We start from the raw sequence: 57671 nt of genomic DNA, 5'->3' as shown, positions 1-57671 counted from the left end.
CTTATGGATTCCGCAAAAAAACGCTCGAACAGCAACATAAATGACTGCTTTTCTGTTGTTATATCATTTCTGTCACTGAGGTGTAAGTGAGATTTTTATTCGGATTGCGCCCAAGGGCAGATTAAGGAGATATCTATGGGAACAAGAGAAAAGCCTCACTCGCCGCTAGCGGACAGAGTGAGGCTAAATGATGCCGAAAAATATCAGGATGCGGCTTCCTTGGCGGGCGATTCATTGACGGTTTCGGCCGCCAGCAGTTCACAGACCACATGCTCAACGAAACCGGCACCGGCGGCCTCGTAGAGGTTATAAACGCTGTGAACGCCGGATTCGCGCAGGGCCACGGCATCATCACCATACTGCACTATGGCGCTGATCTTGCCTTGGTAATCCAGTTTCTTGAGCTGTTCAACCGCAAACATGTTACCCGCATGGTACGGCATCGCCAGCAGCACAAGTTCCAGCGCCGGAGCCCGGTCGAGTTTTTCCCAGAAGTCGGTATCCGAGGCATCGCCCTGTACCACATTACGCCCTTGCTCGCGGTGGAAGTCCACCAACTCCTGTTTGTGTTCTATGCCGAGGATCTCACCATCAAACCTGGCCTTGAGTTCATCGTAGGCGCCTGAACCTATGCGCCCCATACCCAGAATAAGGAAGCGCGGATTGCCCACGGGGATCTGCCTGTCTTCCGGATGCAGTGGGTGCTTCTCGAGCTTGACCAGCTTCTGCTGATACTTCTGGTAGATGCTGCCCACCATGGCGTTGAGCGGCGCCGCCAGCACGAAACTCAGGCTCAGGGCCACAGCAATGATCACCAGCCATTGGGCGGGCAGCCAGCCTTTGCTGGTGGCCACTGCAGCCACAATCAGACCGAACTCGCTGAAGTTACCCAGGTTGAATGAGCCCAGCATTGAGGTCCGAGAGCGCAGTTTGAAGCGGGTAAGGATATAGACAAACAGCAGAATTTTCAGCGGCACCAGAGTCACCAGCAGCACCGCCAGCATAATATCTGTCATGCTCGGCAGGCCGTTGAGGCCTATGGTGAGGAAGAAGGCCACCAGAAACAGTTCTTTAAAGTAGAACAGCGACTTGGCCAGCTCGGATGCCTTCTTGTGCCCGGCCAGCAGTATGCCGATGATCAGCGCGCCGAGATCCGGTTTCAGCCCCACAGACTCAAACAGCCAGGCACCGACGACCAAAGCCATTACCAGGCCGAAGAGCACCAGGAGTTCACCGTGGCCGACCTTGTCAAAGGCCCTGTATATCAGCGGCTTGGCCAGAGGCAGCAACAGCAGCGCCAAGGCCCATATCGACGGAAATTCGCCCTTGGAAATAGTCAGGAATAATACGGCAAAGATATCCTGCATGATCAGAATACCTATGGCAACCCGGCCGTAGAGAGATTGCATATCGCCTTTGTCTTCCAGCACCTTGACCGCAAACACAGTACTGGAAAAGCTCAGGGCAAAGGCCAGCAGGGTCAGTTGTTCGACCGTGAGATTGGTCAATTGCACCAGGCCAATCAAGCCCAGTAGCTTGAGAATGGGGACAAAGATTACCATGGACAACATCAGGTGCAGGCTGGAGCCTGCCCAGACTTCGGCCTTGAACAGGCTGCGGATATCCAGCTTGAGACCTATGGCAAACAGCAGCAGGGTCACACCCAGACTGGCCAATTGGTTGAGCAGCGGCAGGCTTTCATTTTCTATGCCCATGGTATAGAGCACAAAGCCGGCGGCCAGGTAGCCGATAAGCGGTGGTAAATTGATACGGTTGACCAGCATACCGCAGGCCAAGGTAATAACGAGAATTGCAGGTTCCATTTTGCTCTTTCAGGAAGGAGGCTAGCTGTTTAAAGAGTATTCTATAAGAAGAGCATTAAATTTAAATAAAAAAGCGAACTTATCTGCTGATAAATTCGCTTTTTCAGAAATGTCGGCGTGTTGAACGCTAGTTTTTGAGCAAAATATCCAGGTGGGCGGCAAACTCTTTCGGGCCCATGAAACCTGTCACTCTCAACTCATTCTTCAACTGGCCCTGTTCATCAATAAACAACAGTGTCGGCAGCCCCAGCACATCGTAGGCCTCCAGCAGAGCGACATCGGTTTCATCCATGGCGGTCACATCGGCTTGTAGCAGCAACATCTGTTCCATCCGCTGTTTAACCTCGGCATTCTTGAAGGTGATCTGCTCAAACTCCTTACAGGCCACACACCAATCGGCGTAGAGATCCAGCATCACCGGCTTGCCGGCCGCCTCGGCATCCGCCAGTTCGGCCTTGAAGTCCTCAAGCGACTTGATGCGCTTAAAGGTATGATGCTCGGCTTGCTGTTGCCCCATGAAGTGGTAACCCATGGCGCTCATTACCGCCTGGAGGCCATAGGAGAAGCTCGACAGCAGCAGCAGGGTCAGGATCACGCTGCGCACCGTCTGTTTCCAGTTGAACTGGCTCAGCTTGTTCTGGTGCATCAGGTAGCCGACAAAGACGATGGCCCACACAGACCACATGAGATCCGACACCAATCCAGGCCAGATGCGGCCCAGCATTATGATGGACACGGCCACCAGCAGGAAACCGAACACATGCTTGATGATGTTCATCCAGGTGCCGGCGCGCGGCAGCAACTTACCGCCCGAGGTGCCTATCAGCAGCAGTGGTAGTCCCATCCCCATGCTGAGGATGTAGAGGGTCAAAAAGCCCTGCAGCAGATCGCCGGTTTGCGCCACGTACACGAGTACTGCCGATAAAGGCGCCGTGGTACAGGGCGAGGCCACCAGGCCCGAAAGTACACCCATGACGAACACGCCCAGCAGATTGCCACCCTTTTGTTTATTGGAGAGGCTGTTCATCCTCTGCTGCCAACTGGCGGGCAGGCGCAGCTCATAGAGGCCAAACATAGACAGACTGAGTACCACGAACAGCACGGCTATGGTGATAAGCACGGCCGGATGTTGCAGCGCCGCCTGATACTTGAGGCCTGCCGAAGCCACCACCAGCCCCAGCAGCGAATAGGTAATAGCCATACCCTGCACATAAGCCATCGACAGGGTAAAGGCTTTGCCGGTAGAGACTTTCTGCCCCTGGCCGACAATAATCCCCGATAGAATGGGATACATGGGGAACACGCAGGGAGTCAGCGCCAGACCTATCCCCAACACGAAGAAGGTCAGATAGTTGAGCAGGGTGCTGTCACCGGAGAGCAGTTTATCCAACAGGTTATCCTGTTGGGTCACCGCCTGGCCCTTGGGAGCCGCCTGGGCATCTGCGCCCTTGTCGGCATCGGGCAGTATGCCATCATTGGCCGCCACAGGTTTAAGCAGGGCGTCACGGGTGGTGGGCGGGAAGCAGAGCTTGCCCTCGGCGCAGCCCATAAAGGTGACGGACAACTTGGCGGCTTCACCCGCCTCCTTAATGGCAAGCGGAATTTCGATGAAGGAGTAGTACACCTGCTGCTCACCGAAATACTCATCCGTGTGACCCTTGCCCTGAGGCAGGGCTATCTCGCCCAGTTCACCGCCATCTATGCTGAACTTGAGTTTATCGCGGTACATGTAGTAGCCGTCGGCTATTACCCAACTGAGCTTGACCTTGTTGCCTTGCTGACTGAAGTCGAAGGCAAAGGCCTGATCCACGGGCATCAGCTCAGGTTCACTCTTGAGAAAATCGAATTGCTTGTTGCCAAAGATCCCATCGGCCTGAACCAGCGGGCTGAGAAGCAACAGGCTGCCTAGCAGCAGGGTAAGTATTTTCTTCATAGCTTAGTGTTGTCTTTTATCCAATCCAGATAGGCGGGCAGCCCATGGCTGATGGGCACAGCAATAATTTCAGGTACTTCATAGGGATGCAGTTCGAGTATTCTCTGCTCCAGCCTGGGGTAGGCGCTGGCCAGACACTTGAGCTGCAGGCTGACTTCAGTCTCCTGGCAGAGTTCGCCCTGCCAGACATAAAACGAATCCACAGTCTGGCTCACCTGAGCACAGGCCACCAGTGACTCACGCACCAAGGTTGCGGCCAGGCTCTTGGCACTGTCTGTATCCGGGCAACTGCAAAAAACCAGCAGCGCTTGTTGAGATTTTATGTCCATAATGAGCGGGTTAAATTAAACCTGACTTAAGCCAAGGGGATTAAAATCGAGCGTCTACTTTACGTGTTTTGCCGCAAGCTTGCATTAAGGCTTTGCTGAAACAGTGAGCTCAGGCGTCAAACCCGGGGCAGGCTGCGGACTTGAAATCAGACCGAGTTATCCCCATTTAGTTTTCAACTACTGTAAAAAATGAGGCCTACATGCCATTTCTGATAATGTTTATCATCTTTGTGCTGATCCCTGTCGTCGAACTCTCGGTGCTTATCCGGGTCGGCGAAGTTCTGGGCAGCTGGAACACAGTGGCATTGGTGATCCTCACCGCGGTGGTCGGTGTTTCTCTGGTTCGCAGCCAAGGCTTGAGTACCCTGATGTCGGTACAGAAAAAGTTGGCCGCCGGTGAAGCGCCGGGGCAAGAGATAGTCGAGGGCATGATGCTGGCCATGGCCGGTATTCTGCTGCTTATTCCAGGGTTTGTTACCGACCTTATCGGCCTTATCCTGCTGACTCCAATCACCCGGGCACCGCTGGCGCGTTATTTTTATCAGCGGATGCAGCTCAAGGTGGTTGCCGGTGCTCAGTTCAGAGCCGGTACCAACCCCTTTGAACCACCTCATCAAAGAGGTCAGGGCGGTGATGTGTTCGAAGGTGAGTTTGAACGCAAGGCCGACCCTTCCGATAAGCGTCCCGAGAGCCATCAGCTGGAAGAAGAGAGCCATCAGCTGGAAGAAGAGAGCCATCAGCTGGAAGAAGAGAGCCATCAGCCGGGTGGAGAGAGCCATCAGCGAAGTGAAAACAGCCCTCAGCAAAGTGAAAAAGGCCATCAGCCGCAGGATACGGAAGATAAAACAGACCAAGATGATAGTCGGCCTGGTAACGCAGGTGATCGGCACAAACACTGATAAAAAAGACCTTCCGCTCGGAAGGTCCTTTTTATTTACCCCTCATAACTTGCAGCGCTGACTGGAAAACATTTATCACTCATTTATCGCTATGCCAGTGGCTATCGCGGCACTTGAATGAGTGCGCCGTAGCAGTGGCCGCGGCGTCAGTTTAAGGATGCTGTCGCGGCAACTACTGCGGTGCATACTCTCAGCTTTCTGGAGTCGCCAAGTGCTTATCCCTCATTGGGGCAGGGGGATTTGATTTTTTGCGGTTCGCTGATATTGCTGGCCAGATAATAGCTGGCAATACCCATGAGTATGTTGGTCAGCGGCAGCGCCAGCATCAGGCCTTTTACCCCACCTAGGAAGGCGCCCAGCGCCGCCAGTGGCAGCATCAGCAGGAACAGGCGGCACAGATTCAGTACCAGCGAGGCCATGGGCCTGTGGTAGGCGTTGAGCGAGGTGGCCACTATGATCACCACGCCAAGAGGGCCGTAAGCGGCGGGCAACACCAGAATATAGAAGCTGAGCCATTCCAGCACCTGAGGGTCGGTACTGAACAAGGCGGCAATCTGCGGCGCCAGCAGCGCCAGCGGAATATACAGCAGGGTCTGGAACAGGAGCACAAACTTCAGCGCCAGCAGCAATGCCTCGCGGGCGCGCTCCTTCTGACCGGCGCCCAGATTCTGGGCGATAAAGGGCACCAGGCTGGAAGACAGCCCCATCACCACAATCAGCAGCACAGACTCCAGCCGGGTACCGGCACCGAAGGCGGCCACCGCAGCGTGATCTATCCTGGCCAGCATCGCCATCATCACGGCATTGGCCAGGGGGTTGATCATATTCATCAGCGCCGCCGGTTGGGCGATATGGGCCAGCTGTTTCCAGTTATCGACAAAGCGACTTAAACACCAGCCCGCGGCCACCAACATATGGCGTTTGACCACCAACAGATAACTGGACAGCGACAGTGCCATTAACCAGGAGATCAGGGTCGCCACGGCGGCGCCTTGAATTTCCAGCCTGGGAAAGGGGCCGATACCAAAGATAAGCAGCGGATCGAGGATCAGGTTAATCAGCGCCGCCAGCGACAAAATCGCCGCCGGGGAACGGGTATCGCCGGTGGCCCTCAGGCCCTGATTACCCACCATCAACAGCACCAATAGCGGCGCCCCCAGATACCAGAGGTTCATATAGTCATGCACCAGCGGCAGTATGTCGTCTTTGGCGCCGAGCAGGGAAAACAGCGGCTCGATAAACAAACTGCCCAGCAAGGAAAGCCCGGCAGTCAAAATAAAGGTCAGCAGCAGGGCATCATGCAGAAACACCTTGGCTTTGGGGGCGTGCCCGGCGCCTATCAGGCGGCCAAGATTAGTGGACACACCGGCGCCTATGCCGATGGCAATACTGGATACCACCAGGGTCACAGGGAAGGTGAAGCTGATCGCCGCCAGCGCCTCTGTGCCCAGCTTACTGATGAAGTAGGTGTCTACCAGATTGAAGCCCAGCACGGTGAGGATCCCTAACATGTTGGGAACACTCATATTAAGCAGTACACGACCTATCGGCTGACTGAGCAGCCCGTGTCTGTCTCTCATGGCCCGTATCTGCCTCTTGTGAAATGGATGAAGGAAATCGTGCGGAAGCGCGATTCTAACAGGATTGCCCCGGCTTTAAAAAACGAGGGTCAAAAATTTTCAAAAAATTTTGAGCTGTCCCCTTGGAAGTGCCAAATACGGCCCCCATATAAGCCAACATCAAGCGGCTAAAGCCAATTGGCATGGCCGCCTTTTACATCAACCATGAACCGCCTCATATTGGGCAAAAATCATTAGGAGAATCCATCGATGAATATTCGTCCATTACATGACCGCGTGATCGTCAAACGCCTGGAAGTTGAAAGCACTTCGGCCGGTGGCATCGTACTGACCGGCAGCGCAGCCGAAAAGTCTACCCGTGGTGAAGTACTGGCTGTTGGCAATGGCCGCATCCTCGAAAACGGTGACATTAAGCCATTGGACGTGAAGGTAGGTGACGTAGTGATCTTCAACGAAGGTTACGGTGTCAAGAAAGAGAAGATTGACGGTGAAGAAGTCCTGATCCTGTCAGAAGCTGACCTGATGGCCGTAGTGGAATAAACCACTCACAACCATTAAAGACCTTCCAAAGTAATCGAAAAATTTAAGGATAATCAACATGGCAGCTAAAGAAGTAAAATTTGGCAATGACGCTCGCGTAAAAATGCTGGCGGGCGTGAATGTTCTGGCTAACGCAGTTAAAGTCACTCTGGGCCCTAAAGGCCGTAACGTCGTTCTGGACAAGAGCTTCGGCGCACCACTGATCACCAAAGACGGTGTTTCCGTTGCTAAAGAGATTGAACTGGAAGACAAGTTTGAAAACATGGGCGCGCAAATGGTTAAGGAAGTTGCTTCCAAGGCCAACGACGCTGCCGGTGACGGTACCACTACCGCCACAGTACTGGCCCAGGCTATCGTGACCGAAGGTCTGAAAGCCGTTGCCGCCGGCATGAACCCAATGGATCTGAAGCGCGGTATCGACAAGGCCGTTATCGCCGCCGTTGCCGAGCTGAAAGCCCTGTCTCAGGACTGCTCCGACTCCAAGTCTATCGCTCAGGTAGGTACCATCTCTGCCAACTCTGATGAGTCTATCGGTGAAATCATCGCCACCGCGATGGAAAAAGTGGGCAAAGAAGGCGTGATCACAGTTGAAGAAGGTCAGGCGCTGGAAAACGAACTGGACGTAGTTGAAGGTATGCAGTTCGACCGCGGTTACCTGTCTCCTTACTTCATCAACAAGGCTGAAACCGGCTCTGTTGAACTGGACAACCCATTCATCCTGCTGGTTGACAAGAAGATCTCCAACATCCGTGAGCTGCTGCCTATCCTCGAAGGCCTGGCCAAGACTGGCAAGCCACTGCTGATTGTTGCCGAAGACGTTGAAGGCGAAGCCCTGGCGACTCTGGTAGTGAACAACATGCGCGGTATCGTTAAAGTGGCTGCCGTTAAGGCGCCTGGTTTCGGTGACCGTCGCAAGGCCATGCTGCAGGATATCGCTATCCTGACCGGTGGTACTGTTATCGCCGAAGAGATTGGCCTGGAGCTGGAAAAAGCCACTCTGGAAGATCTGGGTACCGCCAAGCGCGTGGTTATCACCAAAGACAATACCACCATCATCGATGGCAGCGGTGAAGAGTCGCAAATTCAAGCCCGTGTTGCCCAGATCAAGCAGCAGGTTGAAGAATCGACTTCCGATTACGACAAAGAAAAACTGCAAGAGCGTATGGCCAAGCTGGCCGGCGGTGTTGCGGTAATCAAAGTCGGTGCCGCTACCGAAGTGGAAATGAAAGAGAAGAAAGCCCGCGTTGAAGATGCGCTGCACGCTACCCGCGCCGCCGTTGAAGAAGGTGTGGTTCCTGGGGGCGGTGTTGCCCTGGTTCGCGTTGCCTCCAAGATTGGTGAGCTGGACGTGAGCAACGAAGATCAGAAGCACGGTGTGGTTATCGCCCTGCGCGCCATGGAAGCCCCACTGCGCCAGATCGCTACCAACGCAGGTGAAGAAGCCTCTGTTGTCGCCAACAACGTCAAGAACGGCAGCGGTAACTATGGTTATAACGCCGGTAACGACACTTACGGCGACATGCTGGAAATGGGCATCCTGGATCCAACTAAGGTTACCCGCTCTGCGCTGCAGTTTGCGGCCTCTGTAGCCGGTCTGATGATCACCACCGAAGCCATGGTAGCCGAGCTGCCAAAGGAAGAGGCTGCGCCTGATATGGGCGGTATGGGTGGTATGGGCGGAATGGGCGGCATGATGTGATCCTAGCTGGTTAAAATCGTCTATAGCGGCGTTATCTTGCCACTCGTTTAGTTCACTAAACGTCGCGGCAAGATGCCTGGCTCTAAAACGATTTTTCCTGCGCTAGACGCAATGTCGGTCTTAAGCTCAGAAGCTTAGAACTTAAAAAAGCCCCGATACTTAACAGTATTGGGGCTTTTGTTTATTCCGAGAAAGGAAAAGGCTCGTGCCTCGAACGCGGGCCTTTTCCATTTCAGTGGTTTCTGCCAAGGGCGGGGGAGTGGTTTGGGTTTGCAATGGCTTCCGGCTGATTGTGCAACTCATTGCCTGCCGCAGGCCTTATGCATATGCGCCTCAGTGACACGCTGTGAATACATCCTTGTAAGCTCGGCGCCAACATCCATGTTGGCGACGGTCACTGATGCGCATATACCGGGTGATTTGGTGCGACCTGCGGGTGAAGTGTTATGGCTGTCCTTACTCTTTTTCGAACGCGGGCCTTTTCTATTCCAGCGGTTTCTGCCGAGGGCGGGGGAGTGGTTTGGGTTTGGAATGGCTTCCGGCTGATTGTGCCACTCATTGCCTGCCGCAGGCCTTATGCATATGCACCTCAGTGACACGCTGTGAATACATCCTTGTAAGCTCGGCGCCAACATCCATGTTGGCGACGGTCACTGATGCGCATATGCCGGGTGATTTGGTGCAATCTGCGGGTGAAGTGTTTTGGCTGTCCTTACTCTTTCTTTTTTGGTGCAGTTTGCGGGTGAAGTGTTTTGGCTGTCCTTACTCTTTTCGGTGAATACATCCTTGTAAGCTCGGCGCCAACATCCATGTTGGCGACGGTCACTGATGCGCATATGCCGGGTCATTTGGTGCAATCTGCGGGTGAAGTGTTATGGCTGTCCTTACTCTTTTTATTTCATTCTTATATATATTTTATAAATTAACTGTTAAGAGAGTTGTTTAACACTAACCTTAAGTTGTCTAATGTATTACTAATATAAGTATCAATCAAGATTGTATTCTTGGAATAAACCATTGCCATGGTAATTGAAATTAATATTACACAAAAGCTTATTCCAAGTATGGTGATGCTTTTTGTAGAGTTGTCTTTTTCGATACAATCTATTGTTGTTTTGTCGAATATACCATCTAAATCTTCTTGATTTAAAATGTCAGTGTATCTTTCTTTAAGTTGATCTAGTCCGTTTCTGTGAGTGTTTATTCTGTTTTTTAATTCAAAGTTCGACATGCAAATATAAACTATTGCAAAAATTAAAAATACAACGCTTAATATTCCGATGTCAATTCTATATAGGGACTCAAATTTTCCTTTGTCAATTCCTGTGAAGACTACTGACATAAAGTAAAATGACATTATAGCCATAATGGCTCTTTTTATATCAGTTTTATATGAGTCTATACTATCTATGACTCTGTTGGATAGTTCAAAAATAAAGTCTGAAGTTTTATTTTTGACATCTATATATCTTTCAACATTGTCTTTTAAATATATCTGATAATTTGAGAATAAAGTCACTCTTAATTTTTGATTGAAAATATCCTCAAATTTCTTAGAGCTATCACTAATGGATATTATATTTCTAAGTATTCCCAGTTTTGCTACAAACTCTTTTGTTGAATATATAAATTGGAACAAAGTTCTAACTATGTCGCAATTTTCTTCGGGAAGATTTTCGATATGAATACAGTAGTCCCGGTATCCATAGAAATAATAGTTTTTATTATCTGCGTCGAAGTCGTTAGCTAAGAAAAACAACATTGATATGGTTGACTTTTCTATGAAGCATGATTTCAAAGGTTCCTGTAGTTGTAATGCTATCTGATATATATCATCAGGGTTTATTTTTTCCTCTATGAGTTTTGATAGTTTTTCCATTTTGTTCAGTGGTATTGTTTGAAATCCATCAAGATCATTTCTTTTGTAATCTATTTCAGTATTTGTCTGCTCAATTCTAAGCTTGTTGTTTTTTAAAACTAGAGACTTATGGATTTCGTATAAAAAGTCTTCTGGATGAAGTGTTGCTAAGTAATCAGTGAATACAGTTTCATCAAAAATAGTGAATGTTTTAAGATTACTTTTATCAACGCGTGCTCTGATTTTTACTTCTTCGTCATCTGAAATTTTATCATTATTTAAATGTTCAATTAGCGCTTCTATAGAATTTACGGTGTTTTCTGGTTCATCATTTACGATAATGTCAAAGGAAACAGATTCAGTCTGGAGGATATTAGCAAAATTGTTGGTATCTATTGTGTTGTTCTGGTTAAGTAAAATTGTTTTCTCATACCAACAAAGGTTTTCTTGAGAATTGGTATTCATAATCAATCCTTAAGAGATGGGAAATCTGCAAAGCCATTGTCTGTTCTGATGACGACGTACTTTATGCCTTTTATTTTGTGAGAGAATATTCTTTCCATATTCCCTTTTTTTGTAGTTATTACTATGTCGTCGTCAAGTTTAAATGATTGTTTTAGATTGTTTTTTATTAATTTGTTGTCCAGGTTGAATATTCCGTCAAATGTTCCACCTTTAATCTTCTTTTCAATTTCTTCCGAAAGTTCTTTTTGTATTTCTTTGGGGCAGCTAAATGTATAGTTTCCTGTTAAATCATTAAAGAAAGTAGATGAGTCAAATTTTTCTTTTGTGGCAAAGTAAGTAATGAGTGAGTTAAGCATTGTATATTTATCATCACTGTGTTCTTTTAATACTCTATTTATGACCCTTTTGAATTCTTTGAATGAGTTTTTTGTGTTGTCTTGGTCTGTATTTATATCGTCTGCTTTAAGGAATTCGTCAACCCAAAACCTTGAAATCCTTGAGTTGGTGTCTGAAACTTCTATTGCACTATTTATTTTTTTCCTTCAATTTTAAACAAGGCTGCTTTTAGCAAACCTTTTTCTTCAGGAAGCCCTTGGTTTTTAGTTAGATTTTTCTTGCTAAAATACGACTCGAAATCTATTTTGGCTATAAGAATATAATTTGATGACTGGATGTTGTATTTTGAAATAATCAGACTGCCTTGCTTTATTGGTGTGTTTGGGTGTCTTTTGTCATAATTCTTTTCTGATTGCAATAATTCTTTTGCGATTTCTCTAGAGTATTTCACCTGAAGATCGTTCTTTGCAATTTCTTCTATTACTAGTTTTATGTCTGAGTCGGATCTGAATTTATATTTTTTTGTTGATGTTGATGAGTGAATTTTTCTAGTTAATTCATCAATGAAGTTAGAGAAATCGCTACTGTTGATATTTCCTGGTGCAGACTCAGTAGGTGATGGTGCTGCTTTGTCTATTTCATATACTTTAATGTTGAATCTTTTAGGAGGAGTTCCTGTCATAGTATTATGCTTCCGTATATTATTTTATATCTCTAATTAGAAGGGGTATAGATATATGGTTTAGGTGTTTTTCTAGTTGTTAAGTCACTTTACTTTCCACTTTTTTTGGCTCGTTTGCTCTCTCTTATCCACATGACTGAACCGTTTGTTTTACGCATCTCGAAAAGGTCTATGGCGGCGAAGAGATCGCTGAGTTTCTTGAAGCCATAGTTTCTTTGGTCGAATGAGCTGTGGTTCGAAATGTGAGAGCCAATTGGGCCGAGTTGTGCCCAACCATCGTCCTCTTCTGTTGCCTCTATTGCTTGTCGTAGCAGATTAATCAACTTAGTATCGCCTTTTAGGTTTTTCTTGCGGGGAGCGGTGATTTTTGTGGTTGTGGGAGCGGCTTTAGATTCTTTTTCTGGTGCCGGTTCTAAGGCTTTCTCTATAGGCAATTCTACTTCGGTTTCGACTTCGGTTTCGACTTCGGGTTCTGCATCTAGGTAGAGGAAGCGGGAGCAGCTGTTAACGAATGCGTTGGGGGCTTTACGCTCACCAAAGCCGAATACGGTTTTACCATCTGAGAGCACTCTGGTGACCAAAGGGGTGAAGTCGCAGTCAGAGGAGATGAGACAAATGATATCTATGTCCTTGGTATAGAGTATGTCCATTGCATCTATCACCAGTGCAATGTCGGTAGCGTTCTTGCCTTTGGTTAGGTCGAACTGCTGAATCGGTTGAATGGCGTATTCGTGCAGAATATCTTCCCATTGCTTCAGCCCCGGGCTTTTCCAGTTACCATAGGCTTTGCGTATGCTTACCACACCATGTTTGGCCAGTTCTGCCAAAATGACATCGAACTTTCGGGCAGGAGCATTATCGGCATCAATAAATACGGCGATTTTTTCTCTTTCTTTCATGTTGTTAGTACTTGGTTTTATTAAGTGTTGGTTAACTCTGGCTCTTGATTGCTGAGAAATAAAAACCGCATACCGAACCTATAATCGCCCCTGCAAATGCAAGTATTTCAGAGAAGTATTTGTTCTCAAATAGAGCCGATACGCCGATGATACCTAATAGGATTATTACTAGAGAAATCGCCAATAGGGGGGCTATTCGCTTGTTCATTCTTTCTGTTAAAGGTTCTGCTTTTCCTATGCCACCGCATGAACCACAAAGCAGTCCATGTTGATTTCGTCTGCGCCAGAATGGTAGTTCATTCTTCTTGGCACAGACTTCACACGAGGTGTTATCTTTTCCACTACTGCAGGTTCCTGTACCAGAGCAGTGCTTGCAGTCGTATAGGTTGACTTTGACGTCTTGCATCTAGATTCATTCCTTTGAAAATACAGCGCTAAGATTGATTTTTTGGTTAGGGTTCAGCTATTCCGAGGTCGGGAGCGAGCCCATTGCGCCGAGATACTACTGAGGTGGGTGGAATAAGCTTGGCAACTGGCGTCCACTGAAATGCGCCGCTATTACCCGTAATTTGACGCTACCGCCCCTGATTTTGGCTATCAGACAGCAGTTTCCGTCATGTTGAATATTCTTTTAAAACAACGTTTAAGCTAACAACTTGTTGCCGGTGAAACCTTAGCCTTGGTCACAAGTTGCACAGCCGTTAAAGTGGCTTGGGTCAGAGAGGTGTTTGAGGTGAGGTGTTGAAAGCTTATCCTTGCCTTTTGCCTGCTCGGGTGAGAGCGGCTTCCATCCCTGATTGTTGTTCTCACTTTAGCTAGCGCTTAAGTATTGCTTTTCGTTGGTTTTTTGTTAAAAGCCTAGCCAATCCTACAGTATTGCTGCGGTGAAAAACAAGCTTTACCGCATGGGGTTTTGTTGTGCGGTTTGGCTGAAGTAACTTGTTTGAGTTGCCTGCTGAGTTGCCCGTTTAATTTGCTCGCTTGAGTTAGCAGCTTCAGTGAATGGTTTTGCTGGCCTGTTAACGGGCAAAAAGTGGCTGGCGGGGAGCGGCGATGATTTTTAGGGAAAAGTGAACGGTTTTAACCGGTTTTTGAGGATGTTGCAGCAGTTGCTGCCGGGTTGAGATGTTAGTATCGGTGGCTTGAATCTGTTCTGTTGCTGCAGCGGTTTTTTGTGGCTGTTGCTGTATGGGGCTTTGGAAATAGTAGAGAAAGTTATCGGGATTGTGTAGTGAAAGGAAAAGTCGTTTCGTATGTCTCATCTAAAAAATTTGGCTTTATCAATGGGGATGATGGTGAAAGCTATTTTCTGCATGTTTCGGCGCTGGTGAACAGGAGTGATGAGGCTAAGCTGGTTAAGAATGTGCTGGTCGAGTTTGACCCTACGCCAACTCCCAAGGGATTGTCTGCCAAGCAGGTCCGTATTCCTGAGGTCTATATAAGAGAACGACTGCTGAATTTCTTCACCTCCAAGGGTAGCAACCCCAAGCATGGTGACGCCGCGTTGCGCTTGCCTATTTCGACCCGTTTTTTCAAAGATCCGGCCAAGGGGCGCCAATATATAGAGCAACTGGCTAAGCAGTGTGGCTGTAATGCCGTGCTCGGGCTCGAGTTTGAAAAGAAGACCTTCTCTGAAGGCAACTATCGCTTTACCGGCCATGCTTTCAAGGGGGAGCTGGCCCTGGTCACTGAAAAGCAGCCCTGCGACACCAAAGAGATGGCCCTTGCTGCCGAGCGGCAGTTGCAGCAAAGAATACAGGCGGCGGAGCAGGCCTTTGGGCCGATACAAGAGGCTGAGCTTAAGGCCAGACAGAGCCAGCTTTCCGGTTGCCTCGGCAGCGCCGTCGCCGTGCTTGCTGTGGTGGCTATTCTGCCCGCGGCGATTATTGCCGGTATCGCCGGTCTGTTCCCGCAGTAACAGACATGGTGACTTCAGCTTGAATGGATGAAAAAGTGTACTTAACTACACTTTGCGTCGTTCTTATGGCCCCATTAACTCCATATGCATCGGGCGCTTGGATTAAGATCCGCAGAAAGGAAGCGGCATTCACTCAGTAAGTGGCGGCAATGCTTTGTGGTGTCACCAACAAAACCTTGATCCGGGTAGAGATGGCTGAAGATGTCCATATCTCTACTGTCTTCAAGATACTCAATGGTTTGGGGTTCGTTTGCTGGCGCAGCCCAAACCTGATGTTGATTTGACTGGGTGTTACTGGATATGGGTGGTACTGGATATGGGGGTATAAGTGGACCCGCAAACCTTGTCTTGGATATGCATCTTGGTGACCGAATCATAGGTGAGTTGTTATTTGATGCCGCCTAGAGCTTTGCCATTAGCTATCGCCGGTATATTTCCTTGCTGAGGGAGGTTATTGTTTCAGCGCTTCTCTGTCTCTTGGCCGAGCGACAGATAAGCGGCGAGACTAAGCTCTTTGCTTAGTCCTTTGCTTATCTGCCTGTGCGGTCTGTCGGCGGTTTAACTCAAGGTCGGCAAGTGTCAGAATTGCCACCTGAACTGCACATCTGGGACTTGCAGATACCTGAGCTCGTTCACCAGCTTGTCTTTTTCATTCAGCAGCTGTTTTTTCTTCTCCAGGGTGCTGGCCTTGTCTGTCATGGACACCAGCTTCTGATCCAGATCGCGGATTTGATAATCTATCTGACGCAGGCGGCTGCGGATCTCATCGGCACGTTTGTTGAGCTGGTATTGGTGGTAGCCGGCATTGTACTGTTCGACAAAGGCGTTGCTGGAACAGACACCGGCATAGCCTTCACCTGCCAGGCCGACTCGGTAGCCATTTTCCGGCTGACAGTAGTTTTGCAGCCCCTGTAGATAGCCATTGCGCCACTCGCCATGATCAACCCGAATGCCGAACTCGGCACAATCTTCGGCATAATCATTGATCCTGCTGGCATGAGCGCCATTGTTGCCATCCTGAAGTCCGAGGGAAAACCAATCTGAGTTTTGGCATTGGTTGAGGTCGAGTGAACTGCATTGGGTCAGCATGAGTGCGCTCAGTGCCAATAAGATATTTTGGTATTTCATTCTGTAAATGACTGCTTATTAGTTGAATAAGCCTAATCCGTGGCGAGGAGTCGGCATAATACAGCTATTAGCTCCAAACCTGATACGTTTTAATACAAATTTACAATTTAGCCTCGAAAGGGCCCAACATGTTCGCCGGATTGACCCAAGTATCAAACTCGGCCTCTGTTACCAGTCCTGACTCCAACGCAGCTTGCCTCAGACTAATGCCTCTTTGGTGGGCATCCTTGGCGATTTGGGCCGCCTTGGCATAGCCTATGTGAGGATTGAGGCTGGTGACCAGCATCAAGGAGCGCTGCAGCTGCTTGGCTATCATCTCGCGGTTGGGTTCCAGCCCCGAAGCGCAGCGCTCATCAAAGCTCAGACAGGCATCACCCAGCAATTCGGCGCTTTGCAGCAGATTGGCGGCAATGAGCGGCCGAAAGACATTGAGCTGAAACTGGCCGTTGCTGGCACCTATGCTGACGGCGAGATCGTTGCCCATCACCTGAGCCGCTACCATGGTCAGCGCCTCGCACTGAGTCGGGTTAACCTTGCCGGGCATTATGCTGGAGCCGGGTTCGTTGGCAGGCAACTGCAGTTCCCCTATGCCGCAACGGGGGCCGCTGGCGAGCATGCGAACATCATTGCCTATCTTCATCAGGCTGACCGCCAGGCGCTTGAAGGCGCCGCTGAGCTCGACCATGGCATCGCTGGCACTCAGTGCCTCGAACTTGTTGGCCGCGCTGACAAACTGCTCACCACTGAATGACGATATCAGTTCGGCGGCACGCTCGGCATAACCTGCGGGAGCATTGAGCCCTGTCCCCACGGCTGTGCCGCCAAGGGCCAATTCACGGCAGTTTGCCAACGCCCGCTCTATGGCGCCTATGCCTTTATCCAACTGAGTCACCCAGGCACTGATCTCCTGTCCCAGGGTCAGCGGGGTGGCATCCATAAAGTGGGTGCGGCCGGTTTTGGGAATATCGGCAAACTGTTGTGACTTGTGTTTTAGGCTATCGCGCAGCGCAGCTATGGCCGGCAGTGTGTGCCCGCAGGTCTTGAGTACCACGGCAATATGCATGGCGCTGGGGAAGGTATCATTGCTGCTTTGGCTGCGATTGACATCATCGTTTGGGCTCAGGCTGATGGCCTTGTGTGCCAGCGCCATGCCGCGATTGGCTATTACCTCATTGAGGTTCATATTGGTTTGGGTGCCGCTGCCGGTCTGCCAAATGACCAGGGGAAAGTGCTGCTCCAGTTGGCCCGCCAAGATTTCATCACAAACTTTGGCGATGAGCGCCGCCTTGTCCTTGGGCAGTTGCCCAAGCTCGGCATTGGTCTGGGCTGCGGCTTTCTTCAACAGGGCGAAGGCGTGGATGATGGCCTTCGGCATACTCGCTTGCGGGCCTATGGGGAAGTTTTCCAGACTGCGCTGGGTTTGGGCGCCCCAGTATTTGTCTGCTTCGACCTTGACCTCGCCCAGGGTGTCGTGCTCAATCCGATATTGCATTGTCGCCTCCTGTCGTCTGTTGCCGTCCTCAGCATAGCATGGCCTTTGGGTCTCTCCTGAAATAATCCGCCGGGTTTCCCGGTCTGGGTTGGGCGGCCTGTTTCAGGCTTGGATTCTGATTTTTACAAAGGGAGTAAGCATGAGAGTATCGGTTTGGCCTACGTTATTGCTCTTGGGAGCTCAGTTGGGGGCTTTGGGCTCCAGTTCGGTAATGGCGGCTCAGGCAAATGATTTTATCCAGGTATTTGAAGCGCTTTCCGGTCAACATCCGGGAGAGCGCAAGGGACATGCCAAGGGAGTTTGTACCATTGGCAGTTTCCGGCCAAGTGCCGGGGAGCCCTGGCTCAAGGAACTATCTCTGTTTGCCACAGAGCAGGCACTGCCCGCTCAGGTGCGTTTTTCCATGGCGGGTGGCGATCCTTTTGTGGCCGATACCAGTCGCAGCCCAAGGGGGATAGGCGTGCGCATTGAACTGCCGGACGGGCAGGTGCATCAGTTGGCCGGGTTGACCACGCCAGTGTTTCCGGGGAAAGATCCCGACAGTTTTCTTGGCTTGCTGCGCGCTTCTCTGGCGCAGCGTGAGGGGGAAACCGGCGCGGTTGCACGCTATCTGCAGCAACATCCGGATGCCGCCCGTCAGGGGCAGTGGCTAAAGCAGCACAATCCACCGGCGGCCTATACCTCGGTCAACTACTTTGGCATTCACAGTTTTATTTTTGGTAACCAAGGCCAGCAAAAGCGCTTTGGTCGTTGGGAGCTTTGGCCTGTGGACGGGGAGCAACCATTGACGGATGCCGAGATGGCGCAGTTGCCGGATGATTTTCTGCAGGAGAGGTTGATGCAGAGGCTGAAAACAGGGCCTGCTCAGTTTGAGCTTAAGCTGATCCTGGCCGAGGAGGGGGATCCCTTACTCGACCCTTCACTGCAGTGGCCGGATAACCGTCCCAGGGTTACTCTCGGGCGCCTGAGCATAGACTCGGTTGCGGCTTCGGCCTGCGACAGGCTGAACTTTGATCCCAATGTGCTCAGTAAAGGGATTGCCGCCAGTGACGACCCTGTGCTGCGGCTAAGATCCGCGGCTTATGCCATCTCTTTCGGCAAGCGTTTAAGCGGCCGGTAACGGCAATAAAATGACAGGAACGAACCTAAAAAATGTAGCGCTTTATCGTTGTTATATGTACATTTTTTATCGTTGGGGGCGATAACTGTGTGTCAGGTTCGCTCCTGTCGAAACTTTAACGGATTAAGCTGAACTCCTGGCTTAACTGACGAATGCGCTGCTGCAGTTGCTGCATTTCTCCCATCAGCCGGGATTGTCTGGGTCTGCCTGCCGCTTCATTCTGCGCCAGCCACTGATAAACCTGTTTGGTGGAGATCCCATGCTGACGGGCAACGTCAAACATGAGCCTGCCGTTCTGGGTCACTTCCTTAATGGCTTGCTGTCGCAGCTTCTGCTCGTTAATTTCCATACTGCCTCCTTGATGGTTCAAGAATGGTTTTTCAGAGCTGTGATTCCAGCTCTGCTATTCCACATCCCATTGGCTGTAGCCCAAGTGCTTGAGGCCATGCCAGAGCGAATGCCAACTGTCGCGCATTTTCATCAATGTTTTCATAATGACTCCTGAACAGTGGAATACTGCTTTGTAGGTATGTAATAAACATGCCAATTTTTAATTTTCTTTTAATCTGTTGATATAAAAGAAAATTAATTCATTTCCTTATCGAGAGAGCCTGCCGGGTGCTACCCAATAGAGTGCAGTCTGCTCTATTTTGGGACTTCATTTGATGTCAGCGCCATGACACTTGGCTGACAATCCGGGGGGGGGAAAAGTCGGATTTGACTGAATCCATGCTGAACGCCGTGCGGATTTGCCACCTCTATGGCCTCCGGGGGATTGCCTGCTTGAAGCGCTGCTATATACTTTGGCGCCAGGTAGGTTCCGCTTAGGTTGGAACAAGCAGACGAAGGAAAAAATAACATGAAAAAGCGCGCTTTTCTGACAGCTCCTCTGTTGCTGGCATTGCTGGCAACTGGCTGTACTACAGTGAATCCTTATACCAATGAACAACAGACCGCCAAGGCGACCAACGGAGCACTGATAGGTGCCGTCGCCGGTGCAGCCATAGGTGTGGCTTCTTCCAGTAAGAGTGACAGGGGCAAGGGCGCCCTGATAGGTGCGGCATCCGGTGCTGCCGTAGGTGGAGGTATCGGCTATTACATGGATGTGCAGGAAACCAAGTTGCGTCAGCAACTGGCTTCAACCGGCGTCAGTGTGACCCGGGTGGGCGATACCATAGTGCTCAACATGCCCAATGAAGTGACTTTCCAGGTCGACAAGACAGATCTCAGCAGTGGTGCCATGCGGGTATTGGATAGCGTAGTGCTGGTGGCCAAGGAATATGACAAGACTCAGCTGAATGTAGTGGGTTATACCGACAGCAGCGGCTCTGAGTCTTACAACCTGAGATTGTCACAGGTTCGCGCCAGTGAGGTAGGTAATTACTTGATCCGTAAAGGCGTATCCGGACAGCGAGTGCTGACCCAAGGCCGAGGTGAGGCCAGCCCAATCGCCTCAAATGCCAGCCCTCAGGGGCGGGCACAGAACCGTCGGGTAGAGATTATTCTTAGTCCACTTGGCTAAGATTTTAAGCTTAAGGGTCGCTGCGGCGGCCCTTTTTATTGGGTCAAATTGTCCCTTTCTCCGGTTTTTTCTGTCAGATGGCGTGATCTTGAGGGGAGTTTATGACAAGTTCTGTCGTGGTGCGTTGATTTGTGACGCGCTTTGGTTGAGTTTAGCGGCATCTGTATCTTATACACCGGAGAAAAATAAATGAAAAAGAGCGTCTGCTTACTCGCACTGTTACTGCCCGCCTTCTCGCAGGCGGCGGATTTGGAATTCAGGGCCGCAGGAAGTTTGAAGACAGCCATGACGGATGTTATCGCCAGTTATCAGGCCGATGGCGGCGTTAAGGTTAATGCTCAGTTTGCTCCTTCAGGCCTGCTCAGAGGCCGAATTGAAGAGGGCGAGAAGGTCGACCTGTTTGCGTCGGCCAATATGAAGCATCCACAGAAACTGATGCAGGAAGGCAAGGGTGCGCCTGTGGTGATGTTTGCCCGTAACCGCCTGTGCGCCTTGGCGCAAGATAATGTCCCTCTGACGACAGAAAATATGCTGGATACTTTGCTGGATAGCAAGATCAAGCTGGGCACCTCCACTCCCAAGGCTGACCCTGCCGGAGACTATGCTTTCAAGGTGTTTGACCGCGCCGAAGCTATCAAGCCCGGTAGCCAGGCCAAATTGGCGGCCAAGGCACTGCAATTGACCGGTGGCGCCGATAGTGCCAAACCCCCTAAAGGCAAGAACCCCTATGGCTGGGTGATGGCCAATAAACAGGCGGATGTATTTTTAACCTACTGCACCAACGCTGTTTTGGCCAAGAAAGAAGTGCCTGCTCTAAAGATAGTGGCGTTGCCCGAGTCGCTGGCAGTGGGTGCCAACTATGGCATGCTGGTGCTGGATAAGGCCGACCCTGCCGCTTGGCCGCTGGCCATGTATATTCTCTCTCCCAAGGGGCAATCCATTCTGGCCTCTTATGGTTTTGAAGCGCCGCTTAAACCTTAGTCGCTATAACTGAGATATTTGGAGAGTGTGCTTCAGTTCCCCGGAACTGAAGCACACTCTCTTTATGGGTATATAGCTACTTTTTGAGCAAATCAGCTTGCACAGGCAATTATTATCCTTCTAAAGTAAGGCATTATATCCTTACCAGGGGGGAGCATGCTCGAAACCAAAGGCTTACCGATAGCGACAGATTACCTCGGTGATGAGGTGAGATTTATTCGCCTTTGCTATGAAAGTCAGGGCCTGGATATCGAGGTAAGTGTCGAAGGTAGCAGGGCGCAGGTTCATTTTGACTCTGTGGTTGGCTTTCGAATGTTGGATGAGGGTGACCTGATGGAGTTCTGGACCGAATGCAGCCTTTCCAATGGCTGGTTATTTCAGATTTCCAACGGTGGTTGGTATCGCCAGGAGGCCGAACGCAGCGGCTTTATGGCCAGCGTCAATCTCAAGTTGCAGGAATATCTGCTGGTGAGCCGCAATGAGTGTGTCTCTGTCTTCTGTGAACAGGATGAGCCCAAGGTGCACTGGCTTAAAGACTGACTCGCTATCTTCCACAGTCAGAGGACGAACCTGGTCGCCCCCTGCTATTTCTGCAATTCATCTAGGCCAGAGCTTCAGGCTATCAACACCAAGCCTTCAGCCCATTAGAACCTGAGCCTTCAGTCCATTAGAACCAGAGCCTCAGCTCATTAAAACGAGAGTCGCCAATCCCAGGAAGGCGAACAGGCCTATTACATCCGTCACAGTCGTCAGCACCATGCCGCCGGCCAGCGCAGGGTCTACATTGAGCTTTTTCAGGATCAGCGGAATACTGGCACCTGCGAGACCGGCTACCGTCATATTGATCAACATGGCGCCGCCAATAAGGGCGCCGAGTGCCAGATCGCCTTTCCAGATCCACACGGCAGTGAATACCAGCGCCGACCACAACAGGCCATTGAGAAAGCCGATGGCTAATTCCTTGCCGATAAGCCAGCGGGAGTTGCTCTGGCCTATGTGGCCGAGGGCGATACCGCGGATCACCAGCGCCAGCGTCTGGTTGCCGGCAACGCCGCCCATGCTGGGCACTATGGTCATCAGAATTGCTATGGTGGCAAATTTTTCCAGCGTGCCTTCAAACATATTGCTGACCGAGGCGGCCAGCAGGGCGGCAAACAGGTTGAAGGTCAGCCATAGGGAGCGGCGAAAGGCACTCTTGAACACGGGGCCGAAGGTGTCTTCATCATCGTCCATCCCCGCCATACCCATCATGGAGTGTTCGGCGTCTTCACGGATAACGTCCACCACGTCATCAATGGTGATCCGCCCAAGCAGATGGCCTTCACTGTCGACCACTGGCGCCGAAACCCAGTCGTGACGCTCAAACAGTTGGGCCACTTCATTGTCCGGCATGGTGACGGGAATACTCTCAAGCTCGGGATCCATTATGCTGCGGATCCCGGCGGTGGGGTTACAGGTCAGTAGGGTGGAGAGCTTGACGCCACCGAGCAAAATATCGCGTCTATCTACCACGTAGAGGGTATCAGTGGCTTCAGGTAATTCGCCTCTTTGGCGCAGATAACGCAGCACCACATCGACATTGACGTCAGGCCTCAGGGTGACAGTATCTGTGTTCATCAGACTACCGGCGCTGTCTTCCGGATAAGAGAGCGCCTGTTCGACCCTGGCCCTGTCCTGGGCACTCATGGAGTGCAGTACCTGCTTGTAGAGAGTGTCGGGAAGGCTTCGCAGCACATAGGCCAGATCATCGGTATCCATACCCGCGGTCGCTCGTGCCAAACGCTCAGGACTCATAAGGCTGATCAGCTGGTCTTTCATATCTTCACCCAGCTCTTCGAGGATCTCGCCGCTCTGCTCCTGATCCACCAGTTGCCAGAGTACCTGACGGGTACGCGGCGGTGAAGATTCGAGAATAAAGGCGATATCCGAAGCCGTCATTCGCTGCAGCATGTCGCGCACATGCACGAACATACCACTGCTAAGAGCTTGGTTTAGTTGAGTAAGACGTTGTTCTGTCAGCTCTTGGTCGAGCGCTTCTATTGGCATGCAGTTCCCCCTGTGATGCAAAGCGAGGATATGTTACCTCAAGACAGGGGTGTTATAGAAACAAAGAGTACAGCGCTAAGGCTTTAGCTGGCTTCGTCGAAACGGGCGTTGATCAGGGCGCAGATAGCGTCCATCGCGGGTTCGGCATCCGGGCCTTCGGCGATGAGGCGAATACTCTTGCCTTGACCGGTTTCCAGCATCAAGAGCCCAAGTACACTGGCGGCCGAGGCTTTTTTCTCGCCTTGGATCAGGGTGATATCGGCTTCGAACTCGCTGGCCAGCACCGCCAGCTTAGTGGCGGCGCGGGCGTGCAGGCCCAGCTTATTGACTATGGTGACTTCCCGTTCAACCTTTGCCATTACTCAGCTCCCGGTGACGGGCCTGTACCTTGTGTTTGCTGTTGCCAAAACGCTTGGCGAGCTGCTCAGCGACATAGACAGATCTATGCTGGCCGCCGGTGCAGCCTATGGCTATGGTGAGGTAACTGCGGTTGTTGCGTTCCAGGTGCGGCAGCCAGGTTTCCAATAGATTTTCTATCTGCCAGATAAACTTGTTCACCAGTGGCTGGCGGCTGAGAAACTCCTGCACAGCTTCATCCAGCCCGGTCAGCGGTCTGAGCGCCGGCTCCCAGTGAGGGTTGGGCAGAAAGCGCACATCAAACATGAAGTCGGCTTCCTGGGGCATACCATGCTTAAAGCCGAACGACTCGAAGTTGATCACCAGTTCTTTATCGACACTGCCAAGCAGAATTTCCCGCACTGTGTCACTGAGTTCATAGATGTTCAGCGCCGAGGTGTCTATGTAGTGATCCACCAGTTTCGACATAGGTTCCAGCAGCTTGCCTTCGAGCTTGATGGCGTCCTGTAGTGAGACTTTGCTCTTGGACAGGGGGTGCAGTCTGCGGGTTTCGCTGTAGCGCTTCAGCAGCACTTTATCGGAGGCGTTGAGGAAGAAGCTGGTCAGTTGGGTGTTTTCCGGCAAGGCCGCCAACTGTTGTTCCAGCACTTTTTCCTGATCCGGCATATTGCGCACATCTATGCTGATGGCGACCAGATCATTGCTGCCACGGAGGTTTTCCAACAGGCTGCCTATCATGGGCAGGGGGAGATTATCCACACAGTAGTAACCCAGGTCTTCGAGTACCCTGAGGGCAACGGATTTTCCGGAACCGGAGCGGCCTGAGACTATGGCGAGTTTCATCCTGTGATCACCTGATAGAGTTCTGTTTCGTCGCTGGATTTTCGCAACTGCTTGAGTATCGCCTTATCGCTGAGCTTTTCAGCCATGGCGGACAGGGTACTCAGGTGTTGCTGACATTGATCTGCGGGCACCAGGAGGGCGAACAGTATGTCCACCGGCTGGTTGTCTATGGCATCGAAGGCGATAGGCTCTTCGCATTTGACCAGCACGGCAATCGGCTCTGTAATGTCCGGTAGTCTACCATGCGGAATCGCAATACCATTACCTATACCTGTGCTCCCCATCTTTTCGCGGGCCAAAAGGCTTTCAAAAATCGCTTGAGAGGAAAGGGTGGGGTACTGGGCGCTAGCGAGATCGCTAATCAGCTCCAGTACCTTTTTCTTACTGCCCGGAGTGGCACAGGTAGTGCACTCCGGCCGCAGGATGGTACTCAGTTCCATCGTTAGTGTTTTGTCAGCTTTTCTTTGTGTTTAATGACCTGACGATCCAATTTATCAATCAGAACGTCGATGGCGGCATACATGTCGGCATGTTCAGAAGTTGCATAGACTTCGCCGCCTGTGAGGTGGATCTTGGCTTCAGCAATCTGTTGCAGTTTTTGTACATTGAGCACAACGTGCACATTATTGATCTGTTCGAAATGGCGTTCAAGTTTAGAAAACTTACTTTCCACGTAGTCACGCAGTGAGTCGGTGATCTCGATATGATGTCCTGTCAGGTTGATTTGCATAGAAAGATTCCTCCAATTTCCAACTGTGGATTTATAAACTCTTACGCTGGTTCGACGGTGGTATCATCATAGCCTCGCGATACTTGGCTATGGTGCGTCTTGCAACGTTGATTCCCTGTTCTGCCAGAAGTTGCGCCATCTTGCTGTCGCTCAAAGGCTTCTTCTGGTTTTCCGCTGCCACGAGCTTCTTGATAAAAGCCCTGATCGCCGTGGAAGAGCATTCTCCGCCATCTTCGGTGCCGACATGGCTGGAGAAGAAGTACTTCAATTCAAATATTCCCCTGGGGGTATGCATATACTTTTGAGTGGTGACCCTGGAGATGGTCGATTCATGCATCTCAACAGCCTCGGCAATATCGTTGAGCACCATGGGTTTCATGGCCTCTTCACCATATTCAAAAAATCCCTGCTGGAACTGCACTATACAGTTGGCCACCTTGAGCAGGGTGTCGTTGCGGCTCTCCAGGCTCTTGATAAACCATTTGGCTTCCTGAAGATGACCACGAATAAACTGGCTGTCTGATTGACTGCGGGCGCTGCGGGCCATGGCTGCATACTGCTGATTGATCCCGAGTTTGGGCATACAGTCAGGGTTGAGTTCCACTACCCAGCGACCGTTTTTCTTCCAGACGCTGACATCAGGGATCACATATTCCTCGTCCATCGGCTGCACCAGCAAGCCGGGGCGGGGATTGAGACTCTGAATAAGGTTGATGGCGTCACGCAGCTGATCTTCCTTGAGCTTGGTCTTGCGCATCAGGGTGCGGAAGTCGCGGGCGGCAATGAGATCCAGATGTTCGTCAATCAACAAGCGGGCGTCGGCCAGATGCGGGGTGTCGGCGTTGAACTGTTGCAACTGGATCAGCAGGCATTCGCGCAGATCTCTGGAGGCGATGCCGACAGGGTCGAAGTGCTGGATCCGCTTGAGTACCGCCTCGACTTCATCGAGCTCAATCTCAGGGTTGCCCATGGCTTCGAGGATCTCCTCTGTGCTCTGGGTCAGATAGCCCTGCTCGTCGATGGCATCTATGATGGCGGTGGCAATGGCGTCGTCGGTATCGGAAAACGGGGTCAGGTTCTTCTGCCATTCCAGATGTTGATAGAGCCCTTCGCTGGTTTCCCCCTGGAAGGGCATATCATCTTCACGGCCCATGGCCGGCCCTGAGGCACTGGCGGCGGTAAAGACTTCGTCCCAGGTGGTATCCATAGGTAATTCATCCGGCATAGACTCATTGTTCAATGCCTCTGAGGTTTCTACCGTGGAACCATCTTCCTGCTTGGCGCTCAACTCGCCGGCGTCGTTTTCCTTGTGGTTGTCGTCGATAGCGTCATCCTGGTTGTCCTCGGCCATTTCCAACAGAGGGTTGGCTTCCAAGGCTTCCTGGATTTCTTGCTGCAGCTCAAGGGACGACAGTTGCAGCAGGCGAATAGCCTGTTGCAACTGAGGTGTCATGGTCAACTGTTGACCCAGTTTGAGCTGGAGTGACGCTTTCATTATACCGCTAATCCCTACTCGTTATTTTTCAAGGAAAAAATTCAATAATAACAAACTATAATACCCGGAATTGCCACCGGATGACATGATCCTAACTATAGCCTGAATTGTTCGCCTAAGTACACAGCGCGCACTTGCTGGTTGTCCAAGATTTCAGCGGGTGTGCCCTCGGCGATCAACTGCCCATGGCTGACTATGTAGGCTCGCTCACAAACGTCGAGTGTTTCGCGAACATTGTGGTCTGTGATCAGCACTCCCAAACCGCGGGACTTAAGCTGTTCGATGATTTTCTTGATATCGATAACTGAGATGGGATCCACACCGGCGAACGGCTCATCCAGCAAAATGAACTGTGGATTGGCGGCCAATGCCCGGGCGATTTCCACTCGGCGGCGTTCACCGCCGGAGAGGGACATCCCCAGGCTGTCACGTATGTGGGTAATATGGAATTCTTCCAGCAACTGTTCGAGCTGTTCCTCGCGCTCGTCGCTGTTGAGTTCTTTGCGGGTTTGCAGCACGGCCATGATGTTGTCATGCACCGACAGCTTGCGGAAAATACTGGCTTCCTGTGGCAGGTAGCCTATGCCTTTACGGGCACGCAGGTGCATGGGATCCAGGGTCAGCTCGTCGTCGTCAATGAAGATACGGCCCTTGTCACTCTGTACCAGCCCAACCACCATATAGAAGGTGGTGGTCTTGCCAGCCCCGTTGGGGCCCAGCAGCCCCACGATTTGGCCGGTATTGACCGACAGGCTGACGTCTTTGACGACGTTGCGCTTCTTGTAACTCTTTGCCAGATTCTGTGCCGTCAGGGTGCTGGTCATTGCGGCTCCTGCTGCTGTTCTTTCTTGTTGAGATCCTGATAGTTTTCCGGCTGAATAACAGTGGTTACCCTGTCTTGGCCTTTGCCGCTGCTTTCCGCTTCCAGCTGCTGCTTGTTGATGTCGTAGACTATCTTCTCGGCGGTCACTTCGCTGCCGTCTTGTTCTACTTTGGCCTGGCCCAGCAGGGTCATGATACGACTGTCTATGTTGTAGTGGATCTCTTTGGCCTTGGCACTGGCCAGACGGCCGTCTTCCAGTTTCTGGGTATAGGTAGCGGGTGAGCCCTTGGCCACCAGGATCCGCTCGCCACTCTTGTCTTCTGTGTAAGCCGTGAGTTCATCGGCCAGCAGTTTCAAACTGCCCTGGGTGACTGTGACAGGCCCGCCGTATACCACACGCTTGTTTTTGATATCGGCAAACTGATTAGCGGCGCTGATCTCTACTTTTTGCAGCAGATCTTCTTCAATGGCCACTGCCGACAGGCTTGTGATGCACAAGAGGGCACCGATAAAAAGCTTACTTGGTTTCATAGGTTCCTTTCACCTGACTGGTCAGCTTCACTTGCTGAGCATTGAGATCGGCGTACAGGCCGGATCCCTTGATATTAAAGTCTTTGCCTTCGATCAGGATCTCGCGATCTGAGGTCATGATCATGGTGTCCAGATCCAGCTCCACATAACTGGTTTTCAGGCTCTGGATCGGTTCATTGGGGCTAATGGCGTCGATGATAACATTATTTTCAAGTACCACTCGGTTACTCTTGCGATTGAGCCTGCCCTCGTTGGCAGACAGACGCCACTGTGCCTCGCCCTTGTCCGGATAGACCAGATAAACCGGTTGGTTGAAGAAGGTCTTTTCACTGGCTTCATAATGTTCCATGTGCGCCGCGGCGACCCTACTGGCGACATTGCCCTGCTCATCAAAGTTGACCGAGCGCAGGTCATCGGCGACAAAGTCAGGCCTAACCACATCCACAGGCGCCTCACTCTGTTGAGCGTTGCGCTTGTTCTGCACCTGCCAGTAAAGGATAAGTGCAGTGGAGAAAAACAAAATAATGGCCAGGGTGACCCTATTCATATACTCATTCCGTGGGCATTTTCAAATTTGTCCTGACTGAGCAGGATAAGATCCGCCAGCTCCCGGAGTGCACCATGGCCGCCGGCAATCTGAGTGACCATGTGGCAGTGCTGCCTTACCCAAGGATGGCCATCGGCTACGCAAACCGCCAGTCCAACTTGCTTCATCACCGGCAAGTCGACAATGTCGTCACCGATATAGGCCACTTGTTCAGGCTTGAGGTCATAATGTTTAAGCAGCGCCTCATAGGGCTCAAGCTTGTTGTCTATGCCTTGATAAATCTTGTCTATCCCCAGGGCCGTCATGCGGTTTTCGACTATCTGGGACTTGCGGCCGGTGATCACCGCCACCTGAATGCCGCAGGACAGCAGCGAACGCACTCCATAGCCATCGCGGGTGTGGAAGGCTTTCAGCTCTTCGCCGCTGTTACTCATATAGATGCGGCCATCGGAGAAGACACCGTCGACATCACAGATAAGCAGTTTGATTTTGGCGGCTCTTTGCCAGTTATCTTCGCTTATGGGGCCGTAGAAACCTTGATGACTCATCAGATAACCCCCGCCTTGACCATATCCAGCATATTGAGTGCCCCAATCGGCTCATTGGCGCCATTGATGACGATAAGACCGTTGATGTCATTCTCGTCCATCACCTTGAGCGCCTGCGCTGCGAGGATATTGTCACCACTGGTGATGCAATCACGGGTCATGACGTCGCTGATTTTTGTAGTACGCAGGTTGACTCCGGCGTCTATGACACGTCTCAAATCACCATCGGTGAAGATACCCACGAGTTGCTTCTGCTGATTGACCACGGCGGTCATACCCAGGCCCTTCTTGGAGATCTCATACAGGGCGTCGGTGATACAGATATCTTCTGTGACCAACGGCAGCTCTTCGCCTTTGTGCATCACATCGCTGACCTTGAGCAGCAGCTTGCGTCCTAAAGCGCCGCCGGGATGCGACAGGGCAAAGTCATCTTTGGTAAAGCCCTTGGCTTGCAGTAGCGCGACCGCCAGGGCATCTCCCATCACCAGGGTGGCCGTGGTGCTGGAGGTGGGCGCCAGCCCCAGCGGGCAGGCTTCTTCCGGCACCTTGATGCACAGATGCAGCTGCGCCAGTTTGGCCATGGTGGATTCGGGCTTACCTGTCATGGAGATCATAGGGATCCCCTGGCGCTTGATGACGGGCATCAGGGTGAGAATTTCGCTGGACTCGCCCGAGTTGGAGATAGCCAATACGATATCGTTTTCACTCAACACCCCCAGGTCGCCGTGGCTGGCTTCGCCCGGGTGAACGAAGAATGCCGGGGTGCCCGTGCTGGCGAGGGTGGCAGAAATCTTGTTGCCTATATGGCCCGATTTCCCCATCCCCATCACTATCACCTTGCCGCTGCAGTTGAGGATCAGTTCGCAGGCTTGGGCGAACTCGGGGGAATCGACAAACTGGTACAGGTTATCCAGTGCTTGTTTCTCGATATCTATTACTCTGCGGCCCCATTGGCGCAGTTGCTTAGCTTCTGCCATAGTTGTCTCTCGTCTTTTTGCCCTTCATCGCTAGTGGGATTGAAACAGGCTGTATTGATAGCCGATGAAGCTTATCAGTAGTAAGGCACCGTGCCAGCGTTTGAGTTCACGTTGTTTGCCTGTGCTCAGCACCAGAAGTGCCAGGGCACAACTGGTGCCCAAAACCATATAAAAGTCGCGTCCGGCCGCCGCGGCATCGATTACCCCCGGGGCGATAAGGCCGGGTATTGCCAGTACCGCCAGTATGTTGAACAGGTTGGAGCCGACAATATTGCCTATGGCCAGGTCGTCCTCTTTCTTGAGCACACCGGCCACACAGGCCGCCAGTTCCGGCAGGCTGGTGCCTACGGCAATGATGGTTAGACCGATAACCAGATCAGACAGTCCAAAAGACTTGGCGATGCCTACGGCACCGTCCACCATCCAATCCGCCGACAGCGGCAAGAGTACCAAGCCTATTATCAACCATAGTACCGCCTTGGCAGTGGGCACATCTTTGGGGATCTCGGCATCGGCTTCGTCGGCGAGCGGATCCTTGTTCTTATTGGTCAGCGCATGCCAGATAAGATAGCCCATCAGGCCGAAGAACAGCGCCAGTAAAATAACCCCTTCGCTGCGGCTAAGATACTCATCGTGCAGGAAGTAGCCCGCCAGCACTGTGGCGCCCAGCATCATGGGGATCTCCCGCTTCAGGGTCTTGGAGCTGACGGCAATAGCCCCGAGCAGGGCGGTTAAACCCAGGATCAAGCTGACATTGGCGACATTGGAACCCAGCACATTACCCACAGCCGTATCCGGCATGCCGGCCATGGAGGCGCTGGCGGCGACGAACATCTCTGGGGCCGAACTGCCCATGGCCACTATGGTCAGTCCTATCAACATGGGGGGTAACCCCAGGTTACGGGCAAAAGCCCCGGCACCATAAACGAATTTATCGGCACTCCAGACCAGGACGGACAAGCCGGCGAGCAGCAAGAAAATATTGAATAACATGCAGTAAATAAAGCTACGGATTCTGGCGTGCATTTTCGCCGTATTTGCTACAAATTGAAAGTATCACGGCGCGATACTATTGATTCAGTTGTGCGCTTATCCTCAATTGCGTACAATTTATCGCTTATCTTTGGCTTGGCCATACGGGTTACCGGGCGCCATTCAGCGTCAATTCAGTAAGCCTGCGGCAGTATCAAGCCTTATAACGGCGGGCCTTATGTGCCATGGCAGCTACAGCTGCGCCGTAACTTGAATTCCACTAGACAAGGTCTCCATTTCATTTTGATGCCGGAATCCAGCAAGCAGCAAAATCCTTCTCCCCTGGTCGAGGTCAACAATCTCGGCTTCAGTCGTGGCTCGAGGGTGATTTATGAGCAGATAAGCCTCACGATTCCCAGGGGTAAAGTTACTGCCATCATGGGGCCCAGCGGCATAGGCAAGACCACGCTGCTGAAGCTCATTGGTGGGCAGTTGACTCCGGATCACGGCCAGGTGCTGTTCGATGGTCAGGACATTCATAAGCTGAGCCGCCACGAGCTGTTTGAAGCTCGTAAGCGGATGAGCATGTTGTTCCAGAGCGGCGCCCTGTTCACCGACATGAATGTGTTCGATAACGTGGCCTTTGCACTCAGGGAGCACTCAGGGCTGCCGGAAGCTATTATCCGCCGCATAGTGTTAATGAAGCTTGAAGCTGTAGGACTTCGCGGCGCGGCGCAGTTGATGCCAAGCGAACTTTCCGGCGGAATGCAGCGCCGGGCAGCCTTGGCCCGCGCCATAGCACTCGAGCCGGAAATGGTGCTGTATGACGAGCCCTTTGCCGGTCAGGATCCCATCTCCATGGGGGTGCTGGTGAAGCTTATCAAAGAGTTGTCCGATGCTTTGAGCCTCACCTCTGTGGTGGTTTCCCACGATGTCAGTGAAGTGCTGAGTATTGCCGACTATGTGTATGTGATCGCCGATAAGCGCATCATAGCCCAAGGTACACCGGCCGAGCTCAAGCAGGCCGACAATCCACAGCTAAGGCAGTTTATCGACGGTATGCCGGACGGCCCCGTGCCTTTCCACTATCCGGCGCAGGATTATCAGAAGGAGTTGCTCGGTGAGCTTGACTGATTCGATAGCCAATCTTGGCCGCAATGCGCTGAGTCTGGTGACAGGGCTTGGCAAGGCGGGGGTGATGCTTTGGGGCGCCCTGATGCAGCTGCCACAGCCACGCAAAGGCTTGCCACTGCTGATAAAACAGGTTTACGTCGTCGGCGTGCAGTCCATGGTGATCATTTTGGTTTCCGGACTGTTTATCGGCATGGTGCTGGCGCTGCAGGGCTACAACATCCTGGTGGACTTTGGCACCGAAGAGAGCCTGGGCCCCATGGTAGCGTTGAGTTTACTCAGGGAACTTGGCCCTGTGGTCACAGCCCTGCTGTTTGCCGGCCGCGCCGGTTCGGCCCTGACCGCTGAACTGGGGTTGATGAAATCCACAGAGCAGCTCTCCAGTTTGGAGATGATGGCGATAGATCCGCTACGGCAGGTGATTGCGCCGCGCTTCTGGGCCGGGGTGATCAGCATGCCGTTGTTGGCCTTGATGTTTACCACTGTGGGTATCTATGGCGGTTATCTGGTTGGGGTTGAATGGAAAGGCATAGACAATGGCGCCTTCTGGTCGATTCTGCAGGCCGCGGTGGAGTGGCGGCAGGACATAGTCAACTGCCTGATTAAAAGTTTTGTTTTTGCCATAGTGGTGACCTGGATAGCCCTCTATCGTGGTTATCAGGTGGTGCCTAATCCGGAAGGGATTAGCCGCGCGACCACCCAGACTGTGGTGCAGTCCAGCCTGGCGGTATTGGCGCTGGACTTCTTATTGACGGCGCTGATGTTTGCCCGCTGATTTTGGCGCCGGCGCATAATGGATGATTAACTCTGGTGACTCTATGTTGACACGAAAAATTGAATTTATGGTGGGACTCTTCCTATTGGCGGGTCTGGCAGCTTTTCTGCTGCTGGTATACAAGGTGGCCAATGTGGAGGTGCAGTCCTCTAGCAATACTTACACTCTGACGGCCAAGTTCAGTAATATTGGCGGACTTAAAGTACGCTCACCGGTAAAAGTTGGCGGCGTGGTTGTCGGTCGGGTCAGTAAGATCACCCTGGATCCCAAGCAGATGGTGCCAGTGGTGACTCTGACCATGGACAAGCGTTACGACCAGTTTCCCGAAACCAGCAGCCTGGCTATCTTGACCTCTGGTTTGCTGGGTGAACAGTTTCTCGGCTTGACGCCCGGGTTTATGGATGACGATATCGCGATTTTGCAAGATGGCGATCGCATTGACGATACCCGTTCGGCACTGGTGCTGGAGGAGTTGATCGGACAGTTTTTATATAGCATGGGTTCAAAGGACAACTAGGAGCACTGAGATGTTTAAAGGGATAATCCGTAATCTGTTGGCCGTCGCCTGCCTGGCGTCTGCATCGGTGGCACAGGCGGCCGATATCGATACCAGCAACCCTTATGTCATGGTGGAGCAGGTTGCCGACAAGACATTTAACCGTTTTCACCAGGATAAGAGCATTATCGACAGCAATCCGGATCACCTCAAGGTGATCGTTAAAGAGGAGCTGATGCCTTATGTGGATTACAAGTACGCCGCTTACAAGGTGATGGGCCAATACCTGCAGCAGACCACCAGAGAGCAGCGTGATGCCTTTGTCGATGCGTTTGAGGGCTATCTGGTTTCCACCTATGCCCAGGCTTTTACCGAGTACACCAATCAGAAGGTGGAATTTGGCCGCGCCATCGACTTCAGCCAGGAAAAGATAGTCGAGGTGAATGTACAGATCATTGAAGCGGGTCGTCCGCCCATCAAGTTGCAGTTCAAGGCACGTCGTTTGAAGGACGATACCTGGAAGGCCTTTGACCTGGTTGCCGAAGGTGTCAGCTTGCTGGCCTCCAAGCAATCGGAAGTCACTACACTCATTCGCCAAAAAGGCATAGATGACGTGATTGAGATGCTTAAAGAGCGCACTCAGGCTCACGTGGATCCCGATGGCCCCAAAGGCAAGGATGCGCTATGAAGCTTGAGCCACAGGGCGATAGCTGCAAGTTGAGCGGGCGTTTGACTCAAGAAGAAGTCACCCGCTTGTGGAAAACGCGCAAGACACTGCTGCCGGCCGATGTGCGCCGGTTGGATCTCAGCGAGCTGACATACTCGGACAGTGCCGGCATGGCGTTTCTAATGGAGCTTGTCAGTCTCAGAAAGGGGGAGCTGACCCTGGCTTCTCCCTCGCCACAGGTGCGTAAGTTGATCGCCCTGTATGATTTGGATGCCTTCTTTACCAAAGAGGGCCAAACTAGGTAAGTTTCCTATGAATACCACAGAGATAGAACAAATATTAAAGGACTCACTCTCGTTGACGGAAGTTTATGTCAGCGCCGAAGGCAGTCATTTCAAGATAGTGGCCGTGGGTGAATGTTTCGATGGCATGAGCCGTATCAAGCAGCAGCAGGCTATCTATGCGCCCCTGATGGATAAGATCACCAGTGGTGAGATGCATGCGCTCAGTATCAAGACTTTTACGCCTACCCAGTGGCAGCGTGAAAAAATCTTCAACATGCCAGCCTAGAGTATCAATGTGGATAAACTGAAAATTCAGGCAAGCGGTGCGCTTGCCGGTAACGTGGTGATCTCAGGAGCCAAGAACGCCGCTCTGCCTATCCTGATGGCCGGGGTGTTGACTGAATCGGAATTCCTGGTCTCCAACGTACCTAATCTGAGGGACGTTAACACCAGCTGTAAGTTATTGCGTTGCCTCGGTGCCGATGTCAGCGAGCAAGGTAAAGGGCAGATACGTATCGATGCCAGCGGCATCAATGAGTTTTGCGCCCCTTATGATCTGGTGAAAACCATGCGCGCCTCGATTCTGATCCTGGGGCCCTTGCTGGCACGTTTCGGTAAGGCGGATGTGTCTCTGCCGGGGGGCTGCGCCATAGGTGCCCGGCCGGTGAACCTGCACCTGCATGGCCTGGAGCAGATGGGCGCCAAGATAGAAGTCGATGAAGGCTATATCAAGGCGCGGGTCGATGGTCGCCTCAAGGGCGCGCATATCTTTATGGATATGGTCAGTGTCGGTGCCACGGAGAATCTGCTGATGGCCGCGGCCTTGGCCGATGGTGAAACCGTGATTGAAAACGCCGCCCGCGAACCCGAAGTGGTGGACCTGGCCAAGTGCCTTATCGCCATGGGGGCCAAGATAGAGGGCGCCGGAACAGCCACCATACGGATTCAAGGGGTGGAAAAACTCAATGGGTGCCGTTATCGGGTGATGCCGGACAGAATTGAGACAGGCTCGTTTCTGGTGGCTGCAGCCGTGACCCGTGGCCGGATCCGTTGTCTGGATGCCGATCCTGGCTCGCTGGAAGCTGTGCTGGCCAAACTGGAAGATGCCGGCGCCGAAATCCTTACCGGCAGCGACTGGATAGCCCTGGATATGAAGGGCAAGCGTCCCAAGTCAGTCAATATCAAGACTCTGCCTTACCCAGGATTTCCGACCGATATGCAGGCGCAGTTCTGTGTGCTCAATGCACTGGCAGAAGGCACAGGCACTATCACGGAAACCATCTTTGAGAACCGCTTTATGCATGTGCCCGAGTTGAACCGTATGGGCGCCAATATGGAGCTGGAAGGCAATACTTGTATTATTCACGGTATTGAACAGCTCAATGGTGCTCAGGTGATGGCGACCGATCTGCGGGCGTCTGCCAGTTTGGTGATTGCCGGACTGATGGCCGAAGGCACCACAGTGGTGGATCGTATCTATCATCTGGATAGAGGCTATGAACATATCGAAGATAAGTTCAAAGGCCTAGGTGGCTCGGTAGAGCGCCTCTCCTGACCCGGTTGCACGACCAATAAAAAACCACTCTCAGAGTGGTTTTTTATTGGTGTCTTCCCGGCAAATCAATCGCTGAAAATACTGACGCAGTTGCGGCCGGAAACCTTGGCCTGATATAGGGCTTGATCGGCATTGGCCAACCATTGGTCGCTGTTTTCCACCTCGTCACTCAGATCGCAGATCCCCAAACTGATAGTAAAAGGTACCGGCTGACCATTGAAGCTGAAGCGGCTACTTTCTATCTGAGTGCGTAGCCGCTCGGCAAAGGAGCGGGCATCTTCGGCGCTGGTGTGGGACAAGACCACGGCAAACTCTTCGCCGCCATAGCGCCCGGCGCAGTCGGTTTCCCTGAGGTTTTGGCTGAGAATATGGGACAGATGCTGAATAACCCTGTCTCCGGCGATATGCCCCAGGCTGTCGTTAATCCGTTTGAAGTGATCTATATCGAACATCACCAGGCTGGCTGGCTCGCCATAGCGGGTGTGGCGATCAAACTCCCGCTGCATGCAAAATTGCCAGTGTCTGCGATTGTGCAGTTGGGTCAGGCCATCGGTTTGACTCAGGTGTTCCAGGCGTTCGTTGGCGCTTTTGAGCTGTAGCTTGTTGATGGCGATATCCGTCACATCATAGATAATAATGCTGATATGGGAGATCTGCCCGGTGAGAGAGGCCAGCGGCAGCAGGGTGACATTCTGGAACATGAATTCGGCGCGGCCGGTGATGGGCCGGTAGTTCTTGAATTTGAATACATAGGGCCTCTGCTCCCAGCTGATGAAGGCGCGGTTTTTCAGCAGAAACACAGATTCCATCTTCTGCTTGAGCCAACTGGCCGGCAGATCCGGAAAACGTTCAAACAGGTTGGTGCCCTTAATATCGTTGGGAGAGACGCCACTGTGGTTTTCCATAAAGCCATTCCACAGCTGAATATTGTAATTTCGGTCCAGTACCACCAGGCCAACCTCTATGGTTTGCACCATGTCGATTAGCCAGTGCAGTTCATTTATTGCATTCAAATCCTTTGCCATGGCAAACCTGTTTTGTCAGTTCATCAGATAGCCGAGCTTGAAATTCAGCGTCGGCAAGGAGTCTTCGGTAAAGAGCAGCAGTAGATCACACTGCACATTGTGATCTTCGATGCGATAATTGATCTCCATCGCCAGCGTGCGCTGCCAGCGATCTGAGTTATCGTGGATCAGATCGTTCACTGTACAATGCCGTCCGAGCACCACAGGGTGCGCCTGGCTGAATTGCATATCCAGCTGTTCCGAGATGCCGCTGAGGAAGGCGCCGATCAGCACATTGGCGGTATCTATCATCACCTCGATTTCCGTGTTGGTGTCTTCGGGATCCGACAGGCCCATTAACTTGGCCATATCCTTGAAGCTGGAGTCGTGAAACAGCAATAGTGCTTCACCGGCAATGCCGGCACCGATAAAACCCTGACACAGCGCTGATATCTTGGGGCTTTGCTCTGTGGCCTTGAGTGCCATGGTCAACTCACTGACCTCCAGCACATTGACGTTGGGAATGGGCAAGAGCACAAATACATCCAGCAACTTGGCCAGCAGATCGGCGGCGCGTCCCATGGCAATGTTGGCAACTTCCTGGCAGGCATCGCGCATATCCACCTGGATCATAGGTTCTTCGTTGCCGTCGCCGCCTTCGGCCAACTGCAAAATGCCATATTCCTGTAGTATGTTGCGAATGGCATCAGCACTGACGGGCTTTTGAATAAAATCCAGCGCGCCCAAGGCTTTGACTCTTTGATGGGCTTTAATTTGGATATCACCAGAGACGACTATCACCATCGCCGGCAGATCTTGTTGTTGAATGGCTTGCAACACTTCATAGCCGTCCATGACCGGCATGTTGAGGTCCAAAAAGACAATCTCACCCTTGCCGGCGCGGATAGCCTCAAGTCCTTCGGCGCCATTGGCGGCAAAGTTGATGTCGACTTCCCATTCTTTGGGAAGGGTACGGGCCATCTGCTTTCGCGCCAGCGCAGAGTCGTCGCATATGAGTACCGGAATCGCCATAGAGATTTCCTGTTCTACCGCATTACTTGAAGATAACACCTACAGCGGCGTTTTTGTGATTATCCTCTGACTATGCCGCTGGATCAGAGAGGACAGGGCCGATAGCAATATACCGGCGGATACGGACTTTATGTCCATTTCTCATATTTGGCAGGATAAAATCTTATTTAGTGCAATGGCTTGCCTTTTGAGGGTCGATATTGTGAACACTTGTCGCCACTAAGTCAAAACCAATGTCAGTTTATTGACGCAAGCCAAAATTTAAACTGTGCTGTGATATTGAAATAGAGCGATTTTTGATCTGGCCTGACCTGTTTGATGGTGATACCGTTAACATAACTTCAACTTTCAAGGACCTGCAGATGCAGTGGCAGACTCTTAGCCTGGAATGGCAGCAACAGCTGGCTATCGTTAGCTTGAACCGGCCGGATAAGCTCAATGCTATTAATTACACTATGTTCAGCGAGCTCAAGGCGATGGCGCGTTACTTGCGCCGTCAACGGCATTTGCGGGCGGTGATCCTCAGAGGTGAGGGTGGCCAATTCAGCTCCGGCTTGGATATCAAGAGTGTGGCTAACTCTCCCTGGCAAGCGCTGAAGCTGTTGTTCAAGTGGTTACCGGGCAATGCCAATCTGGCGCAACAGGTGTCTGTCGCCTGGCGTGAGCTGCCGGTTCCTGTGATTGCCGTCTTGGATGGTCGCTGTTATGGCGGTGGCTTGCAAATTGCGCTCGGCGCCGATTTTCGGATTGCCGCCAATGACGCCGAATTGTCTATTATGGAAGCCAAATGGGGCTTGGTGCCCGACATGGGCGGCTTGGTGAGTTTGCGGGAAATTCTGACCAAAGATCAGGCATTGAAACTCAGTATGACGGCGGAATTAATCCCCGCTTGCAAGGCGTTGGAACTTGGGTTGGTGACCGAGTGCAGCAGTGAGCCTCTGGCCCGGGCACAACAACTGGCAGCTGAACTCAATGAACGCTCTCCCGATGCACTGGCGGCGATCAAACTGAGTATCAACCGCAGCTGGAACGGTTCCCGTCGGCGCCTGCTGGCGCGGGAGTCCTGGAGCCAGGTGCGTCTGCTTTTGGGGCGTAACAGAGCCATTGCTGCCGTGCGGCAGGGCAAGGATCCCGAGCGGGCCTTTGAACCGCGGCGAAACTGGTGAGATACCCTTCACGGCTAAATAAATATTAACTTGACCTATATGACAGAAGCGCCTGAAAATCCGTCACTTTATTTTTAGATGGAAATTGGGATGCGGATTTTTTTTGAACGCTTGCTGTGGGGCAGTCGCTTGTCTGTCATGGTTGGAGTCTTCTCCTGTGTGTTGGCGGCCTTGGTCACCTTTGTCATGGGAGTCAAGGACGTGCTACATATGTTTGCCCTGTTGTGGGAGTACCTGCTCAGTGGTAGCTATGATGTGCGCAACGATCTTGTGATGGTACTGGTGGAGATATTGGATACCTTCCTGCTCGGGGCTGTGCTGCTGATCTTTGCTTTCGGCCTCTATGAACTCTTTATCCGCAACCTGGAACCTGCCAGTAACTCGGATACCGGTGGGAAGATACTGATCATCTCCAGCATAGATGCACTCAAGAGCAAGTTGGGCAAAGTGATATTGATGATGCTGATCATCAAGGTGTTTTCCTTCTTTGCCGATATCAAGCCCAGCTCGGCACTGGATTTGCTGTTCATGGGAGGCACTGTGGTACTCATCTCCCTGGCGTTGATGTTCTCCAATGGCGGCAAGAAAGAGTAATCGCACTGCCGACATTTGCTCTACGGAAAGCTTGGTCTGCCGGCCGGTTTTGGCAGTAACTTCTGTATTAGGCGGTCACTGATGGGCTTCAGTGGCTGTTTTTTCGTTTGGCGGCGCTTGTTTCAGCACCTTTCTGGCCATGCCATCTATCATCAGCAAGGTGTTTTCAAAGGCAACATCCTGGCGCAGATCCAGCGCCAGTAACCGCTGCCGGTATTGATTTTCCGGCTGGCTCATTGCCAGCGATTTACGACTTTTTACCGTCGCCTGCGAGGCCTGGTGACCGTCGGGGGATTGGATATCGAGTACCGCCAGACCCAGTTCGGCCAGCTGCTTTGGCAGGGCTAAATTGGCATAGGGATCATCGAGGTAGGGATTGATCACCACCAGTAAGTCCGGTTTGGCCAACTCCTGCGCCGCCAATAACTCAATTACCAAGGCGGCGCACTGATCCTGGGCTATCAGTAAGCGCTTGCCTGGAAAGGGGGCTCCCAAGGTGTCCAATTGCGCCAGACTCTGTTGGATAAAGCTCTGTTGCTGTTTCCTGAGTTTCTGCCATTCCTCCGCCTCTCGGCGGCTCGTTGCCTGGTTGCGTTTTCCCGGCATTTTGCCATCGCCGGCCTTGCTTATTTCCTGCGCCTCTGTGGTGAAGTTGGGCTGCTCCGGAAAGGGCGGTGGTGTCATGCTGATACTGGCCCAGCCTGCGGGATTGATGCTGCGGCGCAAGAAGGCGTTGAGTCCGGGGGCATCGGCGTGGGTGCCGGGTGGCGGCAGTAACAGCGCTGCGCCCAATTGTTTCGGGCCACTCCAGGGTCGCACCAGAACGGCTTGTTCCTCGCCATCCACTTGGATCTGTTGCAGTTCTGAGGCGGCGACATGTTCCAACGCCCGGCGATTGTCTCTGGGCTTCATGGAAGCTGTTTCAGGCGTTTGACTCGCTGGCTCTGGTTGAGCCTGCGCCTGGTTGACCATGTCTTTGTTGACTGGCTCGTCGGTTGCCAGTGCCACCAAAGGCAAAAAGCACAGTATAGCCATAGTTCTGGGTATCAGCGCCAAGGGAACTCCTTAAACTTGCTTTGGTTGGAATAGCATGATTCTGCAGCCTTTATTGGCTCAATGCCAAAATTATAAGCTGCAAATTTGTGCTCTAGTAGCCGTTGTCTAAAAAAGTTTGGGTGCCGATCCAAAGCTTAAAGGCGTGGTGCATCAGGGTTGCTGAACTTAAGCATAAAAAGCAAGACCCGCCGGCAGCGGGTCTTGGGGGATAATACTTGAGTGGATTATCAGGCGTGGCTGACCAGCACCAGGCGCACGGCATCGAGCTGCAGCTGGCATTGTTCCAAATAGCCACGCAGTTCGGTTATCTGATTTTGCAGATACTCAAGCTCAGCATCGCGGATATTGGGGTTCACCGCCTTGAGGGCTTCCAGACGTTGCAGCTCGGCGCCCAATTGACGCTCCATCTGCTGCTGGGCTTCGGCCTGCAGGTTGGACATGGCTTCCATAGCGTGGGTTTCGCCCTTGGCCAGCAAAGGATGCAGTATCGCCTGCGAGGCATTGACCAGCTTGCTGGCGATATGGCGGTTAACCGCACTGAGCTGGCGGTCAAAATGCTCGTAACTCACCTTGTCAGACAGATTGTTGCCGTCTTTATCCAACAGAATGCGTAGCGGTGTCGGCGGCAGATAGCGATACAGCTGGCTGGACTTGGGTGCCGAGGCCTGTGCCAGGTAGATAAGCTCCAGGAATACGGTACCTGCCGGCAACGCCTTGTTCTTGAGGATGGCAACACTTGTGGTGCCAGTCTCTGAACCTGTGATCAGATCCAGACCGGTTTGCACCAGAGGATGTTCCTGGGTTATCAGGGCGATATCGTCGCGGGACAGGGCGGTTTCCCGGTCGAAAGTCACGGTAATGCCATCTTCCGGCAGACCGGGGTAAGTGGGAAACATCATGTGCTCACTCGGGCGCAGCACTATGGTGTTTTCGCCTCTGTCGTCCTGATCCAGACCTATGATGTCCCACAGACGGATCACTGAGCCGATAAGCTGGGTGTCGTTATCCATCTGCGCCAGTCTCTCGGCCAGGGCCAATGACCTGTCGCCACCCTGGGAGTTGAGTTCCAGCAGCTTATCGCGGCCCTGCTCCATCGCCTGCTTGAGCTCTTTATAGCGGCTGCGGGTGTCGCGCAGCAGCTTGGTCATCTCTTCTTCGTTTTCTTCCACCAGCAGTGGCAACAACCGGGCGCCAAACTCCTTGAACAGAATATGGCCGCCGGGGCAGGTGAGTTCGAAGGCGTTGAGGCCCTCGTGGTACCAGGCCAACAGACGCTCCTGCGCTGTGTCGGTGAGGAAGGGCAGGTGGATCTCTACATCATGGTTCTGACCTATGCGATCCAGGCGACCTATGCGCTGCTCCAGTAGATCCGGGTTCAGCGGCAGATCGAACAGCACCAGCTGGCTGGCGAACTGGAAGTTACGCCCTTCGGAGCCGATTTCCGAGCAGATCAGCGCTTGGGCACCACCCTCTTCCTGAGCGAAGAAGGCACCGGCCTTGTCACGCTCTATGATGGACATGCCCTCATGGAACACAGTGGCGAGGATCCCTTCACGGGTACGCAGCGCTTCTTCCAGACTCAGCGCGGTGGCGGCCTGACTGGCGATAATCAGCACTTTCTTGCTGCGGTTTTGCTTGAGGAAATCGATGAGCCAGTCGACTCTGGGGTCGAACTTCCACCAGGCGGCGGAGTTTTCATCAAACTCCTGATACATTTTTTCCGGCGCCAGCGCGTAGGCGGCCTTCATTTCCAAGGTGCGGTGACCATTCATCATGGCACTGACTCGGGCCGCAGTGAGGTACTGTTCCGGCATGGCCTGTGGATAGGCGTTGAAAATGCGTTTCGGGAAACCTTTGACCGAGGCGCGGCTATTACGGTACAGCACCCGACCCGTACCGTGTCTGTCGAGCAGCTCCTGCAGCAGTTCGTCACGGGCGGCTTGCTGCTGCTCGGCATCGACGCCGTCAGCCTGGATCAGGCGAATAGCGGGGGCGATATCCTTTTCCGACAAGAGCTCGGTCAGGCTGTTGATGGCATTGTCGGGCAGCTTGTTGCCACTGGCCAGCGCCTCGGCGGCCAGGGCCACCTCTTTGTAGCCTTGTTCCTCTTTGATAAAGGCTTGATAGTCGTAGAAACGGTCCGGATCAAGCAGTCGCAGTCGGGCAAAGTGGCTCTCATGGCCCAGTTGATCCGGGGTCGCGGTCAGCAGCAGTACGCCGGGCACCACTTCTGCCAGAGCTTCTACCACCTGATAGGCGCGGCTCGGAGCTTCTTCGGTCCACTCCAGGTGATGGGCCTCGTCGACCACCATAAGATCCCAGTCGGCATCCAGCGCCTGATCGAGACGGCGCTTCTTGCGCAGCAATTCCAGCGAGCAGATCACCAACTGTTCTGTGTAGAAGGGGTTGTCGTGGTCGGCAAAAGCCTCGATGCAGCGGTCTTCATCGAATACGGCAAACCGCAGGTTAAAGCGGCGCAGCATCTCCACCAGCCATTGGTGGCGCAGGGTATCGGGAACTATCACAAGTACCCGCTCGGCGCGGCCTGTCATCAATTGCTGGTGAATGATGAGACCAGCTTCTATGGTCTTGCCCAGGCCCACTTCATCGGCCAGCAGTACCCGTGGCGCGTAGCGGCGCCCGACTTCATGGGCAATCCACAGCTGATGCGGAATAAGGCCAACTCTGGGACCCTGCAGCCCCAGCAGATCTGAGGTGGCCAGATTGTGGCGCAGTTGCTGGGCGGCGTAGCGCACCCCGAATCTGTCCAGTCTGTCTATCTGGCCGGCAAAGAGTCTGTCCTGCGGCTTGTTGAAACGAATATTGTGATCCAGCAGAGTTTCCCGGAGCTGCACTTCTTCACCGGTTTCACTGTGAATGCCGCTGTAGATCACCAACCCGTCTTTTTCATCCAAAGAGTTGATGGTCAGTGTCCAGTCTTCATGGCTCTTGACCTGATCACCTGGGTTATAAATCACCCGGGTTAACGGGGCGTCGTTGCGGGAGAACATGCGGTTCTCTCCGGTGGCGGGGAACAGCAGTGAGACCATGCGGCCTTCCAGTTGTACTACTGTACCCAAACCAAGCTCTGATTCGGTATCACTGATCCAGCGTTGACCTAAGGCGAAGGGCATCTTTAACTCTCATCTCCGGGCGGATTCACAAAGGGCGCGTATGTTATACCAATCCGAGTATAATACCAATCCTGCCCTGCGGGCCTTTTCGTCCGCTTGTCATCCAATCGTCATCTTTAGCATCCTACACTCAAAAACGGATACCGCGCAGTGACCATTAAAGAGACTGCAAAGGGTATTTGTCATCCGTTGCTAAAGGTGCCAGTATTAGTTTAAGCCATGTCACAGTGGTGAAACCTGCCCGTAATCAGTTAGAAACAGGAGTGCCATATACCCCAACCCAGGCCTGCGCTGGCCCATGACAACAAAGCTGTGACTAGCTCATTGACGCAAATGGAGGCGCCATGGAACAAGACGACAGAAAGTTGTTTGTACTTGATACCAATGTGTTATTACATGAACCCTTAGCGATATACTCCTTTAAAGAACATGATGTTGTGGTCCCAATGACGGTACTGGAGGAATTGGACCAGATAAAAGACAGAAAGCGGGATGTCAGCCGCGATGCCAGGGTCGCCATTCGGGCGCTGGAAGATATTCTCGGCGGCAAGACCACTCCGGAACAGATAATCAAAGGGGTTCCCCTTCCAAGCCGCGAAGGGCATACAGATGCCACAGGTACTCTGGCTATCTTCCCCGACCATCAGATTGAATTCACCATAGGCTCGCTGCCCGGCGACAACAACGACAACCGCATTATCAACACAGCCCTGCATCTACAAAATCAATACGAGCCCCGTACCGTGGTGCTGGTCACCAAAGACATTAATATGCGTCTCAAGGCCAAGGGCGCCGGGATACTCCTGGTAGAGGACTACCGCACCGATCAACTGATCGATGACATACGTTTTCTGTCCAAGGGTTTTCATCAATTTGAAGGTAACTTCTGGGAGCATTTGCACAAGGTGGCCACCGAGCGTCATGGTCGTCATACTGTGCATGATGTGCCGCTCAAGGACCTGGGTGACGATCTCTTTTATATCAACCAATATCTACTGGACGATGAGTCCGAGTTTTGTGGCCGGGTGGTCGGCCGCAGTGAAACCAGTCTCAATGTGCTGGATCTCGGTCGCGATCGCCTGATGAATATGGAGGCCTGGGGCGTGAGGCCGAAGAACATCTATCAGGGCATGGCGCTGCAGGCCTTGATGGATCCTGATATCGATCTGGTTATTCTCACTGGCCCCGCAGGGTGCGGTAAGACCTTGCTGGCGATGGCGGCGGCACTGGAGCTGGTGGTGGAGCGTAATCTCTACGACAAGGTGATAGTCACCCGTAATACCCCGGAAATTGCCGAGTCGATAGGCTTCCTGCCGGGCACGGAAGAGGAGAAAATGGCGCCCTGGCTGGCGGCAATTACCGATACTCTGGAGGTGTTACACAAGCATGATGTTAACCCCAGCGGTTCACTTAACTACATAATGGAAAAGGCCAATATCCAATTTAAATCGATCAACTTCATGCGTGGGCGATCGATTCAGAACTCAGTGGTATTGCTGGATGAGTGTCAAAACCTGACCGCCTCACAGCTGAAAACCATGATCACCCGTATGGGAGAAGGTACCAAGCTTATCTGCTGTGGCAACCTGGCGCAGATAGACTCCAACTATCTAACCGCCGTTACCTCGGGTTTAACCTATATGGTTGAACGCTTTAAAAATTTTGAAGGCAGTGCCAACATTTATCTCAACGGTGTTGTGCGCTCACGGTTGGCGGAATTTGCCGAAGAGCAGCTCTGATAAACCCGGCTACTGAAAAAGGCCCCATATCGGGGCCTTTGCTTTGTGCGGGGTACTGCATATGCAGCCAAATTAAGTATATGATATCTTTCTTCCCCACCGCTTGGGGATGGGCCGTGATGCAAGGGTAATGGATGAAATTGAGTGAGCCGGATCTGCAGCTGAAATCTCCGATCCAGAAAAATTACAACCGTGCAGTGTTTTACACCTATATGGGGGTGATTGTACTGGCGTTGCTCACGGCTTGGGTGTTTTTTGAGCGCCAGAAGACCCAACAGATGGAGCTCAGGGAAGAACAGGTCGACCGCCATGTGATGCAGATTGACCTGTTGCTGGAATCCAGTATCCGTGCGGTCAAGAGCCTGCGTAATGTGGCAGTGGACCACTTGCGCCTGGCCGAACAGGTACGCAAGGACAGGCTGCCCCAGTACGAAAAATTTAACGAAAGTGGTCAGTTTTTTACCCTGGAGCCCAATTACGCCAGGAGTGGCGAACCCTTCACCAACATGGGGCGGATAACCGGCTCGGGTAGTCTCGATGGCCGTAGCGACAAGTTCTATCAGGAACTGGAGATGCTGTTTGAGCTGTCGTTGTCGTTCCCGGTCGCCAAGGAGGCCGCGCCCAAGGCTTCGGCCATCTATTATCTGTCCAAGCGGCGGATGATGTCTTACTACCCCTGGCCTTCGGATGAGCAGCGTTTTCGCGATGAACTGCTGAACAAGAAACAGTTTCAACTGGCGACACCGGCGATGAACCCCCAGCGCAGTGTGTTCTGGAGTGAGGCCTATGTGGACTCGGCCGGCAATGGTCTGTTGACTACCCTTGGGGTGCCCATCTATCTCGAAGATGAGTTTATCGGTTCTATCAATCTGGATATGACACTGGCATCGCTCGCCAAACAGATACGTCTCTATTTCAAGATGCCGGGCACTGTGATTTTGCTGGATCAGGGCAATAATATTCTCTCCCACAGCGATTTTGATACCTCCAGCATCAACCGGGTCTACCACATCAGTCAGCGGATCCCATCCGAGCTGCATTCTCTGCCTGAGTCTGAACTGTTCGATGCCCATGAAGGGATGATCCGCAATGGCTATTACATCCACTCGGTGGCGCTGCACAACGCCCCCTGGCGCCTGCTTTATCTGCAGGATGTCGATGATCTGTTTCTGGACTCGTTTGAGAAGCTGCAGCTGAGCTTTATTTTGGTGGTACTGGCGCTGTCCGTACTGGTGACCATAGTGCACTGGCAGACTCGCCGCTCTTTCGTCAGTCCGGCCTCGCGCCTACTGTCACACCTGGAAGACTGTTCCCGTGAGCCGATCCGGCCGCCGGCGAAGATTACCCAGGGCTGGGAGCCCTGGTTCCAGTTGGTCAGCCGCATTTTTGAAGAAAACCAGCAATATACCCGTCACCTGGCAGAGCAGAACAAGCGTCTGGATAAACTGGTGGCCCGGCGCACCGAACGGCTGAAGGAAACCACAGAAAAGCGGGAGCGGGAATACGCCCTGCTGCGCTCTTTGCTGGACTCCATTCCTGAAGCCATTGTCTTCAAAGATAAAGAAGGTAAGTACCTCGGCTGCAACAAGTCGGCCGAGCGGGTACTTGGCTATACCGAGGCCGAGATGATCGGCCTGAATTCAGACACTTTGACCACCCCGGAGCAGGCCGCCAGAATTCGCGCCGAGGATGAACAGGTACTCAAGGACAGGGCGCCACTGCGCTATCAGGAAAAGGTTGAACTGGCGGGCAAGCCCGTGCTGCTCGATACCCTCAAGCTGCCGTTTTATAACCGCCGCGGTGAGATGCTGGGCTTGATTGCAGTTTGGCGTGATGTGACCCGCGAATATGAAGCAGCCGAGCAGTTGCGATTGTCGGAAGAACGTTATCACCTGGCGATGGACGCGGTGGAAGATGGCCTGTGGGACTGGTATCTGGATTCGGAGCAGATCATCTGCAATCCTGCCTACTACACCATGCTGGGCTACAAGACCAATGAGTTTCCGGCGTTGCTGTCGACCATAGACGAGCTGATCCATCCGGACGACAGGATCCGGGTTGAAGAGTATCGCGAGCAGTATCTGGCCGATCCCATAGGCGCCTATGAGATAGAGTTCCGAATGCGCGGCAAGAGTGGTCAGTATCACTGGGTGCTGTCCCGTGGTCGGGTGGTGGAATTTACCACCAACAATGAGCCCAGGCGTATGCTGGGTACCCACAAGGACATTACCCGCAGCAAGAGCAACGAAGTGGCCTTGCTGGAGGCCAAGAAAGATGCCGAACTGGCCAATCTTTACAAGAGTGAATTCCTGGCCAATATGAGTCATGAGATCCGCACGCCGATGAATGCCATCATAGGTATGCTGCAACTGGCGCAGCGCACCAACCTGACGGCGCAGCAGAAAGATTATCTGGAGAAGGCCGGTTTCTCGGCCCAATCATTGCTGCGGATCATCAATGACATTCTCGACTTCTCAAAGATTGAAGCCGGAAAGCTGGAGCTGGAGCGGGTCTCCTTCCCGTTGGATAAGGTGTTGGAGCACGCCCTGGATATCAACTCGCTCAAGGCGCAGGAGAAAGGAGTCGAGCTGTTGCTGTATGCCCCTGTGACCGCCGGGCTTATGCTCAAGGGCGATCCTTTGCGTCTTGGTCAGGTGCTGGTGAATCTGCTGTCCAATGCGGTTAAGTTTACCTCCGAAGGGGAGATTGAACTCGGTTGTGAAGATGTCGGCGAACGCGATCATCGCATCACCCTCAAATTCTGGGTTCGGGACACTGGCATAGGGATCAGCAAGGAGCAGCAGGAGATACTGTTTGATGCCTTTGCCCAGGCAGATGGCTCCACCACCCGTAAATATGGCGGCACAGGCCTTGGCTTGTCCATCAGTAAGCATCTGGTGTCCATGATGGGCGGCAAGATGCAGGTGCAGAGTGAGCCGGGTGTCGGCAGTGTATTCAGCTTTACCATTAGCTTTGAGATCGCCGAAGAGGCCAAGATTGAACCTCTGGTGATGCCGGAACAGCTCAACAGCCTGCGGGCGCTGGTGGTGGACGATAACCCCACGGCGCTACAGATATATTCGACCCTGATGCGCGACTTCCACTTCGAGGTGGACACGGCTGCCAGCGGTGCCGAAGCCCTTTATAAGCTGGAAAAACAGGAAACCGACCTACTGCTAATCGACTGGATGATGCCGGAAATGGATGGCCGCGAGGTGATCCGTACCCTGGATGAAATGGTGGCCGATGGCAGAATAAGCAAGCGCCCCGTGGTGATTATGATGACGGCCTATGCCGCCGGTCCATTGGCCCAGGAAGTGGAAGATGCCAATGTGTTTGCGCTGTTGCAAAAACCCTTCAAGGCCTCGACTCTGTTTGATGAGATAATCTCAGCCTTTGCCGAGAAACCTCACCCGGCGACTGTGGCTGAAATTACTGACAATCAGAGTGGTGGTCACAAAGGCTTGGTGCTGCTGGTGGAAGATAATCTGATTAACCAGCAGGTAGCCTCCGAACTGCTGCGCAGCGCCGGCTATGAGGTAGATTTGGCCGACAATGGCCAGATTGCCCTTGAGATGGTGGAGCAGCGTCAATATGACGCGGTATTGATGGATATTCAGATGCCTGTGATGGATGGTCTGACGGCGACCCGGGAATTGCGCAAAAAATACGACAGGGAGACGCTGCCGATTATCGCCATGACGGCCCATGCCATGTCTGGCGATCGTGAGAAGAGTCTGGCGGCGGGAATGAACGCTCATATCACCAAGCCCATTATGCTCAATGAACTCTTTGATACCTTGAGTGAATGGGTGGGCAGGACTTGAGATAAACCGGCCGATCCCTTAACTTGAATGGCAACTTACAGATAACAATCAGGAGATGGGATGAAACCTCAAAGTTGGACCTTGTTGTTGGCGCTGATCGCGGTACCCGGATTGGCGCAGGCGGCACAGGAGAGGGAGGCCGCCGACGTCATCAGCGAAAGCACTCAGGCCGAAGGTTTTATCAATCTCTTTTATGATGCCAAGGCCGGGCAGCTGTATCTGGAACCGAGCAGACTCAACCAGCCTATGTTGCTGCTCTCCAGCTTGCCCCACGGCGTTGGCTCTAACGACATAGGGCTCGACCGGGGGCAACTGGGATATACCCGCATGGTGCAATTTGAACGCCAGGGGCCCTATATTCTGCTCAAACAGCTCAACACCCGTTTTCGCGCCGATACCGATGACCAAGCCGAGCAAAGAGCCGTGCATGAAGCTTTTGCCGAATCTGTGCTCTGGCGCGGCAAACTCCTGCCGGGAAAACGTCTGCTGGTGCCGGTCAATGACTTGATGTTGCAGGACCTGCACGGCATCAGCCAACAGTTGGCGGCCAGGGGCCAAGGGCATTATCGTCTGGACACCAGCCGCTCAGTGGTGTTGCCAACCTCGGTCAAGTCGTTCGAGCGTAATTCGGATGTGGATGTGCAGCTGACCTTTGCCAGTGATAAGGCCGGCGCCAGAGTCGCCGAGGTGACTCCGGATGGTCAGGCACTGTCTCTGAGACTACGCTACTCCTTTATCGCCTTGCCCGAGCCGGGTTATCAGGCGCGCCGTTATCATCCCATGAGTGGTTATCTGTCTGATGAGTACAAGGATTATGCCACCGCCATAGATCAGGATATCAACCAGCGCTTCTTGCTGCGCCACCGGCTGCAGAAGGTCAATCCCGGCCCCGAGCCAAGCGAAGTGGTTGAACCCATTACCTATTATCTGGATCCCGGTGTACCAGAGCCGATTCGTGGTGCCTTGCTCGAAGGCGGTCGCTGGTGGGAGCAGGCTTTTAATGAGGCGGGGTTTATAAATGGTTTCAAGTTGGAGCTATTGCCGGAAGGTGCCGACCCTCAGGATGTGCGCTACAACGTGATCCAGTGGGTACACAGGGCCAGTCGTGGCTGGTCCTACGGCGCGGCGGTGACAGATCCCCGCAGCGGTGAAATCATCAAGGGCCAGGTCACTCTGGGGAGTCTGCGGGTGCGCCAGGATCACCTGATTGCCCGTGGTCTCACTGCCGGGTGGGAAGACAGACAAGCGGCCGATGCAGCCGCCATGGCCTTATCTCTGGCGCGTATTCGCCAGTTATCGGCTCATGAAATCGGTCACACCCTGGGGCTGGATCATAACTTTGCCGCCTCCACCAATAACAACGCCTCTGTGATGGATTACCCCCATCCCTATGTACGCCTCGACGGCAAACGGGTGGACATCAGCCAGCCTTACGCCGAAGGCTTGGGCGCCTGGGATAAGTTTGCCATCAAGTACGGTTATGGTGACTTTGGTGATGAGCCCCAAACCCAGACCGCGCTCAAATCGCTGCTCAAAGAGGTGCAGCAACAGGGGCTGAGATACATAGGCGAGGGTGACTCGCGAGCGGCTTCAGCCGCCCATGCTTATGCCAGTCTTTGGGACAGAGGCGAGGATCCGGTCAAGGAGTTGGCCAGAATGCAGCTGGTCAGGCGCCAGGCGCTTGAGACATTCTCCGCCAAGGCGCTGTTGCCGGAGCAACCCTTGGGCGAACTCAGTGATGCCCTTGTGCCCATCTATCTGTTGAATCGTTATCAGATCAGCGCCGCAGCTAAGTTTGTTGGCGGTATTGATTACAATTACCTGGCAGATGCCAATAGCGGTAGTTGGCATTATATTGCGCCGGAATTGCAGAAGCGGGCATTGGAGACTGTGCTGGCGACTCTGGATCCCAGAGAACTGTATCTGCCAACTGAGCTTCTGGAGCAACTGGTGCCCAAGGCCGGTAACTATTACCGCAGCCGCGAGAGTTTTGCCTCATCTCTTGGGGTTGCCGTGGATCAGCTGAGCATGGCAGAAGTGCTCAGTCGCCATACAGTGTCGACGCTGTTGAACCCTGAGCGGCTCAACCGAGTGGATCAGGCCTTTACCAGGGACACAGAGCAGCTGTCGGTAGAGGATTTGCTGGATAGATTGCTGGCTAAGACACTGCTGAAATCTCTGCCTTCGGGAGATCAGACCAGTATTGCGATGCGGGTCAATGCTGTGGTTTTGGATGGCATGTTGCAGAGTTTCGAGAGTGACGCCAGTAGTCCGGAAGTTAAAGCCATATTGAGAATGAAGCTGGATTATCTGCTTAAGCAGTTGCCCAGAAAGGAAAAAAGAAGTTCAGGTTACAAGGCGGCCCACTATGGACAACTGCAAGCTGTGCTTGAGCAGGCACTGAAACAAGCCGGGGTTAGAGCGATCAATAAACCTGCGGAAATGCCACCGGGCTCGCCGATTTAGTACGTCGTAAGGTATTGATTATGTGACATAATTATTTTATTACCTTATATTGGCATCTTTCATGTTCCAGAGGTTCGGGCCCATTTTGCACCGAGCCTCTGTTTTTTTAGGGAATTGGTTATGCCAAAAATTCTGTTTCTCAGAGTCTGGCTTGGCAGCTTATTGCTGCTGCTCTGTTTCATTGCCAAGGCCGATGGGCTAAGCCTTAGCCCCCGCGTACACCAGGGCCAACTGGATAACGGTCTTAAATATCAATTGGTGGATAACAAGACTCCGGCGAATGCCATAGTGATGCGGATGCGGATCGCTTCCGGCTCACTGAATGAGGCGGAAAATGAGCAGGGGCTAATGCACCTGCTGGAGCATATGGCATTTAAAGGCTCCGTCGCTATCCCGGAAGGGGATATGATCCCAAGGTTGCAGCGTCTTGGTTTGAGTTTTGGGGCCGATACCAATGCCGTGACTGACTTTACCGAGACAGTCTATAAGTTCAACATCACTCAAGGGAATGAGCTAAAGCTGGATACCGGGCTGATGTTGATGCGGGAAATTGCCGACAGGCTCACTCTGGATCCCAAGGCGCTTGAACAGGAAAAAGCCGTGGTGCTGGCCGAGCTTAAAGAACGTCAGTCGGCTGAGCTTGAAAATTATCGTAACCAACTGCGTTTCTGGTATCCCTCCAACCTACTATCAAAGCGTTTCCCTATTGGCGAAGCAGATATCATCAAGGCGGCAGATGTCGCCAAGTTGCGATCTTTGTACCAACGTTTCTATACCCCGGAGCGGACAACGCTGATCCTGGTAGGCGACCTGGACATTGTCCGTACTGAAGCCCAAATCAAGCAGTTGTTCGCCGATTGGAAGCCGCACCCTCAGGCGGTTGCCCCGGCACAGGTGAAGCTTTCTCCGCCTGTAGTCAGAAAGCAGCCTCAGGCAGACACTTTCTTCGACCCCAGTTTGCCGACTCAAGTCTCTCTTGGGGTGCTGACGCCCAGAACACCAAAGCCTGACAGTATTGAAAAGCGTCAACAGCAGATGCTTGAGTCGCTGCTGGGGAGTATGCTTTATCAGAGGTTGCTGCCACACCTGTTTGCCGAGGAAGGTATGAGCCATGCTTCTGTTGAGTTAGGTGAAGAGTTTGGCACAGCGGTAAGGGTGGAATTGGCTCTGGAGACCCAGGAAGACAACTGGCCGCAAGCTGTGGCTCTGTTGGAGCAGACCATACGTCAGACCCTGCAATATGGCTTCAGCAACGAAGAGTTGCAGCAGGCGCTCAGGCGTCAGCATAGGCAATATCAACTCACTCTGGCCGGCAGTAACACCATTCACAGCCTGAATATGGCGGAGGCTTTGGTATCAATGGATGCCAAAGCCATGATACTGATAGAACCAGCAGATGAGCTGGCTATTTTTGAGGCCTTGGCGCCGCAAATTACCCCGGCGCTTATCCAACAGACACTGGCCGAACTCTGGCAGGGACAACCCGGTATCTATCTTTCCGCTGCCAAGGCGCCAACCGCGGTAGAAACACAACTCTTGGCGGCATATGAGCAGAGTCAGCTGCAGCCGGTTACTCCCTATAAGGCTAAACAAGCCAGCGAGTTTGCTTATCAAAGCTTTGGTGAACCCGGGAAGATAGTGGCCGATAAACGGGATCCCGATACCGGAATACGCCAGTTGCGTTTTGCCAATGGCACTCTGCTTAACCTCAAGCCTACCGAATTTGAACAGGACAATGTGGCTATCAGCTTGTCATTGGGATTCGGTGATTTGCCATTTCCGCGCCAAGAAGGTTTGGGTACCCTGTTCAATCAAGCCTTTGTTTACGGTGGGCTGGAGCAGCACTCCTGGCAACAGCTGGGGGATATCTTTGCCGGGCAGAACATCTCGGCAAATATTGGCGTCAGTATTGAAGGCTTTGGCGGCGTGACCAATACCAACGCCGCTGAACTCAAAACTCAGCTGGGGTTACAGGCTGCCTTTTTAACCGCCCCGGGCTGGCGCCAAGAAGCCATCAACCTCTTTCGGCAGCAAGTTAAGGCTGAAAGTCAGAGCCGCAACGCCAATCCTAATAGCGCTTTCTGGGATGGTCTGAGTGGACTCCTGCACCCCGGCGATCCCCGATATGGTTACGGCCGGGAAGAACAGGTATTACAGCGGGACTTTTCTGAAATAGCCAAGGTATTGGCATCGGCGCTGGATAAGGGAATGCTGGAAATCGCGCTGGTAGGTGATTTTGATGAGGCTCAGGGAATAAAAGCGGTTGCCGAGACATTCGGTGCCATCAAGCGGCACCCGACCAAGGAGTCGGTCTTCGAGCGGCCGGTATTCCCCAAGGTGCCGGCTCAGAGACAGATTTTCCATCGGGGCGCCGAGAACTCGGCGGCATTGGCCTGGCTGTGGCCGACCACCGACATGCAGGATGTTCGGCGTCACAGCGAACTGATGTTACTCGAACAGGTGATGGGCATTTTGTTGAATGAAGAAGTCAGGGAAAAAGCCGGCGCCGGATATTCGCCTTATACCTTCAGTGATGTCGATTGGCATCCAACAGGTTACGGTTATCTGGGGCTGTTTACTGTCACAGATGCAGCCAAGCTGAAGGAGGCCGAACAGGGCTTTGCTGCAGTCGTGGCCAGAGTCAAGGCTCAAGGCGGCATAGATAGCGATCTACTGGAGCGGGCGCGCCAGCCATTGTTGCAGTGGGCGGATAGTACTAAAGCAAGCAACGGTTTCTGGTTGGATCTGGCGGCAACGGCTCAGAGCCGACCGGGCCGTTGGCAGAGTTGGCATCAGCGCAGGCAAATGCTGGGGCAACTGGATAGTGAAGCCCTGGAAGCCGTGGCTCGAGAGTATCTTCAGAATGATCGCCGCTTGAGTGTGACCACAACTTACGGCGGCTAACCTCCGCTCTTGGGGTTTCTCGGATAGAAGCGCTCCGGCTTGCGCTGCAGGTGTTCGAACCTGCGGGTATTTTTATAGGGCAGCTTCATAAACCCCGAGACCCCTTGACCTTGGATCTTGTCCACATGACTGAGGATCCTATCCAGACAGGCGCGAAATTGCGCCTGTTTTCTCGGGTTGAGTAGTCTAAGGTAACTGTGGATCTTCATATGGGTTGGCAGGGCTTCGAAGATGATGCAGCCTGTGTGGTGTATCTGGTTGAGCCAGCCCAGCTCTGTCATGATTTCCGCAGGCAGCTCGAGGTTTTCATCCGGATCCCGGCCATCTTCAAAATAGGAGTGTAGCCGGGATTGATCCTCGAGGGTCGGTACATCGCCCACCTCAAAGGGCAGCAGCTGATCTGCCTTGGCCTTGAACGGCTCTGAAGGGCCGCTTCGCTCCAGGTGCAGGGTATCTTTGGCGTTGAAGAAACAGGCCTTGAAGATACCTATGCGATGAATTCCCCGGGCCAGAGTCACCATGTTGTTGACCGCTTGAATTAATGCCGGCCTGAGCTCTTCATCATAAAGGGCCAGGTTGGAGTCGATATAGACGCCTGTCTCCTGCCAATGAATCGCCAAACCGCCCACAATCGGATACTGACCCAGGCGGCCAACGGCGGCGATAAAGCCCTTCTCTGTGTCTCCCATGCCGGCGAGGAAGTTGCGGTAGTACTTCTCCAGCTGAATATCTTCGGCGCGAATAGCCTCGGCATCGGCGTCCGGATGATGGCTGCGCAGAAACGATTTCCGCGAACTGTAGCTGACTGTTTCCACGTCCCGGGCCCGTTTCTGTACCCAGACGGGGATCTCGGCATTCAGCTCTTGTGGCAACGGTGGCAGTAAAAGATGCTGGCTGTATCTCATGCTGCGCAGGAAGTAGTCGCCGGCCTTGAGACGGGTGAGTGGATCTGAGCCCAACATGCCTTCGAGGATCCTGGCCAGTTCTAGCGGCAGACCTATGCTGGTGGGCGGGATCACTTGGGAACCGAAGCGGCTGGCCTGGCCGGACGCCAGAGCATAGAGGGTGGCGGCAACCCCTTGTTCATCAAATCTGGGGCTGGAAAGCGCCCCCGAGAGTTGCTCATCGCCGATAAAATAAACATCGCCCATGCGGGCGTTGGTATGCTGTTGATCGCTCGACATTAGCTCCATCACATTGCCGCCGACCGGGCGGTTATCGGCATCGCGCTGGGCAAATACCGCCGAGCCCCAGTCAATCAAAGACAACTTGTCTTCTTCTGGGTCATAAACCAGGTTGGAAGGTTTGATATCCCCATGAACCAAGGGTCTGCCGCTGCGCAGATATTGCAGCAGATCTGCCAACTGCCTGGCAATGCTCATGATCTCCGCCACAGGTAAGGCTCCATGCCGACGACAGCGCTGATCCAGATCCTGGCCCTGAGCTCTGGCCATCACCAGGATCCCCTGGCGTCCAACTCTGTCGAACTTTATCAGTGGTGGCACATTGGGATGATTGACCTGAGACAGCATGAAGGCTTCTTCTTCCAGTCTGTCCTGTACCTGTTGGGGCAGGGTGATGCGGGAGAACTTGAACACATGTTCCTGGCCATGGCGGTTTCGTCCGGCGAACACAAAACCATAGGCGCCTTTGCCTATCAGTTGCGGGTCATCATAGCCCAACTTGATCAGTTGCTGGCGGCAGAGGCGGATCCAGGCTCTGTGCTTGCGAGCGTCATCGGCCTTGAGCAGATAGACAGATTGCTCTTCAGAAATATAAAAGTGCTGCAGCTCAGGTGTTTGCAAGCGATTTCTCCATTGGCAGAGGCAAGGATACAAAATAACAACAAGCAGAAGCTCATTAAAACAGCAAGGGATAACCGCGGCAAGTTGTGACTCTGGGATCCAGCTCAGAACAAGGCTTCCTAGCGTATCCTTTTGGACGGCACTTTGACCTATATCAATTTCATTGCGCCCTCCCCAGAGTAACCTGTTTGCAACAAGCCGCAGTGGCAGAAGAGATTTGGAGGCCTTATGTCAGTGCCAGATAAGCAGGAGCTGATCGCATTGTTCGAGTATGCCCGCCCCAGGGTGATACAGTCGATGGAATTGCGTCATTGTCCCCATGCGGGTTTCTATAATCCAGTGGATGAACGCTGTAATTTTTGTCATCAGGGCATGGAATGTATCTGGATGAACCAGAATGATGAGCTGGTGGATCTGGAGCAGAAATCACTCGAAGAGTTGAGGCAGCAGTTATTGATAGCGGTCGACTTTGTCGATTCCAGCCTGAGCCCGCATCATTTGTCACGGCGCAAATGTCAGTGTGATAACTGCAATTGGCTGCGCAAGGTGCAGGAGACCCTGGCCAGATTAGCCTGATACCACCCCACCCCCAAGTTTGACTTGCCACTCAGTGATGCCGGATTATTGGGCTAAGCGAACTTCCTGATGGAATGGTATTGGAATTGCGCGATACCATTCTTTATCTGGGATCAATTCCAAATAATCTGCTACATATCCATCTTAGTTATAACCATATGTTTTTATATGGTTTATTCATTAATGGCACAAACATTATCCTAACGCTGTTTAAAATACGCCATGGCAGCCACAGATATGGCAAAATAATGCCATTGCTTATCAACCAGACTCAGAAGATGAACAGGATCAAGAAACGCTTTGTGGCCGGTGCCAAATGTCCCAAATGTCAGGCTCAGGACAGCATAGTGCTGTTCAAGGAGAACGGCATAGAAACGGTCGAGTGCG

The 57671-nt window shown here is 52.6% G+C and carries 52 protein-coding genes and 1 pseudogene (1 of these 53 running past the window's edge); 24 read left to right on the top strand and 29 right to left on the bottom strand.

All coding sequences use genetic code 11. The annotated features are described in order from the left end of the window. Positions 1 to 203: 203 nt before the first annotated feature. From CX650_RS10025 to cutA, 3 genes are all read right to left on the bottom strand, one after another. Positions 204 to 1823 carry a cation:proton antiporter family protein gene (locus tag CX650_RS10025; RefSeq protein ID WP_025887992.1) on the bottom strand — a complete coding sequence of 540 codons (1620 nt, stop codon included), beginning with the start codon at positions 1821 to 1823 and terminating at the stop codon, positions 204 to 206. Between the two features lie 127 nt (positions 1824 to 1950). Beyond that, positions 1951 to 3756 (bottom strand): protein-disulfide reductase DsbD, encoded by a 1806-nt coding sequence (locus tag CX650_RS10020; RefSeq protein WP_101095713.1) that lies wholly within the window; start codon positions 3754 to 3756, stop codon positions 1951 to 1953. Next, on the bottom strand, positions 3753 to 4085 hold the full coding sequence (gene cutA / locus CX650_RS10015; RefSeq protein WP_037475009.1) for a divalent-cation tolerance protein CutA: 333 nt from the start codon (positions 4083 to 4085) through the stop codon (positions 3753 to 3755). Before cutA ends, CX650_RS10020 begins: the two co-directional genes overlap by 4 nt. A gap of 200 nt (positions 4086 to 4285) precedes the next feature. On the opposite strand from cutA, the gene CX650_RS10010 reads away from it, so the two are divergent. Next, positions 4286 to 4984, top strand: a complete 699-nt coding sequence (locus tag CX650_RS10010) for an FxsA family protein (protein WP_101095712.1) — start codon at positions 4286 to 4288, stop codon at positions 4982 to 4984. Positions 4985 to 5199: 215 nt separating this feature from the next. On the opposite strand, the gene CX650_RS10005 is transcribed toward CX650_RS10010, so the two are convergent. Further along, positions 5200 to 6564, bottom strand: a complete 1365-nt coding sequence (locus CX650_RS10005) for an MATE family efflux transporter (RefSeq protein WP_101095711.1) — start codon at positions 6562 to 6564, stop codon at positions 5200 to 5202. Positions 6565 to 6813: 249 nt separating this feature from the next. On the opposite strand from CX650_RS10005, the gene CX650_RS10000 reads away from it, so the two are divergent. Both CX650_RS10000 and groL read left to right on the top strand, forming a co-directional pair. After that, positions 6814 to 7104, top strand: coding sequence for a co-chaperone GroES (locus CX650_RS10000; RefSeq protein WP_025010152.1), 291 nt, complete (start codon positions 6814 to 6816; stop codon positions 7102 to 7104). A gap of 58 nt (positions 7105 to 7162) precedes the next feature. Beyond that, complete coding sequence (groL, locus tag CX650_RS09995) at positions 7163 to 8803, top strand: chaperonin GroEL (protein ID WP_039033505.1); 1641 nt, start codon at positions 7163 to 7165, stop codon at positions 8801 to 8803. Between the two features lie 922 nt (positions 8804 to 9725). On the opposite strand, the gene CX650_RS09990 is transcribed toward groL, so the two are convergent. From CX650_RS09990 to CX650_RS09970, 5 genes are all read right to left on the bottom strand, one after another. Then, entirely contained in the window at positions 9726 to 11126 is a 1401-nt protein-coding gene (locus tag CX650_RS09990) for a hypothetical protein (RefSeq protein WP_101095710.1), read from the bottom strand. Between the two features lie 2 nt (positions 11127 to 11128). Continuing rightward, entirely contained in the window at positions 11129 to 11482 is a 354-nt protein-coding gene (locus tag CX650_RS09985) for a hypothetical protein (protein WP_101095709.1), read from the bottom strand. Positions 11483 to 11655: 173 nt separating this feature from the next. Continuing rightward, positions 11656 to 12144 (bottom strand): nucleoid-associated protein, encoded by a 489-nt coding sequence (locus tag CX650_RS09980; RefSeq protein ID WP_101095708.1) that lies wholly within the window; start codon positions 12142 to 12144, stop codon positions 11656 to 11658. Positions 12145 to 12233: 89 nt separating this feature from the next. Beyond that, the gene (locus tag CX650_RS09975) at positions 12234 to 13043 is read right to left on the bottom strand and encodes an NYN domain-containing protein (protein WP_101095707.1); all 810 of its coding nucleotides are present in this window, start codon (positions 13041 to 13043) and stop codon (positions 12234 to 12236) included. Between the two features lie 31 nt (positions 13044 to 13074). Continuing rightward, positions 13075 to 13449 (bottom strand): molecular chaperone DnaJ, encoded by a 375-nt coding sequence (locus CX650_RS09970; protein ID WP_039033500.1) that lies wholly within the window; start codon positions 13447 to 13449, stop codon positions 13075 to 13077. A gap of 825 nt (positions 13450 to 14274) precedes the next feature. Between CX650_RS09970 and CX650_RS09965 the strand changes: the two genes are divergently transcribed. Both CX650_RS09965 and CX650_RS20375 read left to right on the top strand, forming a co-directional pair. Beyond that, positions 14275 to 14961, top strand: coding sequence for a cold-shock protein (locus CX650_RS09965; RefSeq protein WP_101095706.1), 687 nt, complete (start codon positions 14275 to 14277; stop codon positions 14959 to 14961). A 65-nt stretch (positions 14962 to 15026) separates the two neighbouring features. Continuing rightward, positions 15027 to 15289: pseudogene (locus CX650_RS20375) on the top strand (helix-turn-helix domain-containing protein). 251 nt (positions 15290 to 15540) lie between these two features. Here the strand turns inward: CX650_RS20375 and CX650_RS09955 are convergent. Continuing rightward, on the bottom strand, positions 15541 to 16089 hold the full coding sequence (locus tag CX650_RS09955) for a DUF2799 domain-containing protein (protein WP_101095705.1): 549 nt from the start codon (positions 16087 to 16089) through the stop codon (positions 15541 to 15543). Positions 16090 to 16189: 100 nt separating this feature from the next. Next, positions 16190 to 17581: a class II fumarate hydratase gene (gene fumC / locus CX650_RS09950; protein WP_101095704.1), complete on the bottom strand. Its 1392-nt coding sequence runs from the start codon at positions 17579 to 17581 to the stop codon at positions 16190 to 16192. Between the two features lie 139 nt (positions 17582 to 17720). Between fumC and CX650_RS09945 the strand changes: the two genes are divergently transcribed. After that, positions 17721 to 18701, top strand: a complete 981-nt coding sequence (locus tag CX650_RS09945; RefSeq protein WP_101095703.1) for a catalase family peroxidase — start codon at positions 17721 to 17723, stop codon at positions 18699 to 18701. Between the two features lie 115 nt (positions 18702 to 18816). Here the strand turns inward: CX650_RS09945 and CX650_RS09940 are convergent, their stop codons facing one another. Next, complete coding sequence (locus CX650_RS09940; protein ID WP_101095702.1) at positions 18817 to 19050, bottom strand: transposase; 234 nt, start codon at positions 19048 to 19050, stop codon at positions 18817 to 18819. Between the two features lie 510 nt (positions 19051 to 19560). Between CX650_RS09940 and CX650_RS09935 the strand changes: the two genes are divergently transcribed. The 3 genes from CX650_RS09935 to CX650_RS09925 all read left to right on the top strand — a co-directional run bounded on the left by CX650_RS09935 (position 19561) and on the right by CX650_RS09925 (position 21744). Further along, positions 19561 to 20223, top strand: a complete 663-nt coding sequence (locus CX650_RS09935) for a YiaD family glycine zipper/OmpA-like lipoprotein (RefSeq protein ID WP_071476728.1) — start codon at positions 19561 to 19563, stop codon at positions 20221 to 20223. Positions 20224 to 20412: 189 nt separating this feature from the next. Next, the gene (locus tag CX650_RS09930; protein WP_071476729.1) at positions 20413 to 21204 is read left to right on the top strand and encodes a molybdate ABC transporter substrate-binding protein; all 792 of its coding nucleotides are present in this window, start codon (positions 20413 to 20415) and stop codon (positions 21202 to 21204) included. Between the two features lie 156 nt (positions 21205 to 21360). Next, the gene (locus CX650_RS09925) at positions 21361 to 21744 is read left to right on the top strand and encodes a hypothetical protein (RefSeq protein ID WP_101095701.1); all 384 of its coding nucleotides are present in this window, start codon (positions 21361 to 21363) and stop codon (positions 21742 to 21744) included. Positions 21745 to 21885: 141 nt separating this feature from the next. On the opposite strand, the gene mgtE is transcribed toward CX650_RS09925, so the two are convergent. The 12 genes from mgtE to CX650_RS09865 form a co-directional block, all read right to left on the bottom strand. After that, positions 21886 to 23250 (bottom strand): magnesium transporter, encoded by a 1365-nt coding sequence (mgtE, locus tag CX650_RS09920; RefSeq protein ID WP_025011759.1) that lies wholly within the window; start codon positions 23248 to 23250, stop codon positions 21886 to 21888. 83 nt (positions 23251 to 23333) lie between these two features. Then, a complete protein-coding gene (locus CX650_RS09915; protein ID WP_025011760.1) occupies positions 23334 to 23609 on the bottom strand; it encodes an HPr family phosphocarrier protein in 276 nt (91 codons plus the stop codon). Then, positions 23596 to 24450, bottom strand: coding sequence for an RNase adapter RapZ (gene rapZ, locus CX650_RS09910; RefSeq protein WP_045283471.1), 855 nt, complete (start codon positions 24448 to 24450; stop codon positions 23596 to 23598). Before rapZ ends, CX650_RS09915 begins: the two co-directional genes overlap by 14 nt. After that, on the bottom strand, positions 24447 to 24890 hold the full coding sequence (ptsN, locus tag CX650_RS09905) for a PTS IIA-like nitrogen regulatory protein PtsN (protein WP_025011762.1): 444 nt from the start codon (positions 24888 to 24890) through the stop codon (positions 24447 to 24449). The genes rapZ and ptsN overlap by 4 nt, the downstream gene beginning before the upstream one ends. A gap of 2 nt (positions 24891 to 24892) precedes the next feature. Next, positions 24893 to 25180 carry a ribosome hibernation promoting factor gene (hpf, locus tag CX650_RS09900; protein WP_025011763.1) on the bottom strand — a complete coding sequence of 96 codons (288 nt, stop codon included), beginning with the start codon at positions 25178 to 25180 and terminating at the stop codon, positions 24893 to 24895. A gap of 31 nt (positions 25181 to 25211) precedes the next feature. Beyond that, positions 25212 to 26675 (bottom strand): RNA polymerase factor sigma-54, encoded by a 1464-nt coding sequence (locus CX650_RS09895; protein WP_101095700.1) that lies wholly within the window; start codon positions 26673 to 26675, stop codon positions 25212 to 25214. Between the two features lie 95 nt (positions 26676 to 26770). Further along, complete coding sequence (gene lptB / locus CX650_RS09890; RefSeq protein ID WP_025011764.1) at positions 26771 to 27499, bottom strand: LPS export ABC transporter ATP-binding protein; 729 nt, start codon at positions 27497 to 27499, stop codon at positions 26771 to 26773. Then, positions 27496 to 28029, bottom strand: coding sequence for a lipopolysaccharide transport periplasmic protein LptA (lptA, locus tag CX650_RS09885; RefSeq protein ID WP_028779518.1), 534 nt, complete (start codon positions 28027 to 28029; stop codon positions 27496 to 27498). The genes lptB and lptA overlap by 4 nt, the downstream gene beginning before the upstream one ends. Then, positions 28016 to 28576, bottom strand: a complete 561-nt coding sequence (gene lptC, locus CX650_RS09880; RefSeq protein WP_025011766.1) for an LPS export ABC transporter periplasmic protein LptC — start codon at positions 28574 to 28576, stop codon at positions 28016 to 28018. Before lptC ends, lptA begins: the two co-directional genes overlap by 14 nt. Continuing rightward, complete coding sequence (kdsC, locus tag CX650_RS09875) at positions 28573 to 29124, bottom strand: 3-deoxy-manno-octulosonate-8-phosphatase KdsC (RefSeq protein WP_101095699.1); 552 nt, start codon at positions 29122 to 29124, stop codon at positions 28573 to 28575. The genes lptC and kdsC overlap by 4 nt, the downstream gene beginning before the upstream one ends. Beyond that, positions 29124 to 30101: a KpsF/GutQ family sugar-phosphate isomerase gene (locus CX650_RS09870; protein ID WP_028779517.1), complete on the bottom strand. Its 978-nt coding sequence runs from the start codon at positions 30099 to 30101 to the stop codon at positions 29124 to 29126. The genes kdsC and CX650_RS09870 overlap by 1 nt, the downstream gene beginning before the upstream one ends. A 30-nt stretch (positions 30102 to 30131) precedes the next feature. Beyond that, positions 30132 to 31094 (bottom strand): calcium/sodium antiporter, encoded by a 963-nt coding sequence (locus CX650_RS09865; RefSeq protein ID WP_025011769.1) that lies wholly within the window; start codon positions 31092 to 31094, stop codon positions 30132 to 30134. Positions 31095 to 31379: 285 nt separating this feature from the next. Here CX650_RS09865 and mlaF point away from each other — a divergent pair, with 285 nt between their 5' ends. From mlaF to murA, 7 genes are read left to right on the top strand one after another with little or no spacing between them, the layout of a single operon-like run. Beyond that, positions 31380 to 32207, top strand: a complete 828-nt coding sequence (mlaF, locus tag CX650_RS09860) for a phospholipid ABC transporter ATP-binding protein MlaF (protein ID WP_028779515.1) — start codon at positions 31380 to 31382, stop codon at positions 32205 to 32207. Further along, positions 32194 to 32979 carry a lipid asymmetry maintenance ABC transporter permease subunit MlaE gene (gene mlaE, locus CX650_RS09855; RefSeq protein ID WP_071237372.1) on the top strand — a complete coding sequence of 262 codons (786 nt, stop codon included), beginning with the start codon at positions 32194 to 32196 and terminating at the stop codon, positions 32977 to 32979. The genes mlaF and mlaE overlap by 14 nt, the downstream gene beginning before the upstream one ends. 43 nt (positions 32980 to 33022) lie before the next feature. Next, positions 33023 to 33496 (top strand): outer membrane lipid asymmetry maintenance protein MlaD, encoded by a 474-nt coding sequence (gene mlaD / locus CX650_RS09850; protein ID WP_101095771.1) that lies wholly within the window; start codon positions 33023 to 33025, stop codon positions 33494 to 33496. A 10-nt stretch (positions 33497 to 33506) separates the two neighbouring features. Next, positions 33507 to 34163 (top strand): MlaC/ttg2D family ABC transporter substrate-binding protein, encoded by a 657-nt coding sequence (locus tag CX650_RS09845; RefSeq protein ID WP_101095698.1) that lies wholly within the window; start codon positions 33507 to 33509, stop codon positions 34161 to 34163. Next, complete coding sequence (locus tag CX650_RS09840; RefSeq protein WP_101056021.1) at positions 34160 to 34447, top strand: STAS domain-containing protein; 288 nt, start codon at positions 34160 to 34162, stop codon at positions 34445 to 34447. Before CX650_RS09845 ends, CX650_RS09840 begins: the two co-directional genes overlap by 4 nt. A 7-nt stretch (positions 34448 to 34454) precedes the next feature. After that, on the top strand, positions 34455 to 34712 hold the full coding sequence (locus CX650_RS09835) for a BolA family protein (RefSeq protein WP_039033477.1): 258 nt from the start codon (positions 34455 to 34457) through the stop codon (positions 34710 to 34712). Positions 34713 to 34721: 9 nt separating this feature from the next. Beyond that, complete coding sequence (gene murA / locus CX650_RS09830) at positions 34722 to 35981, top strand: UDP-N-acetylglucosamine 1-carboxyvinyltransferase (protein ID WP_101056020.1); 1260 nt, start codon at positions 34722 to 34724, stop codon at positions 35979 to 35981. Positions 35982 to 36046: 65 nt separating this feature from the next. Here the strand turns inward: murA and CX650_RS09825 are convergent, their stop codons facing one another. Both CX650_RS09825 and CX650_RS09820 read right to left on the bottom strand, forming a co-directional pair. Beyond that, positions 36047 to 37006 carry a sensor domain-containing diguanylate cyclase gene (locus CX650_RS09825; protein ID WP_101095697.1) on the bottom strand — a complete coding sequence of 320 codons (960 nt, stop codon included), beginning with the start codon at positions 37004 to 37006 and terminating at the stop codon, positions 36047 to 36049. A 15-nt stretch (positions 37007 to 37021) separates the two neighbouring features. Continuing rightward, a complete protein-coding gene (locus tag CX650_RS09820) occupies positions 37022 to 38017 on the bottom strand; it encodes a response regulator (protein WP_039033474.1) in 996 nt (331 codons plus the stop codon). Between the two features lie 362 nt (positions 38018 to 38379). Here CX650_RS09820 and CX650_RS09815 point away from each other — a divergent pair, with 362 nt between their 5' ends. Together CX650_RS09815 and CX650_RS09810 are read left to right on the top strand one after the other, a co-directional pair. After that, on the top strand, positions 38380 to 39183 hold the full coding sequence (locus tag CX650_RS09815; RefSeq protein WP_101095770.1) for a crotonase/enoyl-CoA hydratase family protein: 804 nt from the start codon (positions 38380 to 38382) through the stop codon (positions 39181 to 39183). 90 nt (positions 39184 to 39273) lie between these two features. Then, on the top strand, positions 39274 to 39777 hold the full coding sequence (locus tag CX650_RS09810) for a YqhA family protein (protein WP_039033473.1): 504 nt from the start codon (positions 39274 to 39276) through the stop codon (positions 39775 to 39777). Between the two features lie 75 nt (positions 39778 to 39852). On the opposite strand, the gene CX650_RS09805 is transcribed toward CX650_RS09810, so the two are convergent. Both CX650_RS09805 and rapA read right to left on the bottom strand, forming a co-directional pair. Beyond that, a complete protein-coding gene (locus CX650_RS09805) occupies positions 39853 to 40833 on the bottom strand; it encodes a DUF3530 family protein (protein WP_101095696.1) in 981 nt (326 codons plus the stop codon). Between the two features lie 227 nt (positions 40834 to 41060). Further along, entirely contained in the window at positions 41061 to 43967 is a 2907-nt protein-coding gene (gene rapA / locus CX650_RS09800) for an RNA polymerase-associated protein RapA (protein WP_101095695.1), read from the bottom strand. Positions 43968 to 44311: 344 nt separating this feature from the next. Between rapA and CX650_RS09795 the strand changes: the two genes are divergently transcribed. The 4 genes from CX650_RS09795 to CX650_RS09780 all read left to right on the top strand — a co-directional run bounded on the left by CX650_RS09795 (position 44312) and on the right by CX650_RS09780 (position 54903). Further along, positions 44312 to 45706 (top strand): PhoH family protein, encoded by a 1395-nt coding sequence (locus CX650_RS09795; protein ID WP_039033471.1) that lies wholly within the window; start codon positions 44312 to 44314, stop codon positions 45704 to 45706. A 134-nt stretch (positions 45707 to 45840) separates the two neighbouring features. Next, positions 45841 to 49533: a response regulator gene (locus CX650_RS09790; RefSeq protein ID WP_039034942.1), complete on the top strand. Its 3693-nt coding sequence runs from the start codon at positions 45841 to 45843 to the stop codon at positions 49531 to 49533. Between the two features lie 60 nt (positions 49534 to 49593). Continuing rightward, positions 49594 to 51999, top strand: a complete 2406-nt coding sequence (locus tag CX650_RS09785) for a zinc-dependent metalloprotease (protein WP_101095694.1) — start codon at positions 49594 to 49596, stop codon at positions 51997 to 51999. A gap of 120 nt (positions 52000 to 52119) precedes the next feature. Then, positions 52120 to 54903: a M16 family metallopeptidase gene (locus CX650_RS09780; protein ID WP_101095693.1), complete on the top strand. Its 2784-nt coding sequence runs from the start codon at positions 52120 to 52122 to the stop codon at positions 54901 to 54903. Here CX650_RS09780 and CX650_RS09775 read toward each other — a convergent pair. Beyond that, positions 54900 to 56708 (bottom strand): protein kinase domain-containing protein, encoded by a 1809-nt coding sequence (locus CX650_RS09775; protein WP_101095692.1) that lies wholly within the window; start codon positions 56706 to 56708, stop codon positions 54900 to 54902. The genes CX650_RS09780 and CX650_RS09775 overlap by 4 nt on opposite strands. 228 nt (positions 56709 to 56936) lie before the next feature. Between CX650_RS09775 and CX650_RS09770 the strand changes: the two genes are divergently transcribed. Both CX650_RS09770 and CX650_RS09765 read left to right on the top strand, forming a co-directional pair. Then, entirely contained in the window at positions 56937 to 57284 is a 348-nt protein-coding gene (locus CX650_RS09770) for a hypothetical protein (RefSeq protein ID WP_039034946.1), read from the top strand. A gap of 278 nt (positions 57285 to 57562) precedes the next feature. After that, positions 57563 to 57671, top strand: partial view of a YheV family putative zinc ribbon protein gene (locus CX650_RS09765; protein ID WP_039034984.1) — the 5' portion only. The gene runs 89 nt beyond the window's last position; 109 of the gene's 198 nt are visible here — the first part of the coding sequence; it begins with the start codon at positions 57563 to 57565; the stop codon falls past the right edge of the window.

Source organism: Shewanella indica, assembly GCF_002836975.1.
Taxonomy (GTDB): Bacteria; Pseudomonadota; Gammaproteobacteria; order Enterobacterales; family Shewanellaceae; genus Shewanella; species Shewanella indica.
The sequence above is the reverse complement of the archived record's forward strand: the minus strand, read 5'-3'. Positions and strand labels throughout refer to the sequence as shown.

Coding starts and splice junctions, on each gene's coding strand:
- CX650_RS09895 (WP_101095700.1), bottom strand. CDS start 26,675: ATGAAAGCGTCACTCCAGCTCAAACTGGGTCAACAGTTGACCATGACA.
- CX650_RS09985 (WP_101095709.1), bottom strand. CDS start 11,482: ATGCTTAACTCACTCATTACTTACTTTGCCACAAAAGAAAAATTTGAC.
- CX650_RS09990 (WP_101095710.1), bottom strand. CDS start 11,126: ATGAATACCAATTCTCAAGAAAACCTTTGTTGGTATGAGAAAACAATT.
- lptC (WP_025011766.1), bottom strand. CDS start 28,576: ATGAATAGGGTCACCCTGGCCATTATTTTGTTTTTCTCCACTGCACTT.
- CX650_RS09915 (WP_025011760.1), bottom strand. CDS start 23,609: ATGGCAAAGGTTGAACGGGAAGTCACCATAGTCAATAAGCTGGGCCTG.
- CX650_RS09820 (WP_039033474.1), bottom strand. CDS start 38,017: ATGGCGATTCCGGTACTCATATGCGACGACTCTGCGCTGGCGCGAAAG.
- CX650_RS09810 (WP_039033473.1), top strand. CDS start 39,274: ATGCGGATTTTTTTTGAACGCTTGCTGTGGGGCAGTCGCTTGTCTGTC.
- CX650_RS09815 (WP_101095770.1), top strand. CDS start 38,380: ATGCAGTGGCAGACTCTTAGCCTGGAATGGCAGCAACAGCTGGCTATC.
- CX650_RS09975 (WP_101095707.1), bottom strand. CDS start 13,043: ATGAAAGAAAGAGAAAAAATCGCCGTATTTATTGATGCCGATAATGCT.
- CX650_RS10020 (WP_101095713.1), bottom strand. CDS start 3,756: ATGAAGAAAATACTTACCCTGCTGCTAGGCAGCCTGTTGCTTCTCAGC.
- CX650_RS09835 (WP_039033477.1), top strand. CDS start 34,455: ATGAATACCACAGAGATAGAACAAATATTAAAGGACTCACTCTCGTTG.
- CX650_RS09825 (WP_101095697.1), bottom strand. CDS start 37,006: ATGGCAAAGGATTTGAATGCAATAAATGAACTGCACTGGCTAATCGAC.
- CX650_RS09790 (WP_039034942.1), top strand. CDS start 45,841: ATGAAATTGAGTGAGCCGGATCTGCAGCTGAAATCTCCGATCCAGAAA.
- CX650_RS09940 (WP_101095702.1), bottom strand. CDS start 19,050: ATGGAAATTAACGAGCAGAAGCTGCGACAGCAAGCCATTAAGGAAGTG.
- CX650_RS09780 (WP_101095693.1), top strand. CDS start 52,120: ATGCCAAAAATTCTGTTTCTCAGAGTCTGGCTTGGCAGCTTATTGCTG.
- kdsC (WP_101095699.1), bottom strand. CDS start 29,124: ATGAGTCATCAAGGTTTCTACGGCCCCATAAGCGAAGATAACTGGCAA.
- lptB (WP_025011764.1), bottom strand. CDS start 27,499: ATGACCAGCACCCTGACGGCACAGAATCTGGCAAAGAGTTACAAGAAG.
- CX650_RS10005 (WP_101095711.1), bottom strand. CDS start 6,564: ATGAGAGACAGACACGGGCTGCTCAGTCAGCCGATAGGTCGTGTACTG.
- CX650_RS09865 (WP_025011769.1), bottom strand. CDS start 31,094: ATGTTATTCAATATTTTCTTGCTGCTCGCCGGCTTGTCCGTCCTGGTC.
- CX650_RS09945 (WP_101095703.1), top strand. CDS start 17,721: ATGAGAGTATCGGTTTGGCCTACGTTATTGCTCTTGGGAGCTCAGTTG.
- rapA (WP_101095695.1), bottom strand. CDS start 43,967: ATGCCCTTCGCCTTAGGTCAACGCTGGATCAGTGATACCGAATCAGAG.
- rapZ (WP_045283471.1), bottom strand. CDS start 24,450: ATGAAACTCGCCATAGTCTCAGGCCGCTCCGGTTCCGGAAAATCCGTT.
- fumC (WP_101095704.1), bottom strand. CDS start 17,581: ATGCAATATCGGATTGAGCACGACACCCTGGGCGAGGTCAAGGTCGAA.
- CX650_RS09925 (WP_101095701.1), top strand. CDS start 21,361: ATGCTCGAAACCAAAGGCTTACCGATAGCGACAGATTACCTCGGTGAT.
- CX650_RS09795 (WP_039033471.1), top strand. CDS start 44,312: ATGGAACAAGACGACAGAAAGTTGTTTGTACTTGATACCAATGTGTTA.
- CX650_RS10000 (WP_025010152.1), top strand. CDS start 6,814: ATGAATATTCGTCCATTACATGACCGCGTGATCGTCAAACGCCTGGAA.
- CX650_RS09845 (WP_101095698.1), top strand. CDS start 33,507: ATGTTTAAAGGGATAATCCGTAATCTGTTGGCCGTCGCCTGCCTGGCG.
- CX650_RS09870 (WP_028779517.1), bottom strand. CDS start 30,101: ATGGCAGAAGCTAAGCAACTGCGCCAATGGGGCCGCAGAGTAATAGAT.
- cutA (WP_037475009.1), bottom strand. CDS start 4,085: ATGGACATAAAATCTCAACAAGCGCTGCTGGTTTTTTGCAGTTGCCCG.
- CX650_RS09770 (WP_039034946.1), top strand. CDS start 56,937: ATGTCAGTGCCAGATAAGCAGGAGCTGATCGCATTGTTCGAGTATGCC.
- CX650_RS09980 (WP_101095708.1), bottom strand. CDS start 12,144: ATGACAGGAACTCCTCCTAAAAGATTCAACATTAAAGTATATGAAATA.
- CX650_RS09970 (WP_039033500.1), bottom strand. CDS start 13,449: ATGCAAGACGTCAAAGTCAACCTATACGACTGCAAGCACTGCTCTGGT.
- mlaD (WP_101095771.1), top strand. CDS start 33,023: ATGTTGACACGAAAAATTGAATTTATGGTGGGACTCTTCCTATTGGCG.
- ptsN (WP_025011762.1), bottom strand. CDS start 24,890: ATGGAACTGAGTACCATCCTGCGGCCGGAGTGCACTACCTGTGCCACT.
- hpf (WP_025011763.1), bottom strand. CDS start 25,180: ATGCAAATCAACCTGACAGGACATCATATCGAGATCACCGACTCACTG.
- CX650_RS09840 (WP_101056021.1), top strand. CDS start 34,160: ATGAAGCTTGAGCCACAGGGCGATAGCTGCAAGTTGAGCGGGCGTTTG.
- CX650_RS09935 (WP_071476728.1), top strand. CDS start 19,561: ATGAAAAAGCGCGCTTTTCTGACAGCTCCTCTGTTGCTGGCATTGCTG.
- mlaF (WP_028779515.1), top strand. CDS start 31,380: ATGCCGGAATCCAGCAAGCAGCAAAATCCTTCTCCCCTGGTCGAGGTC.
- lptA (WP_028779518.1), bottom strand. CDS start 28,029: ATGAAACCAAGTAAGCTTTTTATCGGTGCCCTCTTGTGCATCACAAGC.
- CX650_RS10025 (WP_025887992.1), bottom strand. CDS start 1,823: ATGGAACCTGCAATTCTCGTTATTACCTTGGCCTGCGGTATGCTGGTC.
- mgtE (WP_025011759.1), bottom strand. CDS start 23,250: ATGCCAATAGAAGCGCTCGACCAAGAGCTGACAGAACAACGTCTTACT.
- groL (WP_039033505.1), top strand. CDS start 7,163: ATGGCAGCTAAAGAAGTAAAATTTGGCAATGACGCTCGCGTAAAAATG.
- CX650_RS09930 (WP_071476729.1), top strand. CDS start 20,413: ATGAAAAAGAGCGTCTGCTTACTCGCACTGTTACTGCCCGCCTTCTCG.
- CX650_RS10010 (WP_101095712.1), top strand. CDS start 4,286: ATGCCATTTCTGATAATGTTTATCATCTTTGTGCTGATCCCTGTCGTC.
- CX650_RS09785 (WP_101095694.1), top strand. CDS start 49,594: ATGAAACCTCAAAGTTGGACCTTGTTGTTGGCGCTGATCGCGGTACCC.
- CX650_RS09955 (WP_101095705.1), bottom strand. CDS start 16,089: ATGAAATACCAAAATATCTTATTGGCACTGAGCGCACTCATGCTGACC.